Here is a 55676-nt window from a genome sequence, read left to right as displayed (position 1 = left end):
GCTGCCGCAGAGCGGATTCGAGGGCGGCGATGAAGGCCTCGGCGCCGGCGCACCACGCGATCTGGACGAGGCAGTGCACGAGCGAGACGACCTGCAGCCCGGCCGGCGCGGTCGCGACGTCGCGATGGGTGGTGCACCGGCAGCCGTCGAGGCGCGCCGGATGCCGGTCGGGGTCGATCCAGACGTGGACGGGCTCCTCGGGACCGGCGTCGAGTGTCCAGAGGCGGTGATGTCGAGCCGCCGTAAGGCATGCGACCGGTCCGCGGTGGGATAGCGCGTGGAGCGCCCGGGGATCGGCACCGGGAAGAACGTAGAGCCCTTGCCGCGCGCGGACGAGATCCCCACTGGCCACGGCCACGGCGATCTGGGATCTCGTCATCCCGCGCCGACGCAGCTGGGACGTGCGGCAGGCGCCCCCGAGATCGCGGCAGATGGCGGCGGCTTCGTGCATCCGGCCAGCATCCATGGCGCCTGCACAGGGGGATGCCGCTCGTCGCGCAGAGGGGGACGACCCGCTGCGGGATGGTTCCGGGGAGGGGAAGTGGGTACCGCTCCGGCGTCCGAACGGCCGGTCGTGCACGAGACACGCCGGGCGAGTCTCGTCCGATGACGGCGATTTGCGGATGCCGCTGGTCTTTCGAGCGCCGGCATCCCGGCGGCCGGGGCTACGGCGCGACGCGTCCGTTCGCGTTGAAGGCGGCATGTGTCAGCGGCATCAGGTCGGTCCAGAGCCGTTCCATCTCTTCGGCCACCATCTCGATCTCGCGCTGCGGGAAGGACGGGAAGTGCGTGCCCTCACGCTTGGTGCGCAGCGAGAGGAAGTTCATCAGCGACCGCGAGTTCATCGTCACGTACATCGACGAGTAGATGTTCAGCGGCAGCACGATGCGTGCCACCTCGCGGGCGACACCGGCGTCGAGCATGCGCTGATACGCCTCGAACGCCTGCAGCGAGGCCGCGCGCGTGGCCTCATCGACCAGCGCCGTCTGCTCGGGAGTGCCCTCGTGGAACTCATACGCCCCCGGCTTGCCCACCTGAACGAGCCGGCGCTCGGCAGCGGGGACGTAGAACACCGGTCGCAGCTCGCGGTAGCGACCCGATTCCTCGTTGTACGAGGCGATCCGGTGGCGCATGAACTCGCGGAAGACGAAGATCGGCGCCTGCACGTAGAACGTCATCGAGTTGTGCTCGAACGGCGACCCGTGGCGGTCGCGCATCAGGTAGTTGATCAGGCCGCGATCCTGAGCAGTCGCCTCGGCCCCCGAGGCGGCGTCGCCGAGGGTCTGCTCCCCCAGCGTCGACACTCGTGCCGCGAACAGCACATCGGCGTCGGCGGCACTGGAGCGCACCAGCTCGACGGTGACGTCGCTGCGGAACTGCGCGGCGGGAACACGGACATCGGACGAAGAAGAGGGGGCGGCATCGCTCACGCGCCCAGACTACCGGCGCCTGCGGCATTGTTACGGCACGTGAACCGCAGCCCGCACCGGCGACGCCGGACACGCGCCACCAGAGTAACCTGGAGGGTTATGAGTCTTGTCGATGCCACCTTGGTCGTGGTAGCCCTCGTGGCGTTCGCCGCAGCCTTGGGCGCGCTGTACCGCTGGCGGCAGGGCCGCGCCCGTCACGAAGTCCCGCACGAGACGGTGGATGCTGCGCGGCTCGGCGCCGACGTCCGCTTCGGCGAGCACGCGACCCTGCTCCAATTCAGCACCGACCTCTGCGCGAAGTGCCCCGGGGTGCACCGGATGCTCGACTCCTTCGCCGAGGCACGCCCGGGCGTCGCGCACGTCGACGTCGACGTGACCCACCGCGCCGACCTCGCCGCGCACTTCCACGTGCTCCAGACGCCGACCACCCTCATCCTCGACCGCAGCGGCGTCGTCCGCACGCGAATCGGCGGCGTGCCCCGCCGGGATGTCATCGAGCTCGAGCTCGCGCGCGTGACCGCGAGCAAGGAGCCACTCCATGTCTGATCGTCCTTCCCCGGCCGGTATCGACCCGCGCGGCCCGCGGTTCGCTGCGGCGATCACATCGCTCCTGCTCCTCATCGCCGTGCTCCTCGGACTCGTCGGTCAGCCGATCGCGGCGACCGCCGTGGCCCGGGCGACCGATGCGGCCTTCGTTCTGCTCGGCGTGATCGCGCTGCTGTTCCTTTGGGGGGTCCTGTCGCCGCGCACCGCCCCGTGGGCCGCGCTGTACCGCACGCTCATCCGACCTCGCCTGGCCCCGCCGACCGAGCAGGAAGACCCGCGTCCTCCGCGCTTCGCGCAGGGCGTCGGCCTCTCCGTGACCACTGCCGGGCTCGTGCTGCACCTCGCGGGCGTTCCCTGGGCGGTGCCGATCGCGGCTGCGGTGGCGTTCGTCGCGGCGTTCCTGAACGCGGCGTTCGGCTTCTGCCTCGGATGCCAGATGTACCTGCTGCTGCAGCGCGCCGGCGTTCTCGGTCGCTCTCGCGCGGCATAGCCTCCCTGGCTGTCGACCGCAACGAGTGGCCACCCCTCCGACGGCGCGGTTAGGCTGACGTCGACACGCCCGCCACCAACAGGAGGACATCCATGAGCGTCACAAGCGAAGCATCCACGGCCTGGAAGGGCTCCCTCACCGAGGGCGCCGGCGCCGTCACCCTCGACAGCTCGCACCTGGGCACGTTCGATGTGAACTGGAAGGCCCGGTCGGAGGGGTCGGACACCACGACCACGCCGGAAGAGCTCATCGCCGCCGCGCACTCGTCCTGCTTCAGCATGGCCCTCTCGAACGAGCTGGCCCAGAACGGCACCCCGCCCGAGAGCATCGACACGACCGCGTCGGTCACGCTCGTCCCCGGCACCGGCATCACCGGCAGCCACCTGAACGTCAACGCCGTCGTCCCCGGCATCAGTGAAGAGGACTTCGCCCGCATCGCGGCGGCGGCCAAGGCGGGCTGCCCCGTCTCGGGCGCACTGGCCGGCATCGAGATCACGCTCGAGGCGACGCTCGCCTGAGCCGAGAGGATCGACGGATGCCGCGTCGCATCATCGTCTCGGGTGCTTCCGGTCTGATCGGGAGCGCCCTGGTCGACGGACTCCGGGCGGGGGGTGACCGCGTGGTCACCCTCGTCCGGCGTCCGGCGCGCACGAGCGACGAGGTGGAGTGGCTGACCGATACGCGCCCACTCGACCCGCAGGTGCTCGAGGGCGCGGATGCCGTCGTGAACCTCAACGGGGCGAGCATCGGCCGCATCCCGTGGACCCCTCGGTACAAGAGCACGCTGCTCTGGTCGCGCCTGACCCCGACCCGCACACTCGCCACCGCGCTGCGGGCCCTCGCACGGGACGCGCCGCATTTCGTCTCGGCGAGCGCCGTGGGGTACTACGGCTCGCGCCCCGGCCGGCGGCTGACCGAGCACGACTCGGCGGGCGAGGGCTTTCTCGCCCGCGTGAGCGTGGAATGGGAGAAGGCGGCACGCGGCGCGGGCGAAGCCGTGGCGCTGACGACCCTCCGCACGGCGCCCGTGGTGCATCCGGAAGGGGTGCTGAGCCCGCTGCTGACACTCACCCGCCTCGGCCTCGGTGGGCCGATCGGACGCGGGACGCAGGTGTGGCCCTGGATCGCGCTCACCGACGAAGTCGCGGCCATCCGGTTCGTCATCGACCGGGGCCTCACCGGACCGGTCAACCTGGCCGGCCCGGAGCGAGCCACCGCGAACGACCTCGGCTTCGCACTCGCCCGACGCATGAACAAGCCGTTCCTGCTTCGCGCTCCGACTTGGGCGCTGCGCACCGCGCTGGGACGGGATATGGCCGACTCCGTGCTCACGACCGACGCGCACGTCGTGCCCGAAGCCCTGCAGCAGGCCGGATTCACGTTCACACATGCCGACGTCGAGGACGCCATCGCCGCGGTCGTGCCGCAGCCATGATCACCGATCACGCACGTACGAGTCAGGTCGCGGGCCGACCTGACTGCAGCCGGATCGACGTGCGAACGGCGGCACGCGCGCGACGCCTGTCGCCCGCCGCATCGTAGACGAGGCCGAGCCGGTACCACGCCCTCCAGTCGTCGGGCGAGTCCTCGACCGCCGCGCGATAGCGGGGGAAGAGCGCTTCCGCCTCGGTCCGCTCCACACGCCCGGAGGGACGAACCGCCACCTGCTCCTGCGGCATGCCCCCCTCGTCGGCCAGCAGCCGCCCGAGACGCTCGGCGCGCACGCCGAACCAGAGTTCGCGCCCGAGTGCCCACGCGGCGATGAGCGGGAGCGCGAACAGCGCAGCCCCCATCCCCGCTCCCAGCGGGTCGCCCGAGAGCAGGAGCAGCACGGCGCGCTCGGTCACGAGGAAGAGATAGAGCACGAGCAGCGCGGCCATCACGGCGACGCCGATACGCAGGCTCACAGCTCTGTCGCGCGGGCGACCTGACCCGAGGCCGCGCCGTCGTCGACGGGCTCACCGTCATCCTCGGAGGGCAGACGCAGCCCGATGTCGACGTAGGTGTCGAGGCCCACGCTCACGCCGCGCGCGGCACGGGCGGCGTCCAGAGCGATCCGGATGCCGGGGGCGTAGGCGCGGGCGGGGTCGAGCACGTCGTGGACGATCTGCACGCTCTCGCCCGGGCCCGAAAGCCACGTCTCCTGGCGCGCGAGCACGCCCGGGCGGCGCAGCGAATGCACCGGAACGCTCGCCACCCGCTGGCCCCGGGCGCGCTGGTCGGTGTGCGGCGCTTCGACCGGGCCCACCTCGGCGCGGGCTGCGCCGATGAGCTCTGCGGTGCGCACCGCCGTGCCGCTGGGCGAATCCACCTTCTTGTCGTGGTGGGCCTCCACAATCTCGATGAACGGGAAGAAGGGTGCGGCGGCGGCGGCGAGCGCGGAGCCGATCACCGAGCCGATCGAGAAGTTGGGGATGAAGACGGCTCCGGTACCGGCGTGCTGCACCAAGGGGCGCACGAGCGCAATGCGCTCTTCCGACCACCCCGACGTGCCGACGAGCACGTTCATCCCGCGCTCGATAGCCGCGCGAACGACGTCGATCGACACCGCGGGCGAGGAGACGTCGACGACCAGATCGGCACCGTCGATCTCGCCGATGCCGCTGCGCGATGACAGCTCGGCCACCACCTCGTACCCCTCGGTGGCGAGGACGACGTCGCGCACGACCCCGCCCAGCCGGCCCGTTGCTCCCACGATGGCGACGCGTGTTGTCATGGTCCCATCCTAGGTATCCGTCCTCAGCGGACGGCGCACCGTCGTGCCGCTCAGACCGGGTGGGTCTCGGGCAGACCCGTCCTCAGCTCGAACGGCAGATGCGCCAGGTCGTTGTGGGTGAGCAGGGTCCACGGCCTCCCCTGCTTCTGAGCGATGACGCTCAGCCCGCAATGCGCCTGGTTCAGGGTCATCCAACGCCAGTCAGGCGCCTGGAGCACTTCGCGGACGAGCCATGAGATGACCGAGTTGTGGGTGATCAGCAGCTCGTGCGTTTCGCCCTGGCGCCGCATCAGGAACTCGGATGCCGCATCCGCCATCTGCGCCCGGCCGGCGTCGATCTCGGCATCCGTGATCGAGCCGAAGAAGGGCTCGTAGACAGACGGGACGTCGGCGTCCAGGCCGGTCGGCACGCAGTCGAACAGCAGCGCAGAGGACTCGGGCGTCACCGACGGCATCCGCTCCGCGAGGATGCGGGCGGTCTCTGCGGCCCGCTCCAGCGGCGAGTGCCACACGGAGTCGAAGGGCACCCCCGAGAGGCGGTCGGCGATGAGCGAGGCCTGGCGCTGGCCCCGGGGCGAGAGGGGGCCGTCCACCAGCCCGTGCTCGGCATCCAGATGCTCACCGTGACGGACGAGGTAGATGAAGTGCGTCACGATCTCGGCAGTCCTGTTCCGGGCGGGCCTCGGCGCACCGCCGCAATCAGCCTACGACATGCGCCGCGCGTGACCCGAGAGCGGCGACCGAGTGTCACGGCCCCTTCACGGACGGCGCGACACGGATGTCACTGCGCTGCGCGCGACAGCTCGGCCAGGTGGCCACGGCCCAGCTGCACCCCGACACCCTGGACCAGTTCGTCGACGTGCTCGGGGGCGTACGCGTTCACGATCGGCGCGACGACGGCACGCTGGGCGAGCAGCCAGGCCACCGCGACCGCGGCATCCGGAGCGTCGACATCCTGCGCCACGGTGTCGAGGGCCTTCAGCACACGCTGGCCGCGCCGGTTCAGATAGGCGGCGACCTGTACCCCGCGGGCGGAGGTTCCGAGCCGCTCCCGTCGACGGTGCCGGCCCGAGAGGAATCCATGGGCCAGCGGGTGCGACGGCGTGACCGCGATCCCCTGCGCCCCGACCACCAGGCGCACATCCCCCTCGTAGCTGCTGCGATGCACGACGTTGTAGTGCACGTCCAGCACGGTGACGCGCGGGTAGCCCGCGGAGGAGAGGATGCGGGCCTCGACCAGCTTCTCGGCGGGGAAGCCCGCAGCGGCGAGATGACGCACCTTGCCCGCTCCCACGAGCCATTCCGCGGTCGCCAGCGTCTCTTCGAGCGGAACCGACATGTCGTCGCCCGCAAGGTAGAGCACGTCGATGCGGTCGGTGCCCAGCCGCGTCAGCGAGGCTTCGACTGCGCGCACGAGATTGACGGGACCCAGTCCGGGGTTGTCGGGATGCGTACCGACCCGTGTGGAGACGACGACGTCGTCGCGGTTGCCGCGCGTGCGCAGCCATTCGCCGATGATGTGCTCGCTGCGCCCGCCGGCGTAGGAGTCCGCCGTGTGCACGGCGTTCCCGCCGCGCTCGATGTAGCGGTCCAGGATGCCGTGGCTGGTGGCGATGTCGACGTTCCACCCGAACTCGGCGCCGCCGAGGATGACCGGGAACACCGTGAGACCGGTTTCGCCGAGCGCCGCCCGGACGGCATGTCCCACACTGCGCCCCTGTACGGGGATCGGCTCGGACGGGTGCGCGGCGGGCGCTCCGACGTCGTGCGCGCGCACGACGGGTGCGACCCTGCCACCGCTGAATTCCGCCATCACCCACCCCCGCCCGCTCATCGACCGGACGTGCTCTTCGTGCGCGCCCCCCGGCGCCTGTTTTTCAGCGTAGGACAGCACACGCGCGGGTGGCGCGCGCGGAGTGTCCGCGTCGTGAATTGCCTATAACGCTTTGATCACGGACATGGCCGTGCCCCCGGCATCCACGTGTGAGACGCGGATGCCGGGGGCACGATCGTGCGGGGATCAGCCCTCCGCGGGAGCCTCCGGACCGGCGTTCGCCGCGTCGCGGCCCTCCTGGTCGGCGGCTTCCTCGACCACGGGCTCGAGCGAGAGCTTGCCGCGGTCGTCGAGCTTGGTGATGCGCACCAGGAGCTTCTGCCCCACCGAGACGACATCCTCGACGTTCTCCACGCGCTTGCCACCGGCGAGCTTGCGGACCTCGCTGATGTGCAGCAGGCCGTCCCGTCCGGGCATCAGCGAGACGAACGCGCCGAACGCCGCGATCTTCACGACGGTGCCGAGGAACTGGTCGCCCAGCTCGGGGTTGGTCGGGTTGGCGATCGCGTTCACCTGGGCGCGCGCGGCCTCGGCCGAAGGGCCGTCCGTCGCGCCGATGTACACGGTGCCGTCGTCCTCGATCGAGATCTGGGCGCCGGTCTCGTCCTGGATGGCGTTGATCGTCTTGCCTTTGGGCCCGATCAGCTCGCCGATCTTGTCGACGGGAACCTGCACGCTGATCACACGAGGTGCGGTGTCGGCCATCTCGTCGGGCGAGTCGATCGTCGCCGTGATGAGGTCCAGAATCGCCAGACGCGCGTCCTTCGCCTGCTGCAGCGCACCCGCAAGCACCGACGACGGGATGCCGTCGAGCTTCGTGTCGAGCTGGATCGCGGTGACGAAATCAGCGGTCCCGGCGACCTTGAAGTCCATGTCTCCGAGGGCGTCCTCGGCGCCGAGGATGTCGGTCAGCGCCGCGTAGCGCGTCTGCCCGTCCACCTCGTCCGAGACCAGACCCATCGCGATGCCCGCGACGGGAGCCCGCAGCGGCACGCCCGCGTTCAGCAGGGCGAGGGTCGATGCGCAGACGGAGCCCATCGACGTCGAGCCGTTGGAGCCCAGCGCCTCGGACACCTGCCGGATGGCGTAGGGGAAGTCCTCGCGGCTGGGCAGCACCGGCACGAGCGCGCGCTCGGCCAGGAAGCCGTGGCCGATCTCGCGACGCTTGGGGCTGCCGACGCGACCCGTCTCACCCGTCGAGTAGGGCGGGAAGTTGTAGTGGTGCATGTAGCGCTTGCGCGTGACGGGTGACAGCGAGTCGATCTGCTGCTCCATCTTGAGCATGTTCAGCGTGGTGACGCCGAGGATCTGCGTCTCGCCGCGCTGGAAGATGGCCGAGCCGTGCACGCGCGGGATGACGTCGACCTGGGCGTCGAGCGCCCGGATGTCGGCGAGACCGCGACCGTCGATGCGAACACCGTCGGAGAGGATGCGGCCGCGCACGATGTTCTTCGTGACCGACTTGTAGGCAGCGGAGACCTCCGCCGCTGCCCCTGCCGGCAGCTGACCGGCCTCGACGGCCGTGGCCACCTCGGCCTTGACGCGGTCCTTGAGCGCGTCGTCGGCGTCCTGACGCTGCTGCTTGTCGGCGATCTGGTAGATGCCCACCAGCTCGTCGTGCGCACGGGACGAGACGAACTCGAACACCTCGTCGCCGTAGGGCGGGAAGACCGGGAAGGACTGGATCTCTTTCGCCGCCGCAGCCGCGATGACGCTCTGTGCCGCGACGAGTTCCCGCAGGAAGGGCTTGGCGGCCTCGAGGCCCTCGGCAACGACGGCCTCGTTCGGCTTGGTCGCACCGCCGCGGATGAGGTTCCAGCTGCCCTCGGTCGCCTCGGCCTCGACCATCATGATCGCGACGTCTTCGGTGCCGTCGGCGGCCGTGACGACGCGACCGGCGACGATGATGTCGAACACGGCCTGCTCGAGCTGCTCCGCCGTCGGGAACGCGACCCACTGGTCGGCGTGCTCGCCCTGTCCGGGGATGAGCGCGAGGCGAACGCCGGCGATCGGACCCGAGAACGGCAGACCGGAGATCTGCGTCGAGGCCGACGCGGCGTTGATTGCGAGAGCGTCGTAGAACTCACCGGGCGCGATCGACATCACGGTGACGACGATCTGCACCTCGTTGCGCAGGCCCGAGACGAACGAGGGCCGCAGCGGCCGGTCGATCAACCGGCAGACGAGGATCGCCTCGGTGGAGGGGCGACCCTCGCGACGGAAGAACGAGCCGGGGATCTTGCCCGCGGCGTAGGAGCGCTCTTCGACGTCGACGGTCAGCGGAAAGAAGTCGAATCCCTCGCGCGGGTGCTTGCCCGCGCTCGTGGCCGACAGCAGCATGGTCTCGTCGTCGAGGTACGCGGCCACGGAGCCCTGCGCGAGCTGCGCAAGCCGGCCGGTCTCGAAGCGGATGGTACGAGTGCCGAAGCGTCCGTTGTCGAGGACGGCTTCGGCGGACGTGATTTCAGGACCTTCCAAGAGGTCTCTCCTTCTATGTTCGTGCGCGCCCGGTCGGGCGTGCGGACGAAGGAGCCGGTCACGGGCAGAAACGGGCGCGCAAGTTGTTCGCAGATCGCTCGCGCTGGCCACCAGTGAAAATCCACCATCTTCGACGATGCGACGCCGGATGGGAGACCACCACAGGGGACCAGCTGCCTGCCGGCCTGCTCCAGATGCTGACGGTTCGTCAGCGATGTGCAGTTGTCGGCTGCCCCTCGATGAGCGGGCAACCTCCCCCACCCTAGCAGTCGGCCAGTGCGAGAACGGCGCGCGCCGCGCTCCCGAGCGCAGCTCCGTAGGCGGGCCCGTGGCCGACGGCGTGCACGGCGAGGGGATGCAGCTGGTGCAGCGGGATGCGCTCGGGCCAGCCGTCGCGAAGAGGGTGCTCACGCTCATACCCCTCGACGATCCGTTCGAGGAACGGGCAGCCGAACAGCGCGAGCATCGCCAGGTCCGTCTCGCGGTGTCCGCCGTGCGCCGCGGGGTCGATCAGCACGACGCCCTCCGTCGACCACAGCACGTTGCCCGACCAGAGGTCGCCGTGCAGGCGGGCCGGCGCATCGCCGTCATCGAACTCCCCCGCCTCGATCCGCTCGCACGCCGCGTGCGCGGAGCGCCAGTCCGGTGTCTCGAGGTTTCCGGCCCCGCGTGCGGCGTCGAGGAAGGGCCGCACGCGCGCGGCGGCGTAGAAACGGCCCCACGAAGCCTCGGCGCAGGTCGGCTGCGGCAGGCGGCCGATGAAGATGTCGCCGCGATGACCCGGCGGCGGGGCCCCGAAGGCGGCGGCTCCCGCGTCGTGCGTCCGAGCCAGGCTGCGACCGAACCGCACGGCCGTCTCACCATCCGGATGCCGGGAGGCAACGCGCTCCAGCACGATGCGGCCGGGCGAGACGGCCCGAACCCGCGCGCACCGCACGCCTCCCCGCGGCTCGGCCTCGGCGAGCCACGCCAGCCCTTCGGCTTCGGCCTCGAAGAATCCGGTCGGAGCGTCAGCGCGCGTCTTGACGACGTCGGGGGGCGGCGTCATCGCATCGGCGCCGGGGCGTGGGGGCGGGTCATCCCTGGACGATACCCGGCGCGGCGCGGCGGGGCCGCTGCTCGAGCGGCACGAAGCCGCGATGCTTGGCCTCGATGCCATCCCCCGCCCGTCGGCCCCGCACACGCCGCCAGAGCCAGGGCAGGGCGTGCACCCGTGCCCAGGAGCCCGCGGGCGCCACGCGTTCGTGTGCGTGCAGCACGTCGTCGAGGTCGCCGAGCGCCTCGGCGTCGGGCAGACCCAGCACCTCCGCTGCCCGGTAGGCGAGCAGCCTGTGACCGCGAGTCGAGAGGTGCACCCGGTCCTCCGCCCACATCGAGGGCTCACCGATCGCCGGCAGCGCCTCGGTGTCGACGAGCAGGGCCCCGGTTCGGCGTGCGATCCCCCGCAGCTCGGAGGAGTAGTCCGCGAAGCGGCGGGCGAATAGGCGTGCGGCGGGACGCCGAGGCAGAAACGGTGTGACGAGCAGCACATCGCTCCCGCCGGCTCGCAGCGCCCGCACGGTCGTCTCGACCTCGCACGCCAGCGCGCGCACATCCGGTCGCGGACCCACGAGGTCATTGGCGCCGATGAAGACCGATGCGAGCGCCGGCCGGAGCGCGAGCGCCACCGGCAGCTGCTCCGTCACGAGGTCGCGCACGCGACGACTGCGCACGGCGAGGTTCGCGTACTGCAGCGGCCGCCCGCTGCCGCGCGCTTGCGAGCAGAGCATGGCGAGACGATCGGCCCAGCCGCGGTAGGCGCCGGCCGGCATCCGCGAGTCGTCGCACAGGCCTTCGGTCAGCGAGTCGCCGAGCGCGACGAACGACGCCCACCGCGGCTGCGCGGGCATCGACACCGTGGCGGGGAGCACGGGCCGCTCACCGGCGCGCGCACGCAGCGCCATGTCCATCGGATTCAGCGCACGGGCCTCGTCGTAGTGGTCCACGAGCTGGCGGCAGAGAGCAGGCCAGGTGCGTGCACGCACGCCCTCTCGAGCGGCGGAGGCGAAGGCCTGACGCTTGGCGGGATCGCCCACGAGATCCCCGACGCGTTCGCGCAGGTCCGCCAGGTCACCCGGGCGGTAGAGCCAGCCGTCGACGCTGCTGCGCACCAGGTCACGTGGTCCCCCGCGGCCCGTCGCGACGACCGGCACGCCACTGGCCAGCGCCTCCTGCACCCCCTGGCAGAAGGTCTCGTTCTCACCCGGGTGCACGAAGACGTCCAGGCTCGCGAGGGCCCGCGCGAGTTCATCGCCCTGCAGAAAGCCCGTGAAGTGCACGTCCGGCAGCACCGCCTCGAGACGGCCTCGGGCGGGCCCCGCCCCGATCACGACCACCCGCACACCGGGCATCGACGAGAGAACCCTGAGATCCTCGACCTGCTTCTCGGCCGCGAGCCTCCCCGCGTAGCCGACGAGCACCTGCCCGGCACCGACGTCGCCCCGCCACGATTCGCACCGGCGCTGCGGGGCGAACCGCTCGGTGTCGACGCCGCGGCCCCACGAGCGCAGGCGATCGACGCCCAGGCGCTCCAGCTGCTCGCGGGCCGACGTCGACGGGGCGAGCGTCAGGGTGGCCCGACGATGCAGGCGAGCGATGTGACGGGCCACGAGAGGGGCCGCGCCGGCGACCCCGTACTTGAGGGCATAGGCCTCGACGTCGGTCTGATACACGGCGACGACGGGAACGCCGAGCGCCCGGGCCGCCTGCACGCCCTGCCAGCCGAGCACGAACGGCGACGCCAGGTGCACGACGTCGGGCGCGAACTCGCGCAGGATCCGAGTGAGCGTCGCGGTGCGGGCGAAGACGACCCGCACCTCGGGGTACGAGGGCAGGGGCACGGAGCGCAGCAGGCTCGACTGCGCGCCGTGCAGATCGGCATCCACCTCGCCGGAGCGCGGCGCGATCACGAGCGTCTCGTGCCCCGCGCGCCGCAGATGGTGGAGCACGTGGAGGACGGATCCCGTCACGCCGTTCATGTGAGGGAGGAAGGACTCGGCCAGCAGTGCGACTCTCACGGTTACACCGTGACGCCCCCGTGCCCTCCCGCACCCCCTGGGCACGCGATCTCGCCGAGAGTTCACGCGCCGCACGCCCGGAGGTCACCTGCCGGTCTCCCGCACGTCGCCGCGGCGCCGCGCCTCCTACCCCTCCGCGCGACCCCCGAGCAGGTCCTCGAAGGACCCGCCCTCCGCCAGGTATCCGGCGGGATCGAACGGGTCCGCGCCCATGCGCGGCCCGCGGGACCCAATCGCCTGTGCGAGCTCCCGCGCCGCGCGGACGATGCGGTCGGCGAGCGGAGCGGCGTCCGCATCGGAGCCGCCCCAGTCGCCGGATGCCGCGAACACACCCGTCGGCACGGGGTCGGCGTGCAGATAGGTGAACAGGGGACGGATCGCGTAGTCGAGGGCCAAGGAGTGGCGGGGCGTCCCGGCGTTCGCGCCGAGCAGCACCGGTGTGCCGGACAGGGCCTGCGGATCGAGCACGTCGATGAAGGACTTGAACAGACCCGAGTAGCTCGTGGAGAAGATCGGCGTCACCGCGATGAGCGCGTCGGCCGAGACCACCGTGTTGATGGCGGACTCCAGCGCCGGCGGGGCGAAACCGGTGAGCAGGTGGTTGGTGATGTCGTGGGCGTGGTCGCGCAGTTCCACGACGTCGAACCGTCGGTCGATTCCGAGGCCGTCGAGCTCGTCGTCGACGGCTTGAGCGAGTCGGTCGGCAAGCAGCCGGGTCGTCGAGGGGTGCGACAGACCGGCCGTCACGACCGCGATGCGGCGCTGGGTCACCTCGCGACCCCTTCTCTCGTCGCCGCTGCCCCGAAGGCGGAGCCCGCAGCCACGGCCGGCACCGCGGCGTCCTCATAGGGCGAGGGGCCGGCGAGGTTGTCGCCCCGGTTGGCCCGCGGGCGTGCCTGGCGAGCGAGTCCGTCGCCGTATGCTGCCTGCACCCGCGCGCCATGCGTCGGCGCGTCGGGAACCTCCGCGGGGCGGTCGACGGCGAGCTCCTTGCGCAGCACCGGCACCACCTCTTCACCGAGGATGTCGAGCTGCTCGAGCACGGTCTGCAGCGGCAGCCCGGCATGGTCCATGAGGAAGAGCTGACGCTGATAGTCGCCGTAACTCTCGCGCATGCCCGCGTAGCGGTCGATGACCTGCTGCGGCGACCCCACCGTGAGGGGCGTCATCTCACTGAAGTCCTCGAGCGAGGGCCCGTGGCCGTATACCGGGGCGTTGTCGAAGTAGGGCCGGAACCGGCGCACGGCCTCCTGGGACGTCTGGGCCATGAACACCTGACCGCCGAGCCCGACGATCGCCTGCTCGGGCGTGCCGTGCCCGTAGTGCGCGAAGCGCTGGCGATAGAGGGCGATGAGGCGCTGATAGTGCTCCTTCGGCCAGAAGATGTTGTTCGCGAAGAAGCCGTCACCGTAGTACGCGGCCTGCTCGGCGATCTCGGGAGTGCGGATCGAGCCGTGCCAGACGAAGGGCGGCACCCCGTCGAGCGGCCGAGGGGTCGAGGTGAACCCCTGCAGCGGCGTGCGGAACTTTCCCTCCCAGTCGACGACATCCTCACGCCACAGTCGATGCAGCAGCGCATAGTTCTCGATCGCCAGCGGCAGACCCTGGCGGATGTCCTTGCCGAACCACGGGTAGACGGGTCCGGTGTTGCCGCGACCCAGCGTGAGGTCCACACGGCCGCCGGCCAGGTGCTGGAGCATCGCGTAGTCCTCGGCGAGCTTCACCGGGTCGTTCGTCGTGATCAGCGTCGTCGCGGTCGAGAGGATCAGCCGCTCCGTCTGCGCCGCGATGTAGGCGAGGGTGGTCGTCGGCGACGACGACCAGAACGGCGGGTTGTGGTGCTCGCCGAGCGCGAAGACGTCGAGTCCGACCTCCTCCGCGTGCTTCGCGATCGTCACGGTGTTGCGGATCCGCTCGGCCTCGCTCGGTGTGCGTCCGGTCGTCGGGTCGGCGGTGATGTCGCTGACGGAGAAGATGCCGAACTGCATCCCCTGCCTCGTGCTGTCGTCGTTCACGTCTGCTCCGCTCCTGCTCTTCCGCGCCTCGCGCGGACCGGCGCATCTCTATGCGCTTGAATGTAATGACGATAACGTGGAGACGCCCAGATTATTCCCGGTCCCCGCGACGGGGACCAGGGTAGGGTGCTGGCTCATGAACGACGCGTCGCGTCGCGGCCGGGCCGCGGCATCCGGACCCCCCGCCGCCTCGGCCGGCAAGAGGCAGCGGATGCCGTTCTGGGACAACGCCCGGTTCGCCGCCATCGTGCTGGTCGTGCTGGGGCACGCCGTGCAGCGCCTGACCTACGACTCCGACATCGCCCTCGCGCTGTACCTCACCGTCTACGCGTTCCACATGCCGGCCTTCGCCCTCATCGCGGGCTATTTCTCCAAGTCCGGAGCACCCAACCGGCAGCAGATGGCGCGCGTCGTCACCGACATCCTGCTGCCCTACGTGATCTTCGAAGGTCTGTGGGTCTTCACCAAGTGGCTCGTCGAGGGCGAGGGGGATGCCAACCTGACGCAGCCGTCGTGGACGCTCTGGTTCTTGCTCGCACTCGGCATCTTCCGGCTCGTCCTCCCCTACCTCGCCCTGCTGCGATGGCCGCTGGTCTGGAGTGTGGCGGTCTCGATCGGCGCGGGGTATCTGACGAACATCGACTCCACGTTCTCACTCTCGCGCACACTGGGCCTGCTGCCGTTCTTCGCCCTCGGCTGGTGGCTGCACGAGAACGACATCGTCGCGCGCCTGCGCCTGATCGATCGCCGGCCGTGGTGGGTGACCGTGAGCGCGGCCGCGATCATCGCCGTCACCGGCTGGGCCGCCTGGGCCTTCCTCGACGTGTGGGAGGCGATGAATCTGCGCACGTGGCTGTTCTACGACGACTCGTACGCGGCCCTCGGGGGCGACCAGTGGTGGGCCGGGGCCGTGCGATTGGCACTGATGAGCGTGGCCCTCATCCTGAGCGTGTCGTTCTTCGCCCTCGTGCCCCGGGGCCAGCATCGCTGGACCCATTTCGGCCAGTACACGATGTACGTGTATCTGCTGCACTCCTTCGTGCTCTACCCGTTCCGGGAGTCGGGCGTGCTGCGCGGGCTCGATCCCACGTGGATCTGGCTGCCGCTCGTCATCGTGGTGTCGGTGCTGATCGCCGTCGGGCTGGCGACGGCACCGGTGCGCCGTGTCTTCCGCCCGCTGATCGAGCCGCGACCCCGGTGGCTGTTCGTCGATCCCGGGCTCGTGTCGCGCTCCCACCGATCCGACCCGACGGGGTCGCAGCGACCTCGGCGGGACTGAGCCCGACCGGCGGGCGGCCTTGCACGTTCCGTCGCCTCCTGGCAAGGGTGTCGGTGCGGTGGCACCTCCGGATTATCGTCCTGCTCATGAGCGATGTGACGATCTTCGCGCCCTCACCCGTCGTGACGATCACGATCGAGGATGCGGGCGGAACACCGGACGTGCACGTCCACGCGGGCGGACAGGGCGTCTGGCAGGCCCGGATGCTGCGCCGCCTCGGCGTGCGCGTCACCCTCTGCTGCGTGCTGACCGGCGAGCTCGGGCGCATCACCCGCGGGATCCTCGACGACGATTCGATCGACATCGCCGCGGTGGAGCGCGCCGGGCGCGGAGCCGCGTACGTGCATGACCGGCGCGGCGGTGAGCGCACCGAGATCGTCGAGTCCGACGGGGATGGGATCGCCCGCCACGATCTCGACGAGCTCTACAGCATGACGCTCCGCGAGGGGCTGCGCTCGCGGCTTGTGATCCTGAGCGGACCGCAGGGCGCCGGGGTGCTGCCCGCCGAGACGTACCGCCGGCTCGCTGTCGACATCCGCGAGACGGGCGGCCGGGTGATCGTCGACCTCGCCGGGGAGCGGCTCTCGGCCGCGCTGGCCGGCGGCGTGGACGTGCTGAAGGTCAGCGACAAGGAACTGCGCGACGACGGCCTGCTCGACGGCGACGGGATGGACGCCGCCATCGCGGTAGTGCGTCATCTGCGCGAGCGCGGGGCCGAGGCGGTGATCCTCTCGCGCGGGGGCGAACCGGCACTGCTCATCGACCGCGACGGCGTCGCGAGCGTGCAGCCGCCGCGCCTGGCGACATCGGACACACGGGGCGCGGGCGATTCGTTCACGGCCGGCCTCGCCGCCGGCCTGGCCCGGGGTCAGCCCGTGCGACGTGCCGCCACGCTCGCCGCCGCGGCCGGTGCCTTGAATGTCACGCGGCACGGCCTCGGCACGGGCGATCCCGAGGCGATCGAGGCATTGCGCGAGCAGGTGCTCGTCCGCTCTCTCGACGATGACGCCGGCAGCGGTGGCGAGGCAGGCGGCGAGCACGTCACTCCGGACGGCTTGGCCGCGCTGGCCGACGAGGCGGACTCATGAGCCGCATCCTCGTCACGAACGACGACGGCATCGACGCCCCGGGCCTGCACGCCCTCGCGCGCGCGGCCGTCGACGCAGGGCACCACGTCACGGTCGCCGCGCCGGCGCGGCAATCCAGCGGCGCCAGCGCGTCGATCATGGCCGAAGAGGAGGCCGGTCACATCGTGGTCGACCGCCGCGAGCTCGAGGGGCTGCGCGGGGTGCGCGCATTCGCCGTGCACGGCGGTCCCGGATTGATCGCGCTCGTCGCGGCCCGCGGCGCGTTCGGCGACCCCGCCGATCTCGTGCTGTCCGGGGTCAATCACGGCGCCAACGTCGGGCGCGCGATCCTGCATTCCGGAACCGTCGGCGCAGCCCTCACGGGCGGCCTCAACGGAGCATGGGGAGCGGCCGTGTCACTCGATGTCGGCATGCATCCGCAGACGTTCCACTGGGATGCGGCGGCGGCCGCCGCACTCGACGTGCTGCCCGTGCTGCTCGAGCGCCCGCGTGGATCGGTCATCAATGTCAACGTGCCCAACAACGCCACGAACCGCGGCATCCGCGAAGCTCCGCTCGCCCCCTTCGGGATCGTCCAGACGACCCTCGAAGAACGGGGCGAGCATCACATCCGCCTCGCCGTGGAGGATCTGCCCTCCGTGGCCGAGCCGGGCACGGATGCGGCCTGCCTTGCGGACGGCTGGGTCACCGTGACGGGACTCGAACCCGTATCGCACGTGCCGCTCGGTCCTGGGCCGGGATGAGAGACGCGCGGTCCGCAGCCCTCGCACGACAAAGGGCCGCCCCACACCTGGGACGGCCCTTCGAGAAGTGCGATTGAACGCTGGTCGGGCTCAGCGACGCAGACCCAGACGCCCGATCAGCGCACGGTAGCGCGCGATCTCGACGTCCTGGAGGTAGCTGAGCAGACGACGGCGCTGGCCGACGAGCAGGAACAGACCACGACGCGAGTGGTGGTCGTGCTTGTGCTCCTTGAGGTGCTCGGTGAGGTCCGTGATGCGCTGCGTCATCAATGCGACCTGCACCTCAGGGGATCCGGTGTCACCGGGGTGCGTCGCGTACTCTTCGATGATCGCCTTCTTGACGTCAGCTTCCAGTGCCATAGATGGGATCCCCTTCCTCTTCGCTGCGCGGTGCCCGACGCCCGATGCGTGAGCTCTCTTTATCCGCGGCCGATCGAACGGCAACCCGCCGAGTCTACCAGCGAACATCGAGGCGCGGGAACGGGTCCCAGACGAGTGGATGCCGCCGCCGCACCGGCCGCGGCATCCGCCCCGCCTCGGTCAGCTCTCCTGCAGGGCACCCTGCAGGTCGAGCACCATGGTGACGTCCTTGCCGACCAGCACCCCGCCGGTCTCGAGCGCGGCGTTCCAGGTGAGGCCGAACTGCTCGCGGTCGATGACGGCGGTGGCGGTGGCGCCCGCCTTGTAGTTGCCCCACGGGTCCGTTCCGAAGCCGCCGAAGTCGACCTCGAAGGTCACGGGCTTCGTCACGTCGCGGATGGTGAGCTCGCCGTCCACCAGCATCCGGTCGTTCTCGACGCGCACGCCGCTCGAGCGGAAGTCGATCGTCGGGTAGGTCTCGGCATCGAAGAAGTCGGCCGAGCGCAGGTGGTTGTCGCGCCCCTCGTCACCGGTGTTGACCGAGGCGACGTCGACGGACGCCGTCACGGTCGTCTCGAGCGGGTTCTCAGGAGCGGTCATCGTCGCACTCTTGACACCGAAGGTGCCGCGCACCTTCGAGATCATCATGTGGCGCACGCTGAAGGTCACTTCGCTGTGCGAGGGGTCGAGCACCCAGGTGCCCGCCTTGTAGCCGGGAATGTCGAGAGCGGTAGCGGTCATAGAAGGTCTCCTTGGTTCGACGTCGCGGTCGCGACACGTTCACGGGGCCCAACCAGTATGCATCCGCATGTATTCCCGCACATGTGCTCGCGGTCCCGCAGCCGCCTCTCGTCAGCCGCCTCTCGTCAGCCGACCTCGAGCAGGTCGATCACGAAGATCAGCGTCTTGCCGCCCAGGAAATGACCGCCAGGGGGGCCGTAGGCGAGCTCGGGCGGGACGACCAGTTCGCGGCGTCCCCCGACTTTCATGCCCGGAATGCCCTCCTGCCACCCCTGGATCAGGCCGCGCAGGGGGAATTGGATGCTCTCGCCCCGGTTCCAGGAGGAGTCGAACTCCTCCCCCGAGGCGAAGTCGACACCCACGTAGTGCACCGTGACGGTGTCGCCCGCTTTCGCCTCGGCACCGTCACCTTCGATCAGGTCACGCACGGCGAGAGTCTCGGGGGCGTCGCCCTCGGGGGCATCGATCTGGGGCTTCGTTCGATCAGTGGTCATGACCCCATCCAACCCGACCCCGAGGACACGGGTCAACGCACCCTTTCGCGGGAGGACGGAAACCGTTGCGCGGGCTCTTGACAGTCGCCTCGCGCGGGTCCACCCTTATATCAGATCCACTCAGCGCCCGGGAGTCACGCAGGCATCGCCGCTGCACCGGGCGCTGAGTCTGTCCCCGGCCAGCCGCAGCCACCCTCGCCCGAGGGAATGACGTGCCGTCGCAGGCTCTGCGTCTCGAAAGCCCTCCGCTCTCAGAGCGAGAAGAGCGCCTGCCGCGCGAGGGCGGTGCGCTCGAGCAGCACCCGCTCGTCTTCTGCGGCGCGGGGATCGCGACCCGACAGAGCACGCTGCCTGGCCGCGGCCAGCGCCGCCGCGTCGTGGATGAAGGTGCGCATCACCGTGCGGCGATCGGTGCGCAGCGTGCGCGCCCACTCCAGCGCCTGCCGCCGACCGGATCCGGTTGCGAGCATGTCGACTTCTTCGGCCGTGAACCATCCCGCCGCGGCGTACTCGCCGAGCCGTCTGTGGGTCAGCCGCGCCTCCTCGCGTTTGAGAGCGAGCACGCCGAGGATGAACAGCGCGAACAGAGGAACCTGGAGGGTCACGTACAGGGCGAAGAAATCCCCCAGCAGGGCGGATCCGTTCCAGAACGCGTGCAGCACGACCGCGCCGGCGACCCCGCCCAGCCACGGACCCATCGCCCCCGCGACGGACGTGCCGCGCCGCGCCGCGAGTCCGAGTGCGAATCCGATGACCGCCGTGAACATCGCGTGCGCGAACGGCGAGAGGATGCCGCGCACGAAGAAGGTGCCGGTGACCTCGCCGAGCCCGCCCTCGAGATAGCTCACGGCGAAGTACTGCACATTCTCGGTGAGGGCGAACCCCGCTCCGACGAGGGCCCCGTAGACGACGCCGTCCACCGGCCCGTCGAAGGCGCGCCGGGCCGTCGCATAGATCAGCAGCAGCCCGAGCCCCTTGCCGACCTCCTCGACGACGGGCGCCTGGACGACCGCCGAGAACAGCTGCCGCAACGCCGAGCCGTCGTTGCCGATGAGCCCCGATATCCCGAGGTCGACCAGCAGCGCGATCGCGACCGAGGCGATCGCTCCCCAGGCGACGGCGAAGACGAGCAGGCCGCGCGGTTCGGGCTCCCAGCGGTCGATCAGACGCACGGCGAACAGCACCCCGACGAACGGGACCAGGGCCATCGCGAACCCGAGGATCGACGCCCCCGCACCCAGGAAGGTCAGGAAGTAGCCGATCAGCGCGACCGAGACGACGACCAGCGCCCCGAACAGCCACACCGACGGGCGCCGGCCGCGACGGGCGACCCGGGGCATCGCGGGCACGGTCTCGAGCTGCGGAGGCGGGGGCGGGATCAGCGCGGGCGACCCCGGATGGGGCTGCGAGAACGGGGACGGGTAGCGCTCCGGCACCCCGCCGCCGTCCGGCCAGGGCGGGGGCTCGTAGGTCACCTCACCAGCCTATGCGCGGGCGGGCGGGGGGCGCCGAACCGGTAGCGTGGGACGTGTGCGTTTTGCCCACATGGTCCTTCCCGAGTCCCCCGAGGCAGTCCTCGCCGTCATCGACGGAGCCGAGGCGGTGCCCGTCCGCAGCATCCTCGACGCCGCACCCGCCGACCTGCAAGCGCTGATCGAGGGCGGCAGCGAGATGCTCGACCGGGTGCGGGAGGCCGCATCCTCCCCCGCCGCCGCCCGCGCCCGAATTCCGCTGGCCGAGGCCGCCTACGCATCCGCCGTCTCGCGCCCGCCCCTGATCCTCGCGATCGGCCTCAACTATTCCGCCCATTCCAGTGAGCTCGGCCTGAAGACGGACGCCGCTCCCACCGTCTTCACGCTGTGGCCGAACTCGCTCGCCGGGCACGAAGGCACGACGACATGGCCCCGTTCCCTGAGCGAGGCGGTCGACTACGAATCCGAACTCGGCGTGCTGATCGGGCCGGCCGCCCGCGACGTCGACGAGGAGCACGCCCTCGACCACGTCTGGGGCTACACGGTGGTCAATGACATCACGGCGCGCAACATCCAGTTCGCCGAAGCCCAGTGGTCGCGCTGCAAGTCCTTCGACGGGTTCACCCCGACCGGTCCCGTCGTGGTGACCGCCGACGAGGTGCCCGACCCGCAGGACCTGCACATCTGGGCGGTCGTCGACGGGCACACGGTGCAGGATGCCTCGACGAGCCAGATGGTGCGGTCGGTGGCGACGTTGATCTCGCACCTCTCGGGGTCGACGACGCTTCTGCCCGGCACACTGATCTCGACCGGCAGTCCCGGGGGCGCCGGCTATTCACGGGATCCGCAGATCTTCCTCCGGGACCGGTCGACCGTGACGGTGGGCGTCGACGGCGTCGGCGAGCTCACCACGCACTGCCGCATCCTGGACTGACTTCACCGGCCAACGCTCCTGGCGCCTCGCCGTCGTCCGCAGGCAGGATGAGGGCGTTCAGGACCGCGGCGGCTTGCGGGAGAAGACCTCGAGGCGTTCCGCAGGCGTGAGGGCGCTCATCCGCTCGTACCAGGCGGGCGAGAAGAAATCGCCGGCGGGCGCGGCATCCACGGGCACCACGGTGTGGGTGACCGTGCCGTCGTAGACGTGCACGAGCTGGAAGCTCTGTGCACCGTCCATGCCGTTGATGGATGTCTGGGGTTGCCCGACATCCATCGTGTAGCAGGTCGCGGCCGCCACGCTCACGGGCACTCCCGCGAACGTGCCGTGGGTGGCGTAGTGCAGGTGGCCGGCGAGGATCGAGCGCACGTCGGTGCCGGTGATGACCTCGGCCAGGCGGTCCTGCCGCTGCAGCTCGAGGATGCCGAACAACGGCACGTAGCTCGGCAGCGGCGGGTGATGCAGCGCCAGGACGGTTCCCAGCGGCGCCGGCGTCTGCAGCTGGGCCGCAAGCCACTCCAGCTGTGCGTCGTCGAGGTCGCCGTGGTTCCAGCCGGGAACAGACGTGTCGAGCGCGATCAGCCGCAGGCCCCCGAGGTCCCAGGCGCCCGTGACCGGCTCCTCGCTGGGATCGAGACCCAGCAGGTCCCGCCGCAGCTCGGGCCGCTCGTCGTGGTTGCCCGCCACCCACACGAGGGGAGCGTCCATTCTGCGCGCCACCGGCTCGACGATCTCACGCAGGCGCGTATAGGCACCGGCTTCACCGAGGTCGGTGAGGTCGCCCGTGAAGACGATGGCGTGCGGGCGTACCTCGGACTGTTCGAGGCGGTGCAGGGTGCGGCGCAGATTCGCCTCGGTATCGAAACGACCGCCGAGCCGAGGGTTGCCCTGCAGCAGGTGCGTATCGCTCAGATGCACGAGGGTGCGCAGGGGCGGGGGATGCTGACCGAAGGCCACCGATGCCGTGCTCACCCGGCCAGCCTACGGTCGCCACCGCCGCACCCGCACCCAATCCGTTTCGGCTTCCGCGGCGGATCACCCCTGAGGCCGCGGAAGCGCCGCGCCGGAGGAGGCCGCCGATCGTGCCAGTGCCGCACACGACAGGGCCCGAGGCCGCGGAGCCCGAGAACCCAAGGCCCGCGAACGCAGGATCCGGCGCCGCGGCATCCGGGTCCTCGGGACGCAGAGTGCGTACCGCGGGGTGGGCCGCCGTCGCCGGGATCGTCTCGGCGGCGGTGTTCCTGGCCGCCGCCGAGCTGGTTGCGCTGCTCGTCGGGCAGGGCGCGAGTCCGCTGCTGGCGGTGGGATCGTTCGTCATCGACATCGCGCCGCAATGGCTCAAGGAGTTCGCGATCTCGACGTTCGGCGCCTACGACAAGATCGCCCTCCTGGCCGGCCTCGGCCTCGCGGTGGTCATCGCCGCCGGCATCGCCGGCGTCCTGGAGCTGGTGCGCCCGCCGCTCGGCCTGGTCGCTCTCGGTGTCGCCGGCGCCCTCTCGCTGGCCGCTGTGCTCACCCGCGCCGGAGTGCCTCCGTTCGCGTTCCTCGCACCACTGGCGGGCACGGCCGCCGGCGTGTTCGTGCTCCTCGTGCTCGCCCGCCGACTCCGCGGATGGCGCTCCCCCGCCGCGACGGCCTCGGACGCGGCGCTGGACCGGCGACGGTTCTTCGTGGTCGCGGGCATCGCGGCGGCCGGATCGATCCTGGTGGGCGTGGGATCGCGCGTGGTCAGCTCGGTGAACGCGTCGATCACCGCGGCACGCGAGGCGCTGCGCCTGCCGGCCCCCGCGTCGCGGGTGCAGGTTCCCGAGGGGGCAGAGCTCGACGTGCCCGGACTCTCACCGCTCTACACGCCGAACGCCGACTTCTACCGCGTCGACACGGCGTTGACCGTGCCCGAGGTGGATCCCGCCACGTGGCGGCTCGTCGTGGACGGGCGCGTCGGCCAGCGGGTGGAGCTGACATTCGACGACCTCGTGGACATGGGCCTCGATGAGTACTCCATCACGCTCACCTGCGTGTCGAACGAGGTCGGCGGCGACCTCGTCGGCTCCGCGATATGGCAAGGAGTGCCGGTGCGCGACGTGCTGCGGCGGGCCGATCCCGACGCCGACGCCGACATGGTGCTCTCGCGCAGCATCGACGGGTACACCGCCAGCACGCCGCTGGACGCCCTCACCGACGACGGGCGGGATGCGATCCTCGCGGTCGCGATGAACGGCGAGCCCCTCCCCCTCGAACACGGCTTTCCGGTGCGGATGGTGGTGCCCGGATTGTACGGCTACGTCTCGGCCACGAAGTGGCTCACGGAGCTGACCGTGACCACATTCGCTGAGGACGAGGCGTACTGGACGCCTCGCGGATACGACGCCCGCGCCCCGATCAAGATGTCCTCGCGCATCGACACCCCGCGCACCGGCACGCCCGTGCAGGCCGGCATGGTGCCCATCGCCGGCGTGGCATGGGCGCAGACGGTCGGCATCGAGCGCGTCGAGGTGTCGATCGATGATGGCCCGTGGCAGGACGCGACGCTGTCGACGCCCGTGAACCGCGACACGTGGGTGCAGTGGATGCTGGAGTGGGATGCATCGCCCGGCACCCACTACATCGCGGTCCGTGCGGTGAACGCGGACGGCGAGCTGCAGATCGAGGAACGCGCACCGATCGCCCCCGACGGCTCGAGCGGCTGGCAGCGCACGCTCATCACCGTGCAGTGAGGCACGGCGTCAGGCAGCTCGTCAGTACAGCCCCTGCACCTCACCCTGCGCCTCGAGCCATGCGCTGCGCCGCTCGAACAGGCCGGGAACCGCGGCGCGTGCGCGGGCGATGATCTCATGCAGCTCGGCGTGCACGAGCCGGCCATCCCTGACGACCACCTCGCCGTCGACCATCGTCATGTCGACGTCGGATCCCCGCACCGCGTGCACGAGGTTGTGGTGCACGTTGGCATAGCCGCCGTCCGGCAGCAACGGCGTCATCCGAGGGGTGTCCGTGCGCACGGCGACGAGGTCCGCCTTGTGCCCCACGGCGATCCGGCCGAGGGCGTCGCCCTGGCCGATGGCTGCGGCACCGCCCCGCGTCGCCATGCGCAGCACGTCCCACGAGTCCATCGCGGCGGCATCCATGGTGCGCAGCTTTCCGAGCAGAGAGGCGACCTTCATCTCCTCGAACATGTCGAGGTTGTTGTTCTCCTTCTCGCCGTCGGTACCGAGACCGACGTTGACCCCCGCCGCCAGCATCTCGGCGACGGGCGCCATGCCGCTGGCGAGCTTCATGTTCGACACCGGGTTGTGCGAGACCCCGACGCCGCGCTCGGCGACGAGGGCGATCTCGTCGTCATCGAGCCACACGGCATGCGCGATCATCGCGCGGGGGGCGTCGAAGAATCCCAGGCGATCGAGGGCGAACATCGGCCGCGCCCCGTAGCGCGAGACGAAGTCGCCGACTTCGATCTCGGATTCGCTGCAGTGGGTGTAGAGACCGGTGTCGTAGGCCCGCGCCATGTCGATCGCCCGGCGCTGACCCGCGGCGTCCGCATAGAAGGGATGCTCCAGTCCCACCCAGGGCATGATGCGCCCGTTGGCCGCGCCGGTCCACTCGCGCAGCATCCGCTCGTTGTCATCGAGCGTGTCGAAGTAGTCGAAGTCGGGGTGCTCGCCGACGTAGTTGACCGACACCAGGCGATTGCCGAGGGCGGATGCCGCACGGGCGGCGCCGTCCATGAACCGCCACATGTCGACGACCGTCGTCGTGCCCGAGAGCAGGCCCTCGGCGTAGCAGAGCCAGGCGGCCGCCTCGGCCTCGTCGGGGCGCAGCACCCGATGCATGGGGTCGATGTGCAGGCGCAGCCACTCCCACACCGGCAGGTGCTCCGCCGTGCCGCGCAGCACGCCCGAGTGATGGTGCGCGTTGACGAGTCCGGGGATCAGCACCCGGTCGGGCAGGTCGAGGCGCTGCGCGCCCGGATGCGCCGCGATGAGGGCGGCGGCGTCGTCCACCGCGGCGATGGTGTCGCCGACGATGAGCACGCCGGCGTCGGTCAGAACGGTTGCGGCGTCATCCATCGGGACGACGACAGGGGCGGTCAGCAGGCGGGGCGTGGGGCTCATGGGGCACTCTCGTCGGGAATTCGTGCCGGCGGCGGGGCGCGACGCCCCGCCGCCGTCGGATCAGCGTTCGTACGCGATGAGGTCCGGCTGCTCGGCGTAGACCTCGTCGAGAACTGTCATGTCGAACAGCTCAGCCGCGGTGACATCGAACCCGGAGCTGATCAGGCTGCTGACGGTCTGCTCCTGCAGATCTTCAGAGATGGTGAACAGGCCGTTCTCGACGGTCTCGTCCGAGACGACGAGCAGCTCGGCCTGCGCGACCGCGCTGGCGACGGAGGTCTCGAGTTCGAGCCCCAGGTCCGCTCCGTACTCCTCGACCGCGAGCTCCGCCCCGGCCGCGGGGTCGGCCACCGCGTCCGTCCATCCCTGGATCTCGGCGGCGAGGAACGCCTTCAGCCGCTCGCGCTCGGTCTCGATCGTCTCGTCGGTCGCGGTCACGACGTGTGCGACGAACGGCAGGCCATTGTCGGCGAACAGCAGGTCCGTGACCGCGATGCCCTCCACCTCGAGCGTGACGGACTGGCTCGTGACGAAGGCGATCAGGCCGTCCACCTCACCGGTCACCAGCGGAGCGGGGTCGTACTGGACGGGGACGATCTCGACGTCGGAGGCGTCGATGTCGTTGACGGCCAGGAACGCGTCGAAGACGGGACGGTTCGAATCCTGCACGCCGATCTTCTTGCCGATCATGTCCTCGGGAGAGCCGATCGCGGCGCCGTCGGCGAGCGAGGCGATCGTGAACGGGTTCTTCTGGAACGTCGCGCCGATCACCTTGAGCGGGGCGCCCTCGTTCGCCACGGCGGCACCCACCGAGAGCGCGTCGGTGAACGAGACATCCGCCGTGCCCGACAACAGCTCGGGGATGCCGCTCGAAGGCCCGGGAACCAGATTGACCGACGAGAAGCCCGCGTCTTCGTAGTAGCCCTCAGCGTCGGCGATCAGCTCGCCCGACCATTCCTCGTTGAGGATCCAGCTGAGCTGCACCGCGAGGTCGCCGAGGTCGGCGGCGTCGACGGGCGTCGTGTCGGTGGTGGAGGATGCACCGCCGGCGCAGGCGGACAGGGCGAGCGCCGCGGCGGCGACGGCGGTGCCGACGGCCGTACCGCGGGCGCGCCGGGAGGTGACGAAGGTCATGGTGCTCGTTTCTCTCGATGCAGGCCGCCCCGGGGCGGGGACGGTGGTCCGGTGCCGCGCAGATGCCGCATCCGGACAGGAATGATCGTAGAGAACTATCGTTTATTGCAGATAGCGATCATGTATCGCCCGTGTTTCCCTCTGCCGAGCAGACCCCGCACCGACCGTGGGCCGCGTCAGCGCTCGGCGGCGTAGACCAGAACGATCCGTACGGGGCCGTGTCCCCGCGCCGCCCAGCGGTTGCGCAGGCCGCCGGGGTGGGTGATCGCATCGCCCGACCCCAGCTCCCACGTGCCGCGCCCCTCGACCTCGACGGCGATCTCGCCCTCGACCACGTAGACGGTGACCTCGCCGTCCGACTTGTACCAGTCCCCCATGTAGTCGCTGGGCTCCACGACGTACTCCTGCACGGATGCGACGCCCGAGTGGACGACACGGGTCTTGGCGGCGTTGGCGACCTCGGCCACGGGGACCCACGTCGCGTCGTCGCGTCGCGAGACGTGCACGGACTCGGGCTGCGGGGACGCCGGCAGCAGGACGGAGGGCGAGAGGCCGAGCACATTGGCGACGCGGTACAGCGTGATCAAGGACGGCATCGTCTGGCCGCTCTCGATCTGACTGAGGAAGGGCTGACTGATGTCGGCCGCCGCGGCGAGCGCGCGCATCGAGAGCTTCTTCTCGGTGCGGGCCTCGCGGATCGCGCGCCCGAGGAGTGCGCCGATACCCCCGCCGGAGGAGCGAGAGGCGGCTCCGGGATCGACCGGGGAGGATTCGGGCATCGCCCCACCCTAGCGATCCGAAGCCCACGCGTCATCGCTGTCACCTATCGGTGATTGCTGCTTGCGATACGGCACCACACCGGCCCGGTCGGCGCGGAACCGAGGACGCGAGGGGGCGGGCCGGGCGTTCGAAACAAGAAGTTTACGTGATCGACATACGGGACCGCCGCATGCACGAGCACCCTTTTATGCCTGGTCAGAGGCCTATTCCGTCGATTCTGACGCGCATGTACCTCACTGTACCTCTGACATAGCCTGTGAGAACCATGACCCACCCGCTGCTCACTCTGACGTCCGTGCCGGACGGCGACGAGGCGCTGCACGAGCGCATCGCCGAGCAGATCCGTCGACGCATCGACGCCGGAGTGTGGGGACGCGGTCAGCAGCTCAAGCGCGAGATCGAGCTGGCCGACGACCTGCACGTCGCGCGCGGCACCCTCCGGCGCGCGCTGCGCTCGCTGGTGGAGTCCGGTCACCTCGTCCAGCGTCATGGGGTCGGCACGTTCATCGCGGGAGAGCCCTCGCACGTGACGGCCTTCGAGTCGCTCGGCGAACGGCTGGAGCGCGGCGGCATCCGCTTCGAGACGACGGAGCTGGCGCGGGAGATCGCATCTGCCGGTGACTGGGGGGCGGGTGCAGAGGCGGGTCCCGCCCTCGTGCTGCGCCGCCTGCGCACGGCGGAGGGCGCACCCGTGTCGCTCCTGCTCAACGCCGTCTCGCTGCGCGCAGCACCCGGGCTCACCGAGACCGACCTGTCGGGACGCTCGCTCTACGCGACGCTGGCCGACGACTTCGGAGTCGTGATCGAGCGCTCCGACCTGATCTTCACGGCGGTGCCCGCCGACCACGGGACCGCTCACCTGCTCGCCGTCGACGCCGGGAGTCCCCTGACGCACATGAGCCAGATCAGCTACACGCAGCGAGGCGAGGTCGTCGATGTCGCCTCGGCATGGATCCGCCCCGACCGGCACCAGCCGGGCGTCACGCTGTGGGGAGGCCGCTCGTGAACGGCGCGGCGATCCGCGCGGCGAGCCTGTTCGACCCGGCATCCGGCCGCTGCGTCGTCGCCGCCTTCGACCACGGCGGGAGCGGCATGCCGCGCGGCGGCGAGGACGCCCCCGAGCGTGTCGCCGCGATCGTCGCCGGCGGGCCCGATGCCGTGCTGCTCGGTCAGGGGCTGGCGCGCCTGAGCCTGCGCGATTTCGCCGCCGCCGGCGCACCGCGCCTGATCATCGCCCTCGACGCTCCCGTCTTCTCCGACCGCCCGGGAACGACGGGCGCGATCCGGGGTCACCGCCGCACCGCGCGTGCGGACGAGGCGCTGCGCGACGGTGCGACGGCCGCCAAGGTGGTCCTCCCCCTCGGGACGGGGGAACTCTTCGCGGATTCGGTCGAGCTGGTCGCGCGCGCCGCCCGCGAATGTCAGGCCGCAGGGCTTCCGCTGATCGTCGAGCCCGTTCTGTGGGGCACCGAGGTGCCGCCGTCCGGGGCGGAACGCGACGCCCTCATCGCCCATTCCACGCGCGCGGCCTGGGAGCTGGGCGCAGACCTCGTCAAGATCCATGCGCCCGAGCAGGTCGAGACCCTCGCGCTGATCACGCGCAGCGCGCCGGGGCCGGTCCTGGTGCTCGGCGGCGCCCCGACCGACACGGCGACGTTCCTGCGTGCCGCGGACGCATGGATCCGCGCCGGCGCCCGCGGCATCGCCGCCGGCCGCAACGTCTGGTCGCGACGCGATCCTCGGGCGGCGATCGCGGGCCTGCGCCGAGTCGTGCACGATCGCGACCTCGCCGGCGCGCTGCGGATGCCGGAGCAGCCATGACCCTGCGCATGCGTCTCGACGGAGCCCGCGGAGTGCGGGCGGAGCAGGTCGACGATCCCGTCGCCGGCCCCGGCACCGTGCTGCTGCGCGTCGACGAGGCGAACCTCTGCCCGACGGATGCCCGCAAGTGGGCCGACCCCACCCTGCCCCGGCGGCTGCGCGGCGCGCCCCTCGTGCTCGGGCACGAGTTCGCGGGCACCGTCGTCAGCGCGGGCCCCGATGTCAGCGGCTGGGACGCGGGCGACCGTGTGGCCGTCGACCCGGTCATCCGCTGCGGGCGCTGCCCGCACTGCGCCGCGGGCGAGGTCATCCTGTGCGAGCGCCTGACAGGTGTCGGCGCCGCCGCCGGGGACCCGCTCGCCTGCGCCGAGCTGCTCCGCACCCACGGCATCGGCGGCGCATTCGCCGAGCGCGTGCTCGTGCCGGCGGCCAACCTCATCCGCCTGCCCGCCGACGTCGACCAGGCCGCGGGAAGCCTTGTCGAGCCGCTCGCCGACGTGCTCTCGAGCATCGAGGTCTCGGGCGCCTCTCGGGGCGACACCGCGGCCGTGATCGGACTGGGACCGATGGGTCTGCTGCACCTGCAGGCCCTGCGCGCCGCCGGCATCACCGCCGTCGGCGCCGACATCCGTGCCGACCGCCGCGCCACGGCCCGCCGGCTCGGCCACGACGCCACCGCGCCGGACCGGCTGCCCCGCGCGCGCCACGTGTTCGTCGTCGCCGGGGGAACCGGCTTCGACCCCGCCTTCGCCCTGGCGCAGGCCGCACTCACGCGCGGGGGCACGATCGTGCTGTTCGCCTCCGCACCGCGCGGCACGCGCGTCGAACTCGACCCGAACGCCCTGCACTACTCACGCTCGCGCATCGTGGGCGTCGTCGGCTTCGAAGACCGCCACGCCGATGCCGCGCTGCGGATGCTCGGCGCGGGGGCGATAGACGTCGCGACCCTGCGCCAGCCGGTGTTCGAACTCGCCGACCTGCAGCGGGCCTTCGAGAGCCTGGGCGCCCTCGGCGCCTTGAAGCCTGCCATCACGATCACCCCCGCATCGACCTCGAACGCCCACGAAGGAGAATCATGACGCTCACCGTGCATCCCCCGGGACCGCACCTGCACCCCGACGCCGCGGCCTTCCTCGACCGCGGCCCCCGCGGCCTGCTCATCGGCGGGGAGTGGGTGCGGGCGGCATCCGGCGCCACATTCGCCACGCGCGATCCCGCCACCGGGGAGCACCTGGCCGAGATCGCTCGAGCCGACACGGCCGATGTGGATGCGGCGGTCGCCGCCGCGACGGAAGCGCTCACCGCCCCGGCGTGGGCCGAGATGACCCCGGCCGCCCGCGGCGCGCTGCTCTGGCGCATCGCCGATGTCATCGAAGAGCACGCCGACGAGCTCGCCCAGCTCGAGACCCTCGATCAGGGCAAGTCGTGGCGCACCGCCCGGTTCGGCGAGATCCCCGCAGCGGTGAACCAGTTCCGCTACTACAGCGGCTGGCCCACCAAGATCCTGGGCGAGACGATCCCGACATCGCTGTCGCGGACGCCGCCGGGCAAGCAGGTCTTCGCGTACACCCGCCGTGAGCCCGTGGGCGTCGTCGCGGCGATCGTGCCCTGGAACTCGCCGATGCTGATGGCGAGCATGAAGCTCGCGCCCGCGCTGGCCGCCGGGTGCACCCTCGTGCTCAAGCCCGCCGAGGACACACCCCTGACCGCGCTGCGACTGGGCGAGCTGCTCGGGGAGGCCGGGCTGCCCGCGGGCGTCGTCAACGTCGTCACCGGCTACGGCGGTGAGGCGGGCGAGGCGCTCGCCACGCACCGCGACGTCGCCAAGGTCACCTTCACGGGCTCGACGGCGGTGGGCAAGCACATCGCGGCCGCCGCCGGCGCCGACCTGCGCCGCGTCACGCTCGAGCTCGGTGGCAAGTCGCCGTCGATCGTGATGGACGACGCGGACATCGACCAGACGATCGAGGCCGTCTCGCGCGGCATCTTCGACAACGGCGGCCAGGTGTGCGTGGCGAGCTCCCGCATCTACGCCCACCGCGACGTGTACGAGCGCCTGGTCGAGGGGATGGCCGCCTTCGGCTCGTCGCTGCGGCTCGGGCACGGCCTCGACCCCCACGCCGATCTCGGGCCCCTCGTCAGCGCCACGCAGGCCGAGCGCGTCGATGCCTTCGTGGCAGAGGGCCGCGCCGCCGGTGTCGACGTCGTGACCGGCGGACGGCGCGACGGTCCCGCCGGCACGTTCTACTCCCCCACCGTCTTGACCGGTGTGCGGGAGGACATGCGGCTGATGCGCGAGGAGATCTTCGGCCCGGTCGCCGCCGTGACCCCCTTCGACGACCTCGACGAGGTGATCGGATGGGCCAATGACACGCGCTACGGCCTGGCCGCGAGTGTGTTCACGCAGGGACTGTCGAACGCGCACCGCATCGCCGGGCGCCTGCAGTCGGGCACGGTGTGGGTCAACTGCCATTCGTTCCTGGGACCGGAACTGCCCAAGGGCGGCCACAAGGAGTCCGGCTGGGGCTACGAGAACGGCGCCCAGGGGCTTGAGAACTATCTCGAGACCAAGACCGTCGTGGCGGTGATCTGATGACCCTCATCCTCGGCGCATTCGAGATGGTCAACCCCAACAACGGGCTGCCGACGTGGACCCACCCCGACGGGCGCGGCGACGAGTGGGACGACCTGGCGCACTGGACCTCGCTCGCGACGACGCTGGATGCCGCGGGGTTCGACTTCCTGTTCTTCGCCGACACCTACGGCTACCCCGTCATCGACGGGCGGGTGCCGGATCAGACGGTGGCCCACGGCATCCAGTTCCCGGCGCTCGACCCGATGCTGATGATCTCGGCGCTGGCGGCGCAGACGCGCTCGCTCGGCTTCGTGCTGACGTCGCCGACGGTGGCGGAGCGGCCCTACTCGACCGCACGCCGATTCGCGACGCTCGATCGACTGACCGGCGGCCGGGTCGGCTGGAACATCGTCACCGGCAGCTCGCAGGCGACGACCGACGCGCTCTTCGGACTCGCCGCGGGTCGTCACGACGACCGCTACGACGCCGCCGACGAGTTCGTCGAGCTCTGCCTGCGGTTCTGGGAATCCTCCTGGGAGGACGACGCCGAGATCCGCGACCGCGCACGGAACGTCTATGCGGACCCCGCCCGCGTGCACCCGGTCGCCTTCGACGGGCGCTACCACTCCGGCCACGGTGTCTTCGCCGTGCCGCCGACGCCGCAGCGCACCCCCGTGCTCTTCCAGGCCGGCACGTCCGACCGCGGCCGGGCGTTCGCGGCCCGCAATGCCGAGGCGGTCTTCATCCAGGGGCAGTCGATCCCCCAGGCCGCCGGCGTCGTGCGCGACGTGCGCGAGCGCGCCGCCGCGCTGGGGCGGCCCGAGACCGACGTCGCCGTCATCAGCGGCGCGACGATCACCGTCGCACCCACCCGCGCGCAGGCGCAGCGCCGGCGCGACGAGCTCGATGCCCTGTACGCCATGGACGATGCGGCCGTGATGTTCGCGGGATTCACGGGCGTCGACCTCTCCGGCATCGACCCCGAGACGGCCCTGGAGGACGTGCGCCTGCCCGACGGCGGTGCGCAGGGCCAGACGCTGCTCGACCGCTACCGCGCCCAGGGCAGCGTGCGCGTGCGCGACGTGCTCGACGGGTTCCGGCGCCGCGGCATCCGCGGGTTCCAGATCACGGGCTCGCCCACCGACGTCGCCGATGAGATGACCCAGATCGCCCGCGAGACCGGCCTGGCCGGATTCATGCTCGAGCCCACGTTCGGCGGCCTGGGAGCGTTCGAGGACTTCTGCGAGCTGGTCGTGCCGATCCTGCGCGACCGCGGCCTGGTCGGCGATCCCCCGCAGGGGGCCACCCTGCGGGAACGCGTGACCAACGCCGACGGCCCCCGCCTGCCCCCCTCCCATCCGGCGACCCGCCTGCGCGCGGGCGCCTGACCCCTGCCCGAAATCCGATCGAACACGAGGAACAATGAACACCACCGGTGTCGAGGCCGTGCTGCGCGGCCTCAAGAAGGCGGGGGTGAGCGTGGCGACCTATCTGCCCGACTCACTCCTGAAGGAGCTGTACCCGGCGCTGGACGGCGCCCCCGACATCCGCACGATCCCCGTCACCAACGAGGGCGAGGGGGCCGCGATAGCCGGCGGCGTCTTCCTCTCGGGCAAGCGCGCCGTGCTCGTGATGGAGAACTCCGGCCTGCGGGCCGCGACCGAGCACCTGTCGCGCCTGGGGCTCGGCTCCGGCATCCCCGTCGTCATGATCATGAGCTACCGCGGCGATCTGGGCGAGAACAACTGGTGGGCGGTGCCCCACGGCATCACGATGGAGCCGCTGCTCGGCGCCCTGCGCATCCCCTACCGGGTGGTGCGCCGCGAGGACGAGATCGAGCAGGCCATCGTCGACGCGTACGAATGGTCGTACACCGCGTACTACCACTCGGCGGTCGTTCTGGCGGGGGAGGTCGTCCGATGAGCATGTCGCGCTTCGCCTGCATGCAGGCCCTCGGCCGGCACCTCGAGTCCGAGCTGGTCATCCTCTCGCTGGGCGGCGCCGTGGACGAGTGGTACAACGCGGCGCCGCACATGCGCGCCGGCAGCCTCTTCCAGCAGCAGCTCGGCTGCGTCAGCGCCGAGGCGTTCGGACTGTCGGTGGGACTGCCGCACCGGCGGATCGTCTCGCTCGACACCGACGGCGGGATGCTGTTCAACCTCGGCGTGCTCGCGACGCTCGGCAACGAGCAGCCGCACAACCTGTTCGTCGTCGTGTGGGACAACGAGCAGTACCAGTCGATCGGCGGCCCCCGCACGCACACGGCATCCGGAACCGTCGATCTGGCGGGCATCGCGCGGGCCGCGGGAGTGCAGCACGCCTACACGGTGTCGACCCTCGCCGACTTCGAGGAGCACTGCGCGAAAGGGCTGGCGGCCGACGTGCCCTACATCGTGGTGGCGAAGACCGACGGAATCCTCGAGCCCGGGATCAAGCGCAAGCACTCGGACGGCCGCGAGGACACGTACACCTTTGTCCGTCACGTCGAGAACACCGAGGGGATCACCGTCATGGGTCCCAGCGAGCACAACTAGGGGCGCGGGATGCCGATCGTGCATGCGCCCGCGCGCGCCGAGTACGACTGGGTGATCGTCGGGGGCGGATCGGCCGGCTGCGTGCTGGCCAACCGTCTCTCGGCGGATCCCGATACACGGGTGCTGATGATCGAGGCGGGACCCTCCGGCGAGGGCGTCGCCGAGATCGACCGCGCGGACTCGTGGGTGTCGCTGCTGGGCTCTCGCTACGACTGGGGCTACGGGTACGCACCGACCGCGCGAGTGGACGGGCGCCGCATTCCCATCCCCCGCGGGCGCGTGCTCGGCGGCTCGAGCGCGATCAACGCGATGCTCTGGTACCGGGGTCATCCCCGCGACTACGACCGCTGGGAGGCGGAGGGCGCCACGGGGTGGAACGCCGCGTCGATGAACCGGCTCTTCCGCGTCGTCGAGGACTGGGAGGGCGGCGCCGATGCGTGGCGCGGGGCCGGTGGGCCGATCCGCGTCGAGCGCTCCCGCGACCCGCATCCGATCGCCGCGGCGCTGATGGCCGGCGCGGCGGAGGTCGGCTTCGACGTCATCGACGACCCCAACGGCGCCACGAACGAGGGGGTCGCCTGGACGAACTTCTCGGCGACGACCGGCGCCGACGGCGTCATGCGACGGTGGTCCGCGGTGCGGGGCTATCTGGCCCCCGTGCTCGAGCGGCCCAACCTCGACGTGCTCGTCGGGTCGCGCGCGCTCGGTGTGCGGCTCGAGGGCCCGCCGGGTGGAGAGCGCGCCCGGTCCGTGCGCCACGTCGTGGACGGACGGAGCGTCGAGACGGCGGCATCCCGCGGCATCGTGCTGACCGCCGGGGCGATCGACACCCCCCGGCTGCTGATGCTCTCGGGCATCGGTGACGCCGACGCGCTCACCGCTCACGGCATCCGACCGCTCGTGGACCTTCCGGGCGTCGGCGCGAACTTTCAGGACCACCCCCTGATCGAGGGTGTCACGGCGCGGGCCCGGCACGCGCTCGGACCGGTGCGCGACACCGGCGGCGGCAGCATGCTGAACTGGCGCTCGAGTGTGGCCGGCGAGGTGCCCGACCTGCACTCGTTCGTCGTGCAGGGCCCGCACGGAACGCCCGAGGTGCGCGACGAGTACGACCTGTCCGGTGACGTGTTCGCCGTATCGCCGGGCCTGATGGGATCGCGCAGCATCGGTTCCATCACCCTGCGTTCGGGCGATCCGGACGCGGCCCCCGACATCCAGCCGAACTTCCTCGCCGAGCGCGCCGACCTCGACGCGCTCGTGGAGTCGCTCGATACGATCCAGGACCTGTTCGGCTCGCGCGCCTTCGCCGACCTCGTCGCCGCGCCCCTCGCCCCTGCCGGGCGGCTCGACCGTCGCGAGGCGGAGCGGTTCGTGCGGCGATCGGTCTCGACGTTCTTCCACGCGGTCGGGACTGCCCGCATGGGCACCGACGAGCGCAGCGTCGTCTCGCCCGAACTGGCCGTGCACGGCGTGCCGGGGCTGTGGGTCGCCGACGCGTCGGTCATGCCGACCATCCCGACCTGCAACACGCTGGCGCCGGTGTATGCGATCGCGGAACGGGCCGCGGAGCTGCTGGCGGAGGTGCGCTGACAGGCGAGTGGCGTCTCGCACTCGGATAGCGTGGAGACGTGCCCTCTCACGACTCCCGGAACCTTTCCGCATCCGCCCCCGTGGCCGCCCGCGCCGCCCGCACCCGCAGCCACCACGGCGATGACGTCGACGACGCCTACGAGTGGCTGCGTGCGAAGGACGACCGCGAGGTGGTGTCGCATCTCGAGGCCGAGAACGCCTACACCGATCGCCGCACGGCGCACCTGGCCGGTGCGCGCGAGCGGATCTACGACGAGATCAAGAGCCGCACGCTCGAGACCGATCTGTCGGTGCCGACGCGCCGCGGCGGCTGGTGGTACTACGGCCGCACCGTCGAGGGCAGCCAGTACGGCATCCAGTGCCGCGCACCCGTCGCGAACGAGGACGACTGGACGCCGCCGCAGCTCGAGCCCGGCACGGCCGTGCCCGGCGAGCAGGTGCTGCTCGACGGCAATATCGAGGCCGAGGGGCACGAGTACTTCGCGCTCGGCTCGCTCGACATCACCGACGACGGCGTCCGGATGCTGTACGGCATCGACACGGCCGGAGACGAGCGCTACACGATCCACGTGCGCGACCTGACGACGGGTGCCGCGCTGCCCGACGAGATCGTCGACACGGCGGCGGGAGCGAGCTTCTCCCCTGACGGAACGAGCATCGTGTACGCGACCGTCGATGACGCCTGGCGGCCGGACACGCTGTGGGCGCACCGTCTCGGCGAGCCGGTGGCCGACGACACCCGCCTGTTCCACGAGCCGGACGACCGGTACTGGCTCGGCGGGGGGTTCACCCGCAGCGACCGCTACCTGGTGATCGGGCTGGGGTCTTCGATCACCTCGGAGTGCTGGCTCGTGCCCGCCGACGACCTGAGCGCCGAGCCGAGAGTCGTCTGGCCGCGACGCGAGGGCGTGGAATACGAGGTCGATCACGCGGTCGTCGACGGCGAGGACGTGCTCTACGTACTGCACAACGACGGAGCGCTCGATTTCGAGCTCGTCCGCGTCGCCGCCGCCGACCCCGCCGGAGAGCGGGTGAGCGTGTTGCCGCACACCCCCGGCATCCGGCTGCTCGACGTGGACTGCTTCCGCGATTTCGTCGCCGTCGAATACCGCCGCGAGGGGCTCGCCCGCCTGGGCCTGCTCCCCCACGACTCGCGGGAGCTGTCTGAACTCGAGTTCGGAGAGCCCCTGTACGCGGCCGGCTTCGGCGGCAACCGCGAGTGGGCGCCGCGGATGCTGCGTCTCGGCTACGGATCGTTCGTGACACCCCGCACGGTGTACGACTACCGCCTGGACGACGGCGAGCTGCTGCTGCGCAAGCGCCAGCCCGTGCTCGGGGGCTATGACCCGGAGGAGTATGCGCAGGAGCGCATCTGGGCGACCGCCGACGACGGCACGCAGATCCCGATCTCGCTGGTCTGGAAGCGCTCGTTCGGCCAGGTAGGCGGCAAGCCGCGCCCTCTGCACCTCTACGGATACGGCTCGTACGAGCACTCGATCGAGCCGGCCTTCTCGATCGCACGACTGTCGGAGCTCGACCGCGGCGTGGTGTTCGCGGTCGCCCATGTGCGCGGCGGGGGCGAGATGGGCCGGCAGTGGTACGAAGACGGCAAGCTCACCCGCAAGCGCAACACCTTCACCGACTTCGTCGCGTGCGCCCGGCACCTCGTCGATCAGGGCTACACGGTTCCCGAGCGACTCGTCGCCGAGGGCGGCAGTGCGGGCGGACTGCTCATGGGGGCGGTGGCCAACCTCGCGCCGGAGCTGTTCGCGGGCGTGCTGGCGCAGGTGCCCTTCGTCGACGCGCTCACGACGATCCTCGACCCATCCCTGCCGCTCACCGTGATCGAGTGGGATGAGTGGGGCGATCCGCTGCACGATCCCGATGTCTACGCGTACATGAAGTCATACTCGCCGTACGAGAACGTGCGCGAGGGGGTCTCCTATCCCCGCATCCTCGCCGTGACGTCGTTGAACGACACCCGCGTCATGTATGTCGAGCCCGCCAAGTGGGTCGCCCGGCTGCGGGAGGTCGGTGCGGATGCACTGCTGAAGTGCGAGATGGTGGCCGGCCACGGCGGGGTCTCGGGGCGCTACAACTCCTGGCGCGAGCGGGCGTTCGAGCTCGCGTGGCTGCTGGATGTGATGGGCGTCGCCGACGCCTGACCAGGCAGTCACCGCGCCTCCGCCCCGCAACCCCACCCCTGTGTCCCATTTCTCGTCGCATTGCCGGCGCTCAGACGACAACGAAGGGGACACAGCAGGTCAGGACGGTCGCCATCCGGCACGAAGAAGCGCCTCCCGAACGCGACGAAGCGCCTCCCGTCCGCCGTGCTTCATGTGGTCACCGATGATCCGCACATGCTGCCAATCCTGCCCCCGGATGCTGTCCCACCGGTCGACGTCCCGTGCGAACTGCGCGCGGTCCAGCTCGTGCACTCGTCCGTCGTATTCCGCGCACACCCGCCAGTGTGGGAACGCGAGATCGAGCTCGGCGACGAAGCGCCCCGTGCGATCCCGCAAGTCCCAGTTGACCTCGGCACGGGGCAGACCCCCACGCGCCAGCAGGAGACGCAGGCTGGTTTCACGCGGCGAGCGCACCCCCACGCGCACGAGGGCAAGCGTCGCGCGCAGCATGCCGCGACGATCGCCCATGAGGTCTATCTCGGCGCGCAGCTCATCGATGGAGGCCAGAGCATTGCGCGGGGCGATCATGTGGTCGGCCGCGGCGACGAGATCATCGAGGTGCCACGTCGCCCCCGCCTGACGCCACGCCCGCACCGGGTGCTCGAGGGGGAAGCCCAACGGACGCGCGCTCCATGCGGGCTCCCGGACCTGCAGGCGATGGCCGACGACGCCCTCCACACGCGGCTCGCGGGCTGGTCGGTACGCCGAAACGTGCAGCCCGGGACGAAAGGGGGTGCTGGGGAGCGGCACCCCGCGCAAGCCGAGGGCCGTCTCGTGACTGTAGAACTGGCCGGGACGCAACCTCGGAGCGTACTCGCGAGCGCGCTCGAGCAATGTGACCGCCCGCGCCTGGTCCGCGCTCACTCGTATGCCCGGGTAGGGCGCTCGCAGATCGAGTCGACGGAGGCGCTCGCGCCCGACGCCCGCTGAGAGCGCCTGCCGGGTCGAGAACGACGGTCCGAGTGATTCAGGCAGGGGCGACGGATGCGGCATCCCGACAGTGTCGCGATCCCGACTCGGCAGCGCGGACGGGAGAGATCTCCCCCGTGCATTCCTTGCGGGTGGCTGCCTTGTGGAGGACAAGCCGAACGTGTCCCACTATTCGTCGACGACCGAGCCCTGAAACGACACATAGTGGGACGCCGTGTCTGCGATCCTGTCAGCCGAAGAGGGCGGCGGCCTCGTCGTAGCGGTGGCGGGGCACGGTGTTGAGCTCGCCGAGCGCGTCGGCGAACGGTACCCGGACGATGTCGGTGCCGCGCATGGCGACCATCTGTCCCCAGTCACCCTCGACGACGGCGTCCGCTGCGTGCAGGCCCAGGCGCGTCGCGAGCACGCGATCGAAGCCCGACGGCGAGCCGCCGCGCTGGATGTGACCGAGCACGGTGGCGCGGGTCTCGACCCCCGTGATGCGTTCGATCTCGGGAGCGAGCACCTCGCCGATGCCGCCGAGCCGGGGCCGGTTGAAGGCGTCCAGCCCCTTGTCGGAGTATGCCTCGACCATGCCGGCCGGAGCGAAACCCTCCGAGACGACGACGAGCGGCGCCCGGCCGCGGTCGTGTGCGCTCGAGACCTGCGCGCAGATCTCATCGATCGACAGCGGCACCTCGGGGATGCAGATGACGTGGGCGCCGGCGGCCACTCCCGCGTGCAGCGCGATCCAGCCCACGTGCCGGCCCATCACCTCGGCCACCATGCAGCGCTGGTGCGAATCCCCCGTCGTGCGCAGCCGGTCCATCGCGTCCGTGGCGATGTTGACCGCCGTGTCGAACCCGAACGAGTAGTCCGTCGCCCGCAGGTCGTTGTCGATGGTCTTCGGCACGCCCAGCACGTTGATGCCGTCTTTCCAGAGCCGATCGCCGGCGGCCAGGGTTCCCTCGCCGCCGATGGCGATGATGCCGTCGATGCGGTGGCCGTAGAGCGTCTTGGCGATGTTCTCGGCGCCCCCGCGCGGTCCCTCGTAGGGGTTGGTGCGACTGGTGCCGAGGATCGTGCCGCCGACCCGAGACAGGCCCTTGACCTCGTGACGGGTCAGCGGAAAGAAGTCAGCGTCGACGACGCCGCGCCAGCCGTCCCGGATTCCCACGAACTCGAGGTCGTACGCTGTCGTGCCCTTGAGGACGACACCGCGGATGACCGCGTTCAAGCCGGGGCAATCGCCGCCGCTCGTGAGGATGCCGATCTTCATGCTGGCTCCTTGCTGCCCGGAAGGCTGTGGAAAAGGGATGCGGGACACGGCGACGCTGCCTGTCCGACACTATCGCCGCAGACGGCCCGCCTGCCACGCGGCGCCGCCTCACGACCGCGAGCGCAGCCGCGTGCCTCGATGCTCAGGCCTGTCCGAGTGCCCGACGCGTCACGTGCATCAGCGCGCTCAGCTGCACCGAGTCGCTCGATCCCGGCTCTACCGCCACCCCGTCGAGCGCGCGCAGCGCGAGCCCCTGCTTGGCATCGATGAGCTCCGCGATCTTGGTGTCGATCGTGTGGGCCGCGATGATCCGCCACGCGGTGACCGGCTCGTCCTGACCGATGCGGTGCACGCGGTCGATCGCCTGCGTCTGCTCCGCCGCCGTCCAGCTGAGCTCGGCGAGCACCACGTTCGAGGCGGCCTGCAGGTTCAGCCCCACGCCCGCCGCCGTCAGCGAACACACGGCGATGCCGACATCGGCCTGCGAATTGAAGGCGTCGATCGCCTGCTGGCGCACCGTGTTGGTCTGATCGCCGCGAATCGAGACGGTCCGCAGGCCGGATGCCGCGAAGTGCGCCTCGGCCGCGTTCATGACGTCGATGTGCTTGGCGAAGAACACGACCTTGCCGACGGAGCGCTGCAGCTGCACGGCGTAGTCGGCCGCGAGCTGGGCCTTCGCCTGGCCGATGCGGCGGACCATGGTGAAGACGTTCTCACCGCCGGCGCCGGCCGCCTTCGACTCGTCCAGCTCGTTCTGCGCCACAAGGCGGATGATGTCGTCGTCGAGCTCGTCGGGGGCGAGTCCACGGTCGCCGCGTGCCTCGAGGATGCGGCGGTACCGTGCCGCCAGGCGCTCGCCCAGCTCGCGTTCGGCCTGCCGCACCGAACGGCCGTACTCGTCGTCGAGCTCCACCGGAAGGTCTGCGACGAGCTTGTCGGGCAGGTCGGCGGCCACGTCACGCTTCTTGCGCCGCACGATGCCCATCGAGATGACAGCCTCGCGCGCCTCCGGGTAGAACGCTTTGTCCGCCGGGGTGAGGCCCGTGCGGTCGAGCTTCTCCATCAGTTCCGGGCCGGGCTTCTCACCGTTCGTCCACCCCAGGAAACGCCAGATCGCGTCGAAGTCCTCGACGTCGTTGATCAGCGGCGTGCCCGTCAGCGCCACCATCAGGGGGTTGTGCACCTGCGAGCGGATGCGACCGGCCAGCGCCAGCACGTTCTTCGAGCGCTGCGAGGTCAGGTTCTTGATGAAGTGCGCCTCGTCGACGACCATCCCCTTCAGCCCGATCGACCCGAGCCACGACAGATGCCGGTCGAGGATCTCGTAGTTCACGATGAAGATGTCGGCGAAGGCGTCGATGTCGGTGCCGTCACCCTGGATGACGGTCGCGCGGCGCTGCGGGGTCCACAGCTCCACCTCACGCGCCCAGTTCATCTTCACGACATTCGGCACGACGACGACGAGCGGGTAGGCCTCGGCCACCGACGCGGCGAGCACCGACTGAGCGGTCTTGCCGAGCCCCGGCTCGTCGGCCAGCAGAAAGCTGCGGTGCCCCTCGCGCACGGCCTCGAGAAAACGGGACTGGTGAGGCATGACCTCGCGTCCGCGGGGCGAGATGCGGTCGTACTCGGGCAGGGGCGGCAGCGGCATGCTCGCCGCCGAACCCCCGGCGCCACTGTCGAAGGCCTTGTAGAGCGGACCCATGAGCTCCCAGCCGTCGAGGCGGCGCCGCGGCGTCTGCGCCGGGGTCACGCGGCTGAGATCGGGCGGCAGAAACGGGTTCGCCATCTGGCGCGACTCGACGGCCGGCGGCGTGACCTGGCGCTCCGCGAGTCCGGCGGGCACGACGGGCTGCACGGCGGGAGCGACATCCGTGATGATGAGATCGTCGGCTGCCAGCTCCGCACCCGACTCGAGCAGCCAGTCGCGCCGCATGCGGCGCGCCACCGGCGACGTCGCCTGATCGACCTCGAGCAGCTGGATGAGCGTCGTGTCACGCGCGGCGGTCTTGGCGAGGATCGTCGCCACCCCGTCGAGCCGCTTGAGCAGCTCGGCGCGCACCCCGTCGGTCAATGCGGTGTCGGCCTTGACTCGCGCGCGCTCTTCGCGAACGAGAAAGGCGATGACCTGGAACTTGACGCGGTTGGTCGGACCGAGCTTGCCGCGCTGCGCCTTGGCCTCGACCTCGCGCACCTTTCGCGCCAGGATCGGGATCAGGGGCGCGTCGTCGTCCTTGCGGGCGGACGACTGCTTGGAACGGCGTCGTTGAAGCTGTGGCTGTGCCGTGGTCGGCATGCTCCTCCTGAGCGTGTGCGCCGGAATGACCCGGCGGATCTTCCTCCAGCGTGGCTGGCGGGCATCTTCTCCCGTGGGCGGCCTCGAGGCCGGGACAGGCACGGATGGAAAGGCGCATCGGTGTTCGCGCGAGACGTCAGCCTCGGCGAAGGATGCCGCGTGTCTCCCCACGCGCCATTCTACAGAAAACCGCGGCGGATGCGTGAGACCCGCTGCGGCGCGGTCCGACTCAGGCCCAGAGGTTCGTCATGACGTCTTCGGTGTATCCGTCGGGGTAGAAGTTGATCCACCGCGTCGCGACCCAGCCGTTGCCGCGCAGCACGTGTGTCTCGCCGAATGCGGCGACGTCGTTCTCGCCGCTGCGCGTGCAGAGCGTGCCGTCGGCATCTTCCTCGCAGGCGAAGCCGTCGGCGAGCAGCGCCTGCTCCACCATGGCCGACTGCTCCGCATCGACGATCGTGACGTTGGTGGCCAGCCCGACCTCGGAGGGCACGCCCCATGAACAGCGCAGCGTCGGCACCCCCGACTCCAGCAGCTCGAGGGCCGGCGCGACTTCGGTGGCGGTCAGCGTGACGTTGGGATCGTTCAGCGGAGGGTTCTGCTCATTGAGCAGGCCCAGCATCTCGGCCGAGTAGATGTCTTCGCACGCCTCCGGCAGCACGATGTCCTCGGCGGGAGGCGCGCTCGACGACGGCTCCCCCGACGGCGAGGGCGAGGCCGGGGTCTCGGGAGAGGGGTCGCCGGAGCTCGTCGGCGGGGCCCCGGGGTCGGTGGCGCAGGCGCTCAGGACGACGACGCCCGCGAGAACGACGCCGAGCAGGCCCAGCGACCGGTGGGCCGGGATGGCACGAAGGCCTGTCATGAGGCGTCCTCTCTCGGCGCGGATGCGCCTTCTGCGAGAGTAGCGACTGCGGGACGCCTGTGGCGACCCCGGCGTCATGGACTCGCGTCGCCGCGTGCGAGCCACCCCGACAGCTCTGCGGGGGTGTCGGTCACGATCCCCTCGACGCCGGCGTCGATGGCACCCTGCCAGCTCGAGTCGTCGTTGAAGGTGTAGACGATGACACGGATGCCGTGTGCGTTCAACTCGTCAACGGCGCCCGGGCGCGCGAGGATCTCACGGCCGGACACGATGATTCCGCGCACGCCGAGTGCCCGTGCCGTGTCTGCGACGTCGTCGGGCAGCGCACTCAGGATCGCCAGCCTCGAGAGCACCGTGGACTCTGCCTCGATGAGCGCGAGGGTGCGGGCGTCGAAGCTCGCGGCCGCCACCCGCCGCTCGAGACCGCGCTCCTCGACCGTGTCCGTGAACGCGCGCGCCCCGGCCGCGTCCCACTCCCCCTTCAGCTCCGCCAGCACGCGCGTATCGGACGCGGCGACGAGATCGAGCAGCTGCTCCAGGGTCGGCACGGGCGTGCCGGCGAAGTCGGCCGAGAACCACCCCCCGGCATCCAGCTCGCCCACTTCGGCCAGCGTCATCTCGTTGAGCCTGCCGGTCCCGTTCGTCGTGCGATCGACGGTCGCGTCGTGCATCAGCACCACGTGACCATCGGCCGTGAGCGCGGCGTCGACCTCGACGTACTCGACACCCGCCTCCACGGCGGCGGCGACGGCGGGCAGGGTGTTCTCAGGGGCGCTCTCGGAGTCGCCGCGGTGCGCGGCGACGAACGCCGCCTGACCCGGGTCGCGGGGCGAGCCGAGGAACTCCCGGGCCGTCACCGGCTGACTGCTCACCCCGGCGAAGGCGACCAGCAGCCCGGTCAGGGCCAGCACTCCAACGACGGCCAGCGCCGAGAACGCACGGCGCGCGCTGTCGCGGCGTTCGGGCATCGCGTCCTCCGGGTCGTCGGGATGGTGACCGACAGCATACGCCTCTTCGTTACCCATTCGTTACTTTTCGCGTGCGGGCCGCGAGTCCACCCGCCGACGCGGAGCACGCGGCGAGGTCTGTGCCGGCGCGTAGGCTGAGCACATGACCGCGCCGATGACCGAATCCAACCTGGCCGCGACGATCGACCACGCGATCCTCAAGCCTCAGTTCACCCGCGCCGACGTCGACGCCGAGCTCGACGTCGCCGCCGAGTGGAGGGTGTTCAGCGTCTGCGTGCGGCCGTCCGACATCGCGTATGCGACGGGGCGCCTGGAGGGGACCGGGGTCGCGGTGGGCACCGTCATCGGGTTCCCGCATGGGACGACATCCACCGCCGCCAAGGTCGCGGAGGCGACGCAGGCGCTCGTCGACGGCGCCACGGAGCTGGACATGGTCATCAACATCGCCGCGCTGCGATCTGGTTTCGACGACGCCGTCGTGGCCGACATCCGCGCCGTCGTCGACGCCGCACAGGGGCGGGTGACCAAGGTGATCCTCGAGACCTCCCTGCTCGACGACGAGCAGATCGCCCGGGGAAGCCGCCTCACCGAAGCGGGCGGCGCGGACTTCGTCAAGACCTCGACCGGCTTCGCCGGCGGCGGGGCCACGGCCGAGCACGTGCGCCTCATGCGTGCGAACGTGGGCGCGGAGGTGCAGGTCAAGGCGTCCGGCGGAGTACGCGGACTCGACGACGCGCTGACGATGATCGAGGCCGGCGCTACCCGGTTGGGCACGAGTGCGAGCGCGACGATCCTGGGTGAGCTGCGTGCGCGACTGGCCGGCGGGGCGGGTTCGTCGGCCGTGGACGAGACGTCCTACTGAGCCACTCGCCGGACCCGGCCCGCACTATTCGAGAAGCGTGCGGGCGCGGGTGACGTCGTCGGCCATCTGGTCCTTGAGGGCTTCGATGCCCCGGAACGCGACCATTCCGCGGATCCGCTCCACGAACTGTACGGCCACGTCATGGCCGTACAGATCGAGCTCTCCCGCGTCGAGCACGTGTGCCTCGACCTGCCGCGCCGCAACACCCGTGAACGTCGGATTGTCGCCGACCGAGATCGCCGCCGGATACCGCGTGGTCGCCGCAGGGCCCGACGTCTCGGGAGTGTCGATCAGCCAGCCCGCGTAGACCCCGTCGGCGGGGATGAAGCCGTCGAGGTCGGGGGTGAGGTTCGCCGTCGGATAGCCGAGTTCCCGCCCGCGCTTGGCGCCGTGCACGACCTCGCCCCAGACAGCGGGCGGGCGGCCGAGCAGCTTCGCCGCGTCGGCGACGCTGCCCTCGTCGAGAAGCTCTCGGATCCAGGTCGACGAGACCCGGCGCCCGTCGAGCGAGCGGATGTCGTCGATCTCATCGACGCGGAAGCCGTACTCCTCCCCCATGCGCCGCAGCAGCGCGGCGTCGCCGCGACCGCCTTGCCCGAAGCGGAAGTCGGTGCCGACCAGGACCGTGCGCGCGTGCAGTGCGTCGCGCAGGATGCGGCGGACGAAATCCTCTGCAGGCTCGGCGGCCAGGGTCTCATCGAAGCGCAGCATCAGGGTCGCATCGATGCCGGTGTCCTCGAGCAGCGCCGCCTTCTGGCGGGTCCCGACGAGCGCTCGCGGGCAGACGAGCGGTGCCAGCACCGCGAGCGGGTTGCGGTCGAAGGTGACGGCGACGGTGCGCGCTCCCGTCCCGGCGGCGTCCACCAGCATCCGCTCGATGATGGCCCGGTGCCCGGCGTGCAGGCCGTCGAACTTGCCGATCGCCACGACGCTCTCGCCGAAGTCTGCGGGGATCTCGCCCGGGTCGGTGTAGAGCATCACGCCTTCGCCCGCTCACGCGGCGCGCTCGCTGCGGCCTCGGTGGGCCGCGGGCGGTGCGCCACGAGCCACCAGATTCCGAAGAACGGGAGCACGAGAGGAATGAACAGGTACCCGTAGCCGTACACCGACCACACACTCGGATGCTGGAACAGCTCGGGCAGCAGCAGACTCAGTGTGCCGACGACGAGCACGCCCGCCAGCTCGAAGCAGATCGCCGCCCACGCCACGGCGTACCAGGAGCGGGAGCCCGAGAAGATCAGCGCCAGCGTGGCCAGGATGTACACGACGGCGGCGAGGGCCGACAGCGAGTACGCGAGCGGGGCCTCGTCGAACCGCTGGACGATCTGAACGAACGAGCGGCCGGTCGCTGCGAGGGCCATTACGGCGTACACGATGACGAGCACACGACCGATGCCGGTCATGCGACGGGTGGCGGAGCGTGAAGACATGACTGCTCGATTCTACGGCGACGGTGTTCTCTCTACGGCGACGGTGTTCTCTCGACGACGGTGCTCTCTCGTCGACGGTGCTCTCTCGTCGACGGTGCTCAGGCCACCTGGACGGTCCAGATGATGTGCATCCGCCAGAGCATCACGGCGACCGACAACGCCACGACTCCCATAATCACGGTGCTCCAGCGGCTGCGTTCGATCAGGGCCCACGCCACTCCCCCCACCGGCAGGAGGACCGCCGAGACGAGGTACACCCAGTACTCGAGCATGCTGCCTGTCGGCGGGTTGCCCGCGATCGGCGCGATCATCGCCACGACGACCTGCGCGACCAGCAGCACCTCGACCAGCGCGAGAGCGCCGACCGTCACATCACTGGGTCGCCGGCCCACCAGGCCGATGACGATGCACAGCACCCCCGCCAGCACGGCGATCGCGACCTGCACGAGCGTGAACCACAGGATCATCCGGTCCCCCCGGCCGCCGCGGGTGCGGGCAGGTTCATCGCGCTCTTGATGTCGTCGCCGCGCCGTTCGACCACACCGACCAGCGTTCCCCCGGTCGTGATCGCCGCCTGCCGCTCGCCGACCAGACGTGGTGCGGCACCGGTGAGGCGTTTCCCCTGCCACAGCGCGCGGGCTTCGTCATCCGAGACCTCGAACCTGCCGAGCACGGTGGCCGCCACCTCGGCGGGGTCTGCCAGCGCCTCGACGGCGATCGCGTCGGGCACGACCGCGTCGTCCACGGCGAACGGCCCCACGCGCGTGCGGCGCAGTGCCGTGAGATGCCCGCCGACACCGAGGTCGGCGCCCAGGTCGCGTGCGAGCGCACGGATGTACGTGCCGCTCGAGCAGTCGATGACGACGTCGAGATCGATCGTGCCGGCGGCCCTGCGGACCGCGCGCAGGTCGAATCGGGCCACCGTGACCGCCCGTGCCGCGAGGGTGACGTCCTCCCCCTTGCGGGCGAGATCATACGCGCGCCGACCGTCGACCTTGATCGCCGATACCGAGCTCGGCACCTGCGAGATGGCGCCGGTGAGAGCCGCGACACCCGCGGCGATGTCGGGGTCCGTCACTCGCTCGATCGTGTCGAGGGACGCGACGTCGAGCGTCTCGCCCTCGGCGTCGTCGGTCGTCGTCGCGCTGCCGAGCCGGATCGTCGCCTCGTACGTCTTGTCGAGGCCGACGAGGTACGTGAGCAGCCGCGTCGCCGATTCGACGCCCAGCACCAGCAGACCGGTGGCCATGGGGTCGAGGGTGCCGGCGTGCCCGATCTTGCGCGTGCCGAGAGCGCGACGGGCTCGGGCCACGACGTCGTGGCTCGTGACGCCCGCGGGCTTGTCGACCAGGACCATGCCAGGGTGCCCGCCCATCAGCAGAAATCCTCGAGAGCGCGGCGGGGCGAAGCCGGGTCGCGATTGTCGATGATCGCCGATGCGCGCGACCGCGGCCGCTCGTCGCGCTCGTAGACCGCGAGCACGGTGTCCGGCACCTGCCTGCCGGACTGCGACCCACGCGGCTCGTCGAGCCATACCGACCAGTTCCACAGCCCGCGCAGATCCGGCCGGTGCGCGAAGGCGCCGTCGACCACCAGCACCGCATCCTCGGGTCCCGTGACCCAGCGCGCCTCGACCGGAGCATCGCGTTCGGCATCCCACGCCTCGAGCTGGAACCCGATGGATGCCGCCGCCTGCCGCCCGTCGCGGAACGGGTCGATCAGCACGCGTCGCAGGGTGCCGACGTCGTACCTGTCGCGGTCGCCCCGCGGCCGCCGGAAGCCGTCGAGCGAAGCGCGGAACGCGTCGAGGCCGTCCTCGGCGAACACCTCCGCGAGGCCGTCGGCGAAAGCGGCCGCGCCGACCGGGTCGGCGCCGTCGACGGCGATCACGACGCGCCCGCGCGGGTAGTGCCCGCGCACCTCGTCACGCAGCTCGCGCAGAAGCGTCGTTCGGGCGGTGACGGGCAGGCGCATCCTCCCAGCCTATGCGCCGGATCCCCCGCCTCGCGGATCACCGTCGCGGCAGCGGGCGCAGCCGACCAGCGGCCCGCCGGCACCTAGGATGGCCCGGTGCCCGTGGCCTCCGACATCCTGAACGACTGGTACCGGCGCACCGCGCGCGACCTGCCGTGGCGCCGACCGGGGTTCGGGGCGTGGGGCATCCTCGTGAGCGAGTTCATGCTGCAGCAGACACCGGTCGCTCGCGTGATCCCGCTGCTCGAGGCGTGGCTCGCACGCTGGCCCACCCCGGCGCACCTCGCCGCCGCCGCCCCGGCCGACGCCGTTCGCGCCTGGGCGAATCTCGGCTATCCGCGGCGGGCGCTGTGGCTGCACCGCGCCGCGGTCGAGATCACCGATCGGCACGGCGGCGACGTGCCCGCCGACGTCGACGCGCTGCTCGCCCTGACGGGCATCGGAGACTACACCGCTCGCGCCGTCGCCGTGTTCGCGTACGGGGCGCACGAGCCGGTCGTCGACACGAACACGCGGCGCGTCATCGCGCGCGCCCTCGACGGACGGGCCCAGCCGGGCCCTCCATCACGTGCCGACCTGGCCCGAATGGGTCGGATGCTGCCCGAGGACGACACGGCTGCCGCGGTGTTCAACGCGGCGACGATGGAACTCGGCGCGGTCGTCTGCACCGCGCGGGCCCCGCGCTGCGGCGAGTGCCCGATCGCGGACTCGTGCGCGTGGCGCGCGGCCGGCTATCCCGACACGCCGGACACCCGTCGACGGCAAGCCGCCTACGAGGGCAGCGACCGCCAGGCGCGCGGAGCGCTGCTGCGCCAGCTGCGCGAGAGCGCGTCGGCCGCGATCCCGCTCGAGGCGGCCCTCCCGGCGTGGCCGGACACACACCAGCGCGACCGCGCCATCGGCACGCTCGTCAGCGACGGGCTGATCGAGATCGTCGACGAGAGGGTGCGGCTGCCGGAGACGGCCGACGGGATGCCGACGGCTCAGGCCTCGTCGTCGGCCTCGCCCCGCACGAGGTAGGGGTCCGCCTCGCCGGCATGACGGGCGGATGCCGCCAGCCCCGCCACCTGTGCGTCGCGCTCGCGCGCTTCGCGCAGCAGGTCTTCGATGTGACCGGCGTTCTCGGGCAGGGCGTCGGCGATGAACTCCAGCGTCGGCACCAGCCGCACGTTGAGGTTGCGCCCGAGCTCGCTGCGCAGCATGCCGGTCGCCGACCGAAGCGCATCGGCGCTGGCCAGCCGTTCCTCTTCTGAGCCGAGCACCGTGTAGAACACGCTGGCGTGCTGCAGGTCGCCCGTGACACGCACGTCGGTGAGCGTCACGAAGCCCAGGCGCGGGTCGCGCAGGCCCTTCTCGAGGCGCTCCGCGAGGATCACGCGGATCCGATCCGCCAGCCGCGCCGCTCTCTCATTCCCAGCCATCTGATTCCTCGTTCTTTTCTCTCCCCCACCCCACGCGGGTGATGAGGAGGTTCCGGGTGTCCCGACGGAGCAATCGGGGTAGGGGTCCCCGCTCTTGCGGAGTCGGGACACCCGGAACCGGGGCTACGTCAACCCCGCGGCTTCTCCACCATCTCCGTCGTCTCGATCTCGTCGCCGATGCGGATGTCGTTGAACTTGCCGAGCCCGATACCGGCCTCGTAGTCCGTGCGGACCTCGGTGACGTCGTCCTTGAACCGGCGGAGCGACTCGATGGCCAGACCGTCGGCGATCACGACACCCTCGCGGATGACGCGGGCCTTGGCGTTACGGGTGATCGTGCCGCTGCGGACGATGACACCGGCGATGTTGCCGACCTTCGAGGAGCGGAACACCTCGCGGATCTCGGCCACACCCGACTGCACCTCTTCGAACTCCGGCTTGAGCATGCCCTGGAGGGACTGCTCGACGTCGTCGATCGCGTTGTAGATGACCGAGTAGAACCGGATGTCGACGCCTTCACGGGCGGCCCGCTCGCGGGCCTTCGTGTCGGGCCGCACGTTGAACCCGATGATGATCGCGTTGTCGATCGTCGCCAGGTTGACGTCGGATTCGGAGACGGCACCCACACCACGGTGGATGATGCGCAACTGCACCGAATCGTCGACCTCGATCTTCATCAGCGACTCTTCGAGCGCCTCGACGGCACCCGACACGTCGCCCTTGATGATGAGGTTGAGCGATTCGACCTTGCCCTCCTGGAGCGCCCGGGTGAAGTCCTCGAGCGAGATGCGCTTGCGCGCCTTCGCCAGCTGGGCGTTGCGCTCGGCCGCTTCACGCTTCTCGGCGATCTGTCGGGCGAGCCGGTCCTCCTCGGTGACGATGAAGGTGTCGCCGGCGCGAGGCACCGAGTTCAGCCCCTGCACCTGCACCGGACGGGACGGGTACGCCTCGGCGACCTGTTCGCCCTGCTCGTCGATCATCGCCCGCACACGTCCGAAGGCCGTTCCGGCGACGATCGAGTCGCCGACCCGGAGCGTTCCGGACTGGATGAGCACCGTGGCGACCGAGCCGCGGCCCTTGTCGAGCTTGGCCTCGATCGCGATGCCGCGGGCGTTCTTGTTCGGGTTCGCCCGCAGGTCGAGCCCGGCGTCCGCCGTGAGCAGCACGGCGTCCAGCAGCTCCTGGATGCCGAGGTTCTGCACGGCCGAGACGTCGACGAACATGACCTCGCCGCCGTACTCCTCGGCCACCAGCCCGTATTCGGTCAGCTGCTGGCGAACCCGTCCAGGATTGGCGTCGGGCTTGTCGACCTTGTTGACCGCGACCACGATCGGCACGTTGGCCGCCTGGGCGTGGTTCAGCGCCTCCACCGTCTGCGGCATGATGCCGTCGTCGGCGGCGACGACGAGGATCGCGATGTCGGTCACATCGGCGCCACGGGCACGCATGGCGGTGAACGCCTCGTGACCGGGGGTGTCGATGAAGGTGATCGCGCGCTCGTGACCCTCGTGCTCGGTCCAGATCTGGTAGGCGCCGATGTGCTGCGTGATGCCGCCGGCTTCGCCCGCGACCACGTTGGTCTGCCGCACGGCATCCAACAGGCGTGTCTTACCGTGATCGACGTGACCCATGACGGTGACGACGGGAGGACGGATCTCGAGCTCGGACTCGTCCTCGGCCTCGAGCTCCTTGTCGAGATCGAGACCGAACGTCTCGAGCAGCTCTTTGTCCTCGTCCTCGGGCGAGACCATCTGGATGCGGTAGCCGAGCTCACCACCCAGCACCTCGAACGTGGCCTCGTCGAGGGATTCCGTCGCCGTCGCCATCTCGCCCAGGTTGAACAGGATGGTCACGAGCGTCGACGGCTGCACGGTGTAGCCCGTGATCGATTCGATCTTGTCGGCGAAGTCCGAGATCGATGCGCCGCGGCGCATGCGGATGATCTGGCCGTTGCCCTTCTGGACGTTGATGCCGCCGACGACCGGCGCATCCCTCATCTCGAATTCTTGCCGCTTCGCCCTACGCGACTTGCGCTGCTTGGACTTGCCGCCGCCCTTGCCGAAGGCTCCCGCCGTGCCGCCGCCGGGACCACGGCCACGACCGCCGCCACCGGGCCGGCCGGCGAAGCCGGGACGGCCGCCGGGGCCACCACCGGGACCGCCGGGGCCACCACCGGGACGACCACCGGGGCCCGAGCGCTGCTGGAAGGGCGCGCCCGGCCGACCGCCGCCGGCACCGCCGGGACGACCACCGGGGCCGCCACCCGGACGCGGAGCGCCGGGGCGCGGGGCACCGGGACGCGGCGGCTGCGGGCGCGGGATGTTGCCGGGTGTGGGCCGCTGGCCCATGCCCTGCTGGGAGGCGAAGGGGTTGTTGCCCGGACGCGGCCCGCCAGCGGCGGGGCGCTTGCCCATGCCCTGCTGGGAGGCGAAGGGGTTGTTGCCCGGACGCGGGCCGGGCTGCGGGGCCGAGGGGGTTGGCCCCCCGTCGCCGGGCGTGGGACCGGACGGTCCCGGGGTCGGCGCGGCGGGCGCATCGGCGGGGGCCGCGGGGCTGTCGGACGCAGCGGGGGCGGCCGGCGCGGCGCCGGGCTTCGGCGCCTCGGGAGCTTCGGCCGCGGGCTTCTGCGGCTCTTCCGCCGCGGGCTTCGCGGGAGCCGCGGGCTTCGCCGGCCCCGGACGCGCCGAGGTGCGGCCGCCCGGCTTGGGAGCATCGGACGGCGCGGCCGGAGCCGCGCCTTCGGCCGCGAGCGCAGCTCGCAGCTTGCGAGCCACGGGGGGCTCGATGGTGGACGAGGGGCTCTTGACGAACTCTCCGAGCTCCTTCAGCTTGGCCAGAGCGGCCTTGCTGTCGACGCCGAGTTCCGAGGCGATCTCGTGCACGCGTGGTTTGCCAGCCACAAATTCTCCTGTCTGGGTCCACCCAGACAGGGCAGACCGCTAGTTGCGGACGGGTCTCATTTCGAGCCGTTCACTTTGTTTCCATAGCCATTCAGCCGTTTCTCGAGGGTCTGCGTGTCAAGCGGGCCTGACGCGCGCAGTGCTCGCACGAAAGCTCGCCGCCGCAGGGCGACGGCAATGCATTCCGGCGTGTCGTGCACCCACGCGCCCCGGCCCGGAGCTACCGCCTTCTCGTCGGCGACGAGAACACGGCCCTTCGCGACGAAGCGCAGAAGTTCGGTCCGGGTGGCACGCGCGCGGCATCCGACGCACGTTCGTACGGATTCCATCCTACACCTCCCGGCCGTGGGTGGTTGAGCGTGAGTCGCCGGCGCATCAATGCGGCTTCGCCGCATTCATCCGCTACGACTCAAGGATGCTGTCGGGCTGAATGTCGATCTTGGCGCCGGTGAGCTTGGCGGCCAGACGCGCATTCTGGCCTTCCTTGCCGATCGCCAGCGAGAGCTGGTAGTCGGGGACGAGGGCGCGCACAGCCTTCGTCGATGCATCGAGCACAAAACTCGACGACACCTTCGCGGGCGACAGCGCGTTCGCCACGAACGACGGCAGATCGTCGTCGTAGTCGACGATGTCGATCTTCTCGCCGCCGAGCTCCTCCGTCACGGCGCGGACGCGCCGTCCGAGCTCGCCGATGCAGGCGCCCTTGGCGTTGATCAAGGGATCCGTCGCCTTAACCGCGATCTTCGTGCGGTGTCCGGCCTCGCGGGCGAGCGAGACGATCTCGACCAGGCCGGAGGCGATCTCGGGCACTTCGAGGGCGAAGAGCTTGCGCACGAGACCGGGGTGCGTGCGAGACACGCTGATCGAGGGTCCCTTCGTGCCGCGGGTCACGCTCGTGACGTACACGCGCAGGCGCGAGCCGTGCGGATAGGTCTCCCCCGGCACCTGCTCCTCGGGCGGCAGGATCGCCTCGACCGTGCCGAGGTCCACGTGGATCATGCGGGGGTTCGGGCCCTGCTGCACGACACCGGCGACGATGTCGCCCTCCTTGCCGCGGAACTCGCCGAGCACCGCATCGTCGGCGATGTCGCGCAGGCGCTGCATGATGACCTGCTTCGCGGCGAACGCGGCGATCCGACCGAAGTCGTCGGGCGTGCTCTCCTCTTCGCCGATGACGGCACCGTCTTCGTCGGTGACGGGGACGAAGATCGCCACGTGGCCGGTCTTGCGATCGACCTGCGCACGCGCCCCGTCGGGAAGGTCGCCGCCCGGCGAGGTGTGCTTGCCGAATGCGGTCAGCACCGCCTGTTCGATGATCCGCACGAGTTCGTCGAGGGGAATGTCCTTCTCCCGTTCGATCGACCGCAGCAGTCCGAGATCGATGTCCACGATGCCCTCCCTATTCAGCTCTCGCCACGGCGTCAGGCGCCGCGGCATCCCCCCTACGTTACCGGATGCCGCGGCTCGCCGAGGTGCGCGATTGCCGTGGCGCCGCGCCCGCGCGCGCCATACTCATCCCATGGAATCGGTGAACGCGTGGCTCCTGACATGGGGCGACCATCTGTGGACCTGGATCATCGTGCCGATCGTCGTGGTCCTCGGGCTCTACTTCACCGCGCGCTCGGGGGTGGTGCAGTTCCGTCTCATCCCCGAGATGTTCCGCACCCTCACCGACCGCACGCCGCGCACCGACACGGGCGAGCCGCAGTCGGTGTCAGCCTTCCAGGCCTTCACCATCTCGGCGGCCTCGCGAGTGGGAGTCGGCGACATCGCCGGCGTCGGCACGGCGATCGCCCTCGGCGGGCCGGGCGCGGTGTTCTGGATGTGGCTCATGGCCTTCGTCGGCGGCGCATCGAGCTTCATCGAGTCGTCGCTGGCGCAGCTGTTCAAAGTGCGTGACGCGGACGGCTTCCGCGGCGGCCCCGCCTATTACATGCAGCGCGGCCTGAAGGCCCGCTGGCTCGGGGTGTGGTTCGCCGTCATCCTGATCGTCTGCTTTCCGTTCGCGTTCAGCTCCCTGCAGGCCAACACCATCACGGCGACCGTCAGCGGCAGCCTGGGTGGCGAGGTCGCTCCCTGGGTGCCGTGGGTCGTGGGCGGGGTGATCGCGCTGCTGACGGGTCTGGTCGTCTTCGGCGGCGTCCGGCGCATCGCCTCGGTCACCCAGACCCTGGTGCCGGCGATGGCCTTGATCTACCTGCTGCTCGGGCTGCTGGTGGTCGCGTTGAACATCGGCGAGCTGCCCGTCGTGCTCGGGCAGATCTTCACGCAGGCGTGGGGGTTCAACGAGGTCGTCGGGGCCGCCTTCGGCTACATCGTGCTCACGGGCATCAAGCGCGGCATGTTCTCGAACGAGGCGGGCCTCGGCTC

54 protein-coding genes (2 of these 54 running past the window's edge) are annotated in these 55676 nt (G+C 70.9%); 22 read left to right on the top strand and 32 right to left on the bottom strand.

Annotation, left to right across the window (positions count from 1 at the left end; genetic code table 11):
- On the top strand, positions 1-274 hold the 3' portion of the coding sequence (locus M4I32_RS11600; protein ID WP_319034628.1) for a hypothetical protein. 155 nt of this gene lie to the left of the window's left edge; only the last 274 of its 429 coding nucleotides appear in the window; the start codon falls outside the window, past its left edge; the stop codon is at positions 272-274.
- Positions 275-665: 391 nt separating this feature from the next.
- On the opposite strand, the gene thyX is transcribed toward M4I32_RS11600, so the two are convergent.
- Positions 666-1430 carry an FAD-dependent thymidylate synthase gene (thyX, locus tag M4I32_RS11595; RefSeq protein ID WP_319034627.1) on the bottom strand — a complete coding sequence of 255 codons (765 nt, stop codon included), beginning with the start codon at positions 1428-1430 and terminating at the stop codon, positions 666-668.
- A gap of 99 nt (positions 1431-1529) precedes the next feature.
- On the opposite strand from thyX, the gene M4I32_RS11590 reads away from it, so the two are divergent.
- The 4 genes from M4I32_RS11590 (at position 1530) to M4I32_RS11575 (ending at position 3901) form a co-directional block, all read left to right on the top strand.
- Positions 1530-1976, top strand: coding sequence for a thioredoxin family protein (locus tag M4I32_RS11590; RefSeq protein ID WP_319034626.1), 447 nt, complete (start codon positions 1530-1532; stop codon positions 1974-1976).
- Entirely contained in the window at positions 1969-2466 is a 498-nt protein-coding gene (locus M4I32_RS11585) for a DUF4395 domain-containing protein (RefSeq protein ID WP_319034625.1), read from the top strand. The genes M4I32_RS11590 and M4I32_RS11585 overlap by 8 nt, the downstream gene beginning before the upstream one ends.
- 92 nt (positions 2467-2558) lie before the next feature.
- On the top strand, positions 2559-2984 hold the full coding sequence (locus M4I32_RS11580) for an OsmC family peroxiredoxin (RefSeq protein ID WP_319034624.1): 426 nt from the start codon (positions 2559-2561) through the stop codon (positions 2982-2984).
- Positions 2985-3001: 17 nt separating this feature from the next.
- Positions 3002-3901 (top strand): TIGR01777 family oxidoreductase, encoded by a 900-nt coding sequence (locus M4I32_RS11575; protein ID WP_319034623.1) that lies wholly within the window; start codon positions 3002-3004, stop codon positions 3899-3901.
- Positions 3902-3923: 22 nt separating this feature from the next.
- Here the strand turns inward: M4I32_RS11575 and M4I32_RS11570 are convergent, their stop codons facing one another.
- The 9 genes from M4I32_RS11570 to M4I32_RS11530 form a co-directional block, all read right to left on the bottom strand.
- Complete coding sequence (locus M4I32_RS11570) at positions 3924-4373, bottom strand: hypothetical protein (protein ID WP_319034622.1); 450 nt, start codon at positions 4371-4373, stop codon at positions 3924-3926.
- Positions 4370-5182, bottom strand: coding sequence for a 4-hydroxy-tetrahydrodipicolinate reductase (dapB, locus tag M4I32_RS11565; RefSeq protein WP_319034621.1), 813 nt, complete (start codon positions 5180-5182; stop codon positions 4370-4372). Before dapB ends, M4I32_RS11570 begins: the two co-directional genes overlap by 4 nt.
- A 50-nt stretch (positions 5183-5232) precedes the next feature.
- Positions 5233-5835, bottom strand: coding sequence for a histidine phosphatase family protein (locus M4I32_RS11560; protein WP_319034620.1), 603 nt, complete (start codon positions 5833-5835; stop codon positions 5233-5235).
- Between the two features lie 128 nt (positions 5836-5963).
- Positions 5964-6995 carry an aldo/keto reductase gene (locus tag M4I32_RS11555; RefSeq protein ID WP_319034619.1) on the bottom strand — a complete coding sequence of 344 codons (1032 nt, stop codon included), beginning with the start codon at positions 6993-6995 and terminating at the stop codon, positions 5964-5966.
- Positions 6996-7202: 207 nt separating this feature from the next.
- Entirely contained in the window at positions 7203-9494 is a 2292-nt protein-coding gene (locus M4I32_RS11550) for a polyribonucleotide nucleotidyltransferase (protein ID WP_319034618.1), read from the bottom strand.
- A 262-nt stretch (positions 9495-9756) separates the two neighbouring features.
- Positions 9757-10542 carry a fructosamine kinase family protein gene (locus tag M4I32_RS11545; RefSeq protein ID WP_319034617.1) on the bottom strand — a complete coding sequence of 262 codons (786 nt, stop codon included), beginning with the start codon at positions 10540-10542 and terminating at the stop codon, positions 9757-9759.
- 28 nt (positions 10543-10570) lie between these two features.
- Entirely contained in the window at positions 10571-12550 is a 1980-nt protein-coding gene (locus M4I32_RS11540) for a glycosyltransferase (RefSeq protein WP_319034616.1), read from the bottom strand.
- 126 nt (positions 12551-12676) lie between these two features.
- Entirely contained in the window at positions 12677-13321 is a 645-nt protein-coding gene (locus tag M4I32_RS11535) for an FMN reductase (protein ID WP_319034615.1), read from the bottom strand.
- Positions 13318-14538 carry an LLM class flavin-dependent oxidoreductase gene (locus M4I32_RS11530; RefSeq protein ID WP_413466820.1) on the bottom strand — a complete coding sequence of 407 codons (1221 nt, stop codon included), beginning with the start codon at positions 14536-14538 and terminating at the stop codon, positions 13318-13320. Before M4I32_RS11530 ends, M4I32_RS11535 begins: the two co-directional genes overlap by 4 nt.
- 163 nt (positions 14539-14701) lie before the next feature.
- On the opposite strand from M4I32_RS11530, the gene M4I32_RS11525 reads away from it, so the two are divergent.
- From M4I32_RS11525 to surE, 3 genes are all read left to right on the top strand, one after another.
- On the top strand, positions 14702-15844 hold the full coding sequence (locus tag M4I32_RS11525; RefSeq protein ID WP_319034613.1) for an acyltransferase family protein: 1143 nt from the start codon (positions 14702-14704) through the stop codon (positions 15842-15844).
- Between the two features lie 86 nt (positions 15845-15930).
- Positions 15931-16932 carry a 1-phosphofructokinase family hexose kinase gene (locus M4I32_RS11520; protein WP_319034612.1) on the top strand — a complete coding sequence of 334 codons (1002 nt, stop codon included), beginning with the start codon at positions 15931-15933 and terminating at the stop codon, positions 16930-16932.
- Positions 16929-17675: a 5'/3'-nucleotidase SurE gene (surE, locus tag M4I32_RS11515; RefSeq protein ID WP_319034611.1), complete on the top strand. Its 747-nt coding sequence runs from the start codon at positions 16929-16931 to the stop codon at positions 17673-17675. Before M4I32_RS11520 ends, surE begins: the two co-directional genes overlap by 4 nt.
- Positions 17676-17765: 90 nt before the next feature.
- On the opposite strand, the gene rpsO is transcribed toward surE, so the two are convergent.
- From rpsO to M4I32_RS11495, 4 genes are all read right to left on the bottom strand, one after another.
- The gene (rpsO, locus tag M4I32_RS11510; RefSeq protein WP_319034610.1) at positions 17766-18035 is read right to left on the bottom strand and encodes a 30S ribosomal protein S15; all 270 of its coding nucleotides are present in this window, start codon (positions 18033-18035) and stop codon (positions 17766-17768) included.
- 180 nt (positions 18036-18215) lie between these two features.
- Positions 18216-18776 carry a YceI family protein gene (locus M4I32_RS11505; RefSeq protein WP_319034609.1) on the bottom strand — a complete coding sequence of 187 codons (561 nt, stop codon included), beginning with the start codon at positions 18774-18776 and terminating at the stop codon, positions 18216-18218.
- Between the two features lie 125 nt (positions 18777-18901).
- Complete coding sequence (locus M4I32_RS11500) at positions 18902-19270, bottom strand: FKBP-type peptidyl-prolyl cis-trans isomerase (protein WP_319034608.1); 369 nt, start codon at positions 19268-19270, stop codon at positions 18902-18904.
- Positions 19271-19521: 251 nt separating this feature from the next.
- Complete coding sequence (locus M4I32_RS11495; protein WP_319034607.1) at positions 19522-20745, bottom strand: PrsW family intramembrane metalloprotease; 1224 nt, start codon at positions 20743-20745, stop codon at positions 19522-19524.
- Positions 20746-20800: 55 nt separating this feature from the next.
- Here M4I32_RS11495 and M4I32_RS11490 point away from each other — a divergent pair, with 55 nt between their 5' ends.
- Positions 20801-21676, top strand: a complete 876-nt coding sequence (locus tag M4I32_RS11490; protein WP_319034606.1) for a fumarylacetoacetate hydrolase family protein — start codon at positions 20801-20803, stop codon at positions 21674-21676.
- Between the two features lie 57 nt (positions 21677-21733).
- Here M4I32_RS11490 and M4I32_RS11485 read toward each other — a convergent pair whose 3' ends face one another.
- Positions 21734-22648, bottom strand: a complete 915-nt coding sequence (locus tag M4I32_RS11485; RefSeq protein WP_319034605.1) for a metallophosphoesterase — start codon at positions 22646-22648, stop codon at positions 21734-21736.
- A 215-nt stretch (positions 22649-22863) separates the two neighbouring features.
- Here M4I32_RS11485 and M4I32_RS11480 point away from each other — a divergent pair, with 215 nt between their 5' ends.
- Complete coding sequence (locus tag M4I32_RS11480) at positions 22864-24393, top strand: molybdopterin-dependent oxidoreductase (RefSeq protein WP_319034604.1); 1530 nt, start codon at positions 22864-22866, stop codon at positions 24391-24393.
- 21 nt (positions 24394-24414) lie between these two features.
- On the opposite strand, the gene M4I32_RS11475 is transcribed toward M4I32_RS11480, so the two are convergent.
- From M4I32_RS11475 to M4I32_RS11465, 3 genes are all read right to left on the bottom strand, one after another.
- On the bottom strand, positions 24415-25785 hold the full coding sequence (locus M4I32_RS11475) for an amidohydrolase (RefSeq protein ID WP_319034603.1): 1371 nt from the start codon (positions 25783-25785) through the stop codon (positions 24415-24417).
- A 60-nt stretch (positions 25786-25845) separates the two neighbouring features.
- The gene (locus M4I32_RS11470) at positions 25846-26919 is read right to left on the bottom strand and encodes an ABC transporter substrate-binding protein (RefSeq protein ID WP_319034602.1); all 1074 of its coding nucleotides are present in this window, start codon (positions 26917-26919) and stop codon (positions 25846-25848) included.
- Between the two features lie 176 nt (positions 26920-27095).
- Positions 27096-27698, bottom strand: a complete 603-nt coding sequence (locus M4I32_RS11465; RefSeq protein ID WP_319034601.1) for an XRE family transcriptional regulator — start codon at positions 27696-27698, stop codon at positions 27096-27098.
- 266 nt (positions 27699-27964) lie between these two features.
- Here M4I32_RS11465 and M4I32_RS11460 point away from each other — a divergent pair, with 266 nt between their 5' ends.
- From M4I32_RS11460 to M4I32_RS11420, 9 genes are read left to right on the top strand one after another with little or no spacing between them, the layout of a single operon-like run.
- Entirely contained in the window at positions 27965-28705 is a 741-nt protein-coding gene (locus M4I32_RS11460) for a GntR family transcriptional regulator (protein WP_319034600.1), read from the top strand.
- Positions 28702-29520 carry a hypothetical protein gene (locus tag M4I32_RS11455; RefSeq protein WP_319034599.1) on the top strand — a complete coding sequence of 273 codons (819 nt, stop codon included), beginning with the start codon at positions 28702-28704 and terminating at the stop codon, positions 29518-29520. Before M4I32_RS11460 ends, M4I32_RS11455 begins: the two co-directional genes overlap by 4 nt.
- Entirely contained in the window at positions 29517-30599 is a 1083-nt protein-coding gene (locus M4I32_RS11450) for a zinc-dependent alcohol dehydrogenase (RefSeq protein ID WP_319034598.1), read from the top strand. The genes M4I32_RS11455 and M4I32_RS11450 overlap by 4 nt, the downstream gene beginning before the upstream one ends.
- A complete protein-coding gene (locus tag M4I32_RS11445) occupies positions 30596-32113 on the top strand; it encodes an aldehyde dehydrogenase family protein (protein WP_319034597.1) in 1518 nt (505 codons plus the stop codon). Before M4I32_RS11450 ends, M4I32_RS11445 begins: the two co-directional genes overlap by 4 nt.
- Positions 32113-33483: an NtaA/DmoA family FMN-dependent monooxygenase gene (locus M4I32_RS11440; RefSeq protein WP_319034596.1), complete on the top strand. Its 1371-nt coding sequence runs from the start codon at positions 32113-32115 to the stop codon at positions 33481-33483. The genes M4I32_RS11445 and M4I32_RS11440 overlap by 1 nt, the downstream gene beginning before the upstream one ends.
- 34 nt (positions 33484-33517) lie before the next feature.
- Positions 33518-34018, top strand: a complete 501-nt coding sequence (locus M4I32_RS11435) for a thiamine pyrophosphate-binding protein (protein ID WP_319034595.1) — start codon at positions 33518-33520, stop codon at positions 34016-34018.
- Entirely contained in the window at positions 34015-34629 is a 615-nt protein-coding gene (locus M4I32_RS11430) for a thiamine pyrophosphate-dependent enzyme (protein ID WP_319034594.1), read from the top strand. Before M4I32_RS11435 ends, M4I32_RS11430 begins: the two co-directional genes overlap by 4 nt.
- Positions 34630-34638: 9 nt before the next feature.
- Positions 34639-36219: a GMC family oxidoreductase gene (locus M4I32_RS11425; protein ID WP_319034593.1), complete on the top strand. Its 1581-nt coding sequence runs from the start codon at positions 34639-34641 to the stop codon at positions 36217-36219.
- Positions 36220-36257: 38 nt separating this feature from the next.
- Positions 36258-38384, top strand: coding sequence for a S9 family peptidase (locus M4I32_RS11420; protein ID WP_413466818.1), 2127 nt, complete (start codon positions 36258-36260; stop codon positions 38382-38384).
- Positions 38385-38483: 99 nt separating this feature from the next.
- Here M4I32_RS11420 and M4I32_RS11415 read toward each other — a convergent pair whose 3' ends face one another.
- The 5 genes from M4I32_RS11415 to M4I32_RS11395 form a co-directional block, all read right to left on the bottom strand.
- Positions 38484-39398, bottom strand: coding sequence for a hypothetical protein (locus M4I32_RS11415; RefSeq protein ID WP_319034592.1), 915 nt, complete (start codon positions 39396-39398; stop codon positions 38484-38486).
- Positions 39399-39564: 166 nt separating this feature from the next.
- Positions 39565-40593: an ATP-dependent 6-phosphofructokinase gene (locus M4I32_RS11410; protein WP_319034591.1), complete on the bottom strand. Its 1029-nt coding sequence runs from the start codon at positions 40591-40593 to the stop codon at positions 39565-39567.
- 142 nt (positions 40594-40735) lie between these two features.
- The gene (locus tag M4I32_RS11405) at positions 40736-42889 is read right to left on the bottom strand and encodes a DEAD/DEAH box helicase (protein WP_319034590.1); all 2154 of its coding nucleotides are present in this window, start codon (positions 42887-42889) and stop codon (positions 40736-40738) included.
- Positions 42890-43118: 229 nt separating this feature from the next.
- Positions 43119-43751 (bottom strand): hypothetical protein, encoded by a 633-nt coding sequence (locus M4I32_RS11400; protein WP_319034589.1) that lies wholly within the window; start codon positions 43749-43751, stop codon positions 43119-43121.
- A 74-nt stretch (positions 43752-43825) separates the two neighbouring features.
- The gene (locus M4I32_RS11395; RefSeq protein ID WP_319034588.1) at positions 43826-44776 is read right to left on the bottom strand and encodes a glycerophosphodiester phosphodiesterase; all 951 of its coding nucleotides are present in this window, start codon (positions 44774-44776) and stop codon (positions 43826-43828) included.
- A gap of 85 nt (positions 44777-44861) precedes the next feature.
- On the opposite strand from M4I32_RS11395, the gene deoC reads away from it, so the two are divergent.
- Positions 44862-45581: a deoxyribose-phosphate aldolase gene (gene deoC, locus M4I32_RS11390; protein ID WP_319034587.1), complete on the top strand. Its 720-nt coding sequence runs from the start codon at positions 44862-44864 to the stop codon at positions 45579-45581.
- Between the two features lie 24 nt (positions 45582-45605).
- Here the strand turns inward: deoC and M4I32_RS11385 are convergent, their stop codons facing one another.
- The 5 genes from M4I32_RS11385 to M4I32_RS11365 form a co-directional block, all read right to left on the bottom strand.
- Positions 45606-46562: a bifunctional riboflavin kinase/FAD synthetase gene (locus tag M4I32_RS11385; protein WP_319034586.1), complete on the bottom strand. Its 957-nt coding sequence runs from the start codon at positions 46560-46562 to the stop codon at positions 45606-45608.
- On the bottom strand, positions 46559-47011 hold the full coding sequence (locus tag M4I32_RS11380) for a hypothetical protein (RefSeq protein WP_319034585.1): 453 nt from the start codon (positions 47009-47011) through the stop codon (positions 46559-46561). Before M4I32_RS11380 ends, M4I32_RS11385 begins: the two co-directional genes overlap by 4 nt.
- Before the next feature lie 98 nt (positions 47012-47109).
- On the bottom strand, positions 47110-47478 hold the full coding sequence (locus M4I32_RS11375) for a hypothetical protein (RefSeq protein WP_319034584.1): 369 nt from the start codon (positions 47476-47478) through the stop codon (positions 47110-47112).
- Complete coding sequence (truB, locus tag M4I32_RS11370; protein ID WP_319034583.1) at positions 47475-48386, bottom strand: tRNA pseudouridine(55) synthase TruB; 912 nt, start codon at positions 48384-48386, stop codon at positions 47475-47477. The genes M4I32_RS11375 and truB overlap by 4 nt, the downstream gene beginning before the upstream one ends.
- Positions 48386-48985 (bottom strand): uridine kinase, encoded by a 600-nt coding sequence (locus M4I32_RS11365; RefSeq protein ID WP_319034582.1) that lies wholly within the window; start codon positions 48983-48985, stop codon positions 48386-48388. Before M4I32_RS11365 ends, truB begins: the two co-directional genes overlap by 1 nt.
- Before the next feature lie 96 nt (positions 48986-49081).
- Here M4I32_RS11365 and M4I32_RS11360 point away from each other — a divergent pair, with 96 nt between their 5' ends.
- Positions 49082-50005, top strand: coding sequence for an A/G-specific adenine glycosylase (locus M4I32_RS11360; RefSeq protein WP_319034581.1), 924 nt, complete (start codon positions 49082-49084; stop codon positions 50003-50005).
- Here the strand turns inward: M4I32_RS11360 and rbfA are convergent.
- The 4 genes from rbfA to nusA form a co-directional block, all read right to left on the bottom strand.
- Positions 49969-50406, bottom strand: coding sequence for a 30S ribosome-binding factor RbfA (gene rbfA, locus M4I32_RS11355; protein ID WP_319034580.1), 438 nt, complete (start codon positions 50404-50406; stop codon positions 49969-49971). The two genes, M4I32_RS11360 and rbfA, sit on opposite strands and share 37 nt — an antisense overlap.
- Positions 50407-50534: 128 nt before the next feature.
- A complete protein-coding gene (gene infB / locus M4I32_RS11350; protein WP_319034579.1) occupies positions 50535-53306 on the bottom strand; it encodes a translation initiation factor IF-2 in 2772 nt (923 codons plus the stop codon).
- 56 nt (positions 53307-53362) lie between these two features.
- A complete protein-coding gene (locus M4I32_RS11345; RefSeq protein ID WP_319034578.1) occupies positions 53363-53635 on the bottom strand; it encodes a YlxR family protein in 273 nt (90 codons plus the stop codon).
- A 73-nt stretch (positions 53636-53708) separates the two neighbouring features.
- The gene (gene nusA / locus M4I32_RS11340; protein ID WP_319034642.1) at positions 53709-54695 is read right to left on the bottom strand and encodes a transcription termination factor NusA; all 987 of its coding nucleotides are present in this window, start codon (positions 54693-54695) and stop codon (positions 53709-53711) included.
- Positions 54696-54825: 130 nt separating this feature from the next.
- Between nusA and M4I32_RS11335 the strand changes: the two genes are divergently transcribed.
- Positions 54826-55676, top strand: partial view of an alanine/glycine:cation symporter family protein gene (locus M4I32_RS11335; protein WP_319034577.1) — the 5' portion only. 646 nt of this gene lie beyond the right edge of the window; only the first 851 of its 1497 coding nucleotides appear in the window; the start codon lies at positions 54826-54828; its stop codon lies off the right edge, out of view.

This window comes from Microbacterium sp. LRZ72 (genome assembly GCF_033792225.1).
Taxonomy (GTDB): Bacteria; Actinomycetota; Actinomycetes; order Actinomycetales; family Microbacteriaceae; genus Microbacterium.
The sequence above is the reverse complement of the archived record's forward strand: the minus strand, read 5'-3'. Positions and strand labels throughout refer to the sequence as shown.

What these genes read in the sequence shown, in the direction of transcription:
- M4I32_RS11590 (WP_319034626.1), top strand. Translation starts at nt 1,530, where the DNA reads ATGAGTCTTGTCGATGCCACCTTGGTCGTGGTAGCCCTCGTGGCGTTC.
- M4I32_RS11585 (WP_319034625.1), top strand. Translation starts at nt 1,969, where the DNA reads ATGTCTGATCGTCCTTCCCCGGCCGGTATCGACCCGCGCGGCCCGCGG.
- M4I32_RS11580 (WP_319034624.1), top strand. Translation starts at nt 2,559, where the DNA reads ATGAGCGTCACAAGCGAAGCATCCACGGCCTGGAAGGGCTCCCTCACC.
- M4I32_RS11575 (WP_319034623.1), top strand. Translation starts at nt 3,002, where the DNA reads ATGCCGCGTCGCATCATCGTCTCGGGTGCTTCCGGTCTGATCGGGAGC.
- dapB (WP_319034621.1), bottom strand. Translation starts at nt 5,182, where the DNA reads ATGACAACACGCGTCGCCATCGTGGGAGCAACGGGCCGGCTGGGCGGG.
- M4I32_RS11555 (WP_319034619.1), bottom strand. Translation starts at nt 6,995, where the DNA reads ATGGCGGAATTCAGCGGTGGCAGGGTCGCACCCGTCGTGCGCGCGCAC.
- M4I32_RS11545 (WP_319034617.1), bottom strand. Translation starts at nt 10,542, where the DNA reads ATGACGCCGCCCCCCGACGTCGTCAAGACGCGCGCTGACGCTCCGACC.
- M4I32_RS11530 (WP_413466820.1), bottom strand. Translation starts at nt 14,538, where the DNA reads ATGCAGTTCGGCATCTTCTCCGTCAGCGACATCACCGCCGACCCGACG.
- M4I32_RS11525 (WP_319034613.1), top strand. Translation starts at nt 14,702, where the DNA reads ATGAACGACGCGTCGCGTCGCGGCCGGGCCGCGGCATCCGGACCCCCC.
- M4I32_RS11520 (WP_319034612.1), top strand. Translation starts at nt 15,931, where the DNA reads ATGAGCGATGTGACGATCTTCGCGCCCTCACCCGTCGTGACGATCACG.
- surE (WP_319034611.1), top strand. Translation starts at nt 16,929, where the DNA reads ATGAGCCGCATCCTCGTCACGAACGACGACGGCATCGACGCCCCGGGC.
- rpsO (WP_319034610.1), bottom strand. Translation starts at nt 18,035, where the DNA reads ATGGCACTGGAAGCTGACGTCAAGAAGGCGATCATCGAAGAGTACGCG.
- M4I32_RS11505 (WP_319034609.1), bottom strand. Translation starts at nt 18,776, where the DNA reads ATGACCGCTACCGCTCTCGACATTCCCGGCTACAAGGCGGGCACCTGG.
- M4I32_RS11500 (WP_319034608.1), bottom strand. Translation starts at nt 19,270, where the DNA reads ATGACCACTGATCGAACGAAGCCCCAGATCGATGCCCCCGAGGGCGAC.
- M4I32_RS11475 (WP_319034603.1), bottom strand. Translation starts at nt 25,785, where the DNA reads ATGAGCCCCACGCCCCGCCTGCTGACCGCCCCTGTCGTCGTCCCGATG.
- M4I32_RS11470 (WP_319034602.1), bottom strand. Translation starts at nt 26,919, where the DNA reads ATGACCTTCGTCACCTCCCGGCGCGCCCGCGGTACGGCCGTCGGCACC.
- M4I32_RS11465 (WP_319034601.1), bottom strand. Translation starts at nt 27,698, where the DNA reads ATGCCCGAATCCTCCCCGGTCGATCCCGGAGCCGCCTCTCGCTCCTCC.
- M4I32_RS11460 (WP_319034600.1), top strand. Translation starts at nt 27,965, where the DNA reads ATGACCCACCCGCTGCTCACTCTGACGTCCGTGCCGGACGGCGACGAG.
- M4I32_RS11450 (WP_319034598.1), top strand. Translation starts at nt 29,517, where the DNA reads ATGACCCTGCGCATGCGTCTCGACGGAGCCCGCGGAGTGCGGGCGGAG.
- M4I32_RS11445 (WP_319034597.1), top strand. Translation starts at nt 30,596, where the DNA reads ATGACGCTCACCGTGCATCCCCCGGGACCGCACCTGCACCCCGACGCC.
- M4I32_RS11440 (WP_319034596.1), top strand. Translation starts at nt 32,113, where the DNA reads ATGACCCTCATCCTCGGCGCATTCGAGATGGTCAACCCCAACAACGGG.
- M4I32_RS11435 (WP_319034595.1), top strand. Translation starts at nt 33,518, where the DNA reads ATGAACACCACCGGTGTCGAGGCCGTGCTGCGCGGCCTCAAGAAGGCG.
- M4I32_RS11430 (WP_319034594.1), top strand. Translation starts at nt 34,015, where the DNA reads ATGAGCATGTCGCGCTTCGCCTGCATGCAGGCCCTCGGCCGGCACCTC.
- M4I32_RS11425 (WP_319034593.1), top strand. Translation starts at nt 34,639, where the DNA reads ATGCCGATCGTGCATGCGCCCGCGCGCGCCGAGTACGACTGGGTGATC.
- M4I32_RS11415 (WP_319034592.1), bottom strand. Translation starts at nt 39,398, where the DNA reads ATGCCGCATCCGTCGCCCCTGCCTGAATCACTCGGACCGTCGTTCTCG.
- M4I32_RS11410 (WP_319034591.1), bottom strand. Translation starts at nt 40,593, where the DNA reads ATGAAGATCGGCATCCTCACGAGCGGCGGCGATTGCCCCGGCTTGAAC.
- M4I32_RS11405 (WP_319034590.1), bottom strand. Translation starts at nt 42,889, where the DNA reads ATGCCGACCACGGCACAGCCACAGCTTCAACGACGCCGTTCCAAGCAG.
- M4I32_RS11400 (WP_319034589.1), bottom strand. Translation starts at nt 43,751, where the DNA reads ATGACAGGCCTTCGTGCCATCCCGGCCCACCGGTCGCTGGGCCTGCTC.
- M4I32_RS11395 (WP_319034588.1), bottom strand. Translation starts at nt 44,776, where the DNA reads ATGGGTAACGAAGAGGCGTATGCTGTCGGTCACCATCCCGACGACCCG.
- deoC (WP_319034587.1), top strand. Translation starts at nt 44,862, where the DNA reads ATGACCGCGCCGATGACCGAATCCAACCTGGCCGCGACGATCGACCAC.
- M4I32_RS11380 (WP_319034585.1), bottom strand. Translation starts at nt 47,011, where the DNA reads ATGTCTTCACGCTCCGCCACCCGTCGCATGACCGGCATCGGTCGTGTG.
- M4I32_RS11375 (WP_319034584.1), bottom strand. Translation starts at nt 47,478, where the DNA reads ATGATCCTGTGGTTCACGCTCGTGCAGGTCGCGATCGCCGTGCTGGCG.
- truB (WP_319034583.1), bottom strand. Translation starts at nt 48,386, where the DNA reads ATGGGCGGGCACCCTGGCATGGTCCTGGTCGACAAGCCCGCGGGCGTC.
- M4I32_RS11365 (WP_319034582.1), bottom strand. Translation starts at nt 48,985, where the DNA reads ATGCGCCTGCCCGTCACCGCCCGAACGACGCTTCTGCGCGAGCTGCGT.
- rbfA (WP_319034580.1), bottom strand. Translation starts at nt 50,406, where the DNA reads ATGGCTGGGAATGAGAGAGCGGCGCGGCTGGCGGATCGGATCCGCGTG.
- M4I32_RS11345 (WP_319034578.1), bottom strand. Translation starts at nt 53,635, where the DNA reads ATGGAATCCGTACGAACGTGCGTCGGATGCCGCGCGCGTGCCACCCGG.